At 58.9% G+C, this 55,803-nt stretch carries 57 protein-coding genes, 3 tRNA genes and 2 pseudogenes (2 of these 62 running past the window's edge); 25 read left to right on the top strand and 37 right to left on the bottom strand.

Annotation, left to right across the window (positions count from 1 at the left end; all coding sequences use genetic code 11):
* Both DWB67_RS10575 and DWB67_RS10570 read right to left on the bottom strand, forming a co-directional pair.
* Nucleotides 1-654, bottom strand: the 5' portion of a protein-coding gene (locus tag DWB67_RS10575; RefSeq protein ID WP_119807546.1) for a mandelate racemase/muconate lactonizing enzyme family protein. It extends 555 nt beyond the left edge of the window; the window shows 654 of its 1,209 coding nt (coding positions 1-654); the start codon lies at nt 652-654; its stop codon lies beyond the left edge, outside the window.
* 28 nt (nt 655-682) lie between these two features.
* Nucleotides 683-2,284: a GMC family oxidoreductase gene (locus tag DWB67_RS10570; protein WP_119807511.1), complete on the bottom strand. Its 1,602-nt coding sequence runs from the start codon at nt 2,282-2,284 to the stop codon at nt 683-685.
* Between the two features lie 165 nt (nt 2,285-2,449).
* On the opposite strand from DWB67_RS10570, the gene DWB67_RS10565 reads away from it, so the two are divergent.
* The 4 genes from DWB67_RS10565 to grxD all read left to right on the top strand — a co-directional run bounded on the left by DWB67_RS10565 (nt 2,450) and on the right by grxD (nt 4,394).
* Nucleotides 2,450-3,331 carry a LysR substrate-binding domain-containing protein gene (locus DWB67_RS10565; RefSeq protein WP_119807510.1) on the top strand — a complete coding sequence of 294 codons (882 nt, stop codon included), beginning with the start codon at nt 2,450-2,452 and terminating at the stop codon, nt 3,329-3,331.
* Between the two features lie 106 nt (nt 3,332-3,437).
* The gene (locus DWB67_RS18035) at nt 3,438-3,605 is read left to right on the top strand and encodes a hypothetical protein (RefSeq protein WP_182911551.1); all 168 of its coding nucleotides are present in this window, start codon (nt 3,438-3,440) and stop codon (nt 3,603-3,605) included.
* Between the two features lie 120 nt (nt 3,606-3,725).
* A complete protein-coding gene (locus DWB67_RS10560; RefSeq protein ID WP_119807509.1) occupies nt 3,726-3,968 on the top strand; it encodes a BolA/IbaG family iron-sulfur metabolism protein in 243 nt (80 codons plus the stop codon).
* Between the two features lie 63 nt (nt 3,969-4,031).
* Complete coding sequence (grxD, locus tag DWB67_RS10555) at nt 4,032-4,394, top strand: Grx4 family monothiol glutaredoxin (protein WP_119807508.1); 363 nt, start codon at nt 4,032-4,034, stop codon at nt 4,392-4,394.
* Nucleotides 4,395-4,431: 37 nt separating this feature from the next.
* On the opposite strand, the gene DWB67_RS10550 is transcribed toward grxD, so the two are convergent.
* From DWB67_RS10550 to lipA, 4 genes are all read right to left on the bottom strand, one after another.
* Entirely contained in the window at nt 4,432-5,091 is a 660-nt protein-coding gene (locus tag DWB67_RS10550; RefSeq protein ID WP_119807507.1) for a phage holin family protein, read from the bottom strand.
* A 7-nt stretch (nt 5,092-5,098) separates the two neighbouring features.
* Nucleotides 5,099-5,563, bottom strand: a complete 465-nt coding sequence (locus DWB67_RS10545; RefSeq protein WP_119807506.1) for a YqjD family protein — start codon at nt 5,561-5,563, stop codon at nt 5,099-5,101.
* Nucleotides 5,564-5,682: 119 nt separating this feature from the next.
* Nucleotides 5,683-5,766, bottom strand: a tRNA-Leu gene (locus tag DWB67_RS10540).
* A 126-nt stretch (nt 5,767-5,892) separates the two neighbouring features.
* Nucleotides 5,893-6,828 carry a lipoyl synthase gene (gene lipA, locus DWB67_RS10535; protein WP_119807505.1) on the bottom strand — a complete coding sequence of 312 codons (936 nt, stop codon included), beginning with the start codon at nt 6,826-6,828 and terminating at the stop codon, nt 5,893-5,895.
* 229 nt (nt 6,829-7,057) lie between these two features.
* Here lipA and DWB67_RS10530 point away from each other — a divergent pair, with 229 nt between their 5' ends.
* Complete coding sequence (locus DWB67_RS10530) at nt 7,058-7,606, top strand: peroxiredoxin (RefSeq protein WP_119807545.1); 549 nt, start codon at nt 7,058-7,060, stop codon at nt 7,604-7,606.
* Between the two features lie 37 nt (nt 7,607-7,643).
* Here DWB67_RS10530 and DWB67_RS10525 read toward each other — a convergent pair whose 3' ends face one another.
* On the bottom strand, nt 7,644-8,555 hold the full coding sequence (locus DWB67_RS10525; protein WP_119807504.1) for a hydrogen peroxide-inducible genes activator: 912 nt from the start codon (nt 8,553-8,555) through the stop codon (nt 7,644-7,646).
* A 105-nt stretch (nt 8,556-8,660) separates the two neighbouring features.
* Between DWB67_RS10525 and DWB67_RS10520 the strand changes: the two genes are divergently transcribed.
* Entirely contained in the window at nt 8,661-10,133 is a 1,473-nt protein-coding gene (locus tag DWB67_RS10520) for a catalase (protein WP_119807503.1), read from the top strand.
* Nucleotides 10,134-10,172: 39 nt separating this feature from the next.
* On the opposite strand, the gene DWB67_RS10515 is transcribed toward DWB67_RS10520, so the two are convergent.
* Nucleotides 10,173-11,288 carry a DUF6456 domain-containing protein gene (locus DWB67_RS10515; protein ID WP_119807502.1) on the bottom strand — a complete coding sequence of 372 codons (1,116 nt, stop codon included), beginning with the start codon at nt 11,286-11,288 and terminating at the stop codon, nt 10,173-10,175.
* A 218-nt stretch (nt 11,289-11,506) separates the two neighbouring features.
* Here DWB67_RS10515 and DWB67_RS10510 point away from each other — a divergent pair, with 218 nt between their 5' ends.
* Complete coding sequence (locus DWB67_RS10510) at nt 11,507-11,839, top strand: DUF6477 family protein (RefSeq protein WP_119807501.1); 333 nt, start codon at nt 11,507-11,509, stop codon at nt 11,837-11,839.
* A 3-nt stretch (nt 11,840-11,842) separates the two neighbouring features.
* Here DWB67_RS10510 and DWB67_RS10505 read toward each other — a convergent pair whose 3' ends face one another.
* The gene (locus tag DWB67_RS10505; protein ID WP_119807500.1) at nt 11,843-13,405 is read right to left on the bottom strand and encodes a helicase HerA-like domain-containing protein; all 1,563 of its coding nucleotides are present in this window, start codon (nt 13,403-13,405) and stop codon (nt 11,843-11,845) included.
* Nucleotides 13,406-13,825: 420 nt separating this feature from the next.
* On the opposite strand from DWB67_RS10505, the gene DWB67_RS10500 reads away from it, so the two are divergent.
* Nucleotides 13,826-14,599, top strand: coding sequence for an invasion associated locus B family protein (locus DWB67_RS10500; RefSeq protein WP_119807499.1), 774 nt, complete (start codon nt 13,826-13,828; stop codon nt 14,597-14,599).
* Nucleotides 14,600-14,663: 64 nt separating this feature from the next.
* On the opposite strand, the gene DWB67_RS10495 is transcribed toward DWB67_RS10500, so the two are convergent.
* From DWB67_RS10495 to DWB67_RS18620, 5 genes and pseudogenes are all read right to left on the bottom strand, one after another.
* Nucleotides 14,664-15,872 carry a beta-ketoacyl synthase gene (locus DWB67_RS10495; protein ID WP_119807544.1) on the bottom strand — a complete coding sequence of 403 codons (1,209 nt, stop codon included), beginning with the start codon at nt 15,870-15,872 and terminating at the stop codon, nt 14,664-14,666.
* A gap of 104 nt (nt 15,873-15,976) precedes the next feature.
* Nucleotides 15,977-16,243, bottom strand: coding sequence for an acyl carrier protein (locus DWB67_RS10490; protein WP_119807498.1), 267 nt, complete (start codon nt 16,241-16,243; stop codon nt 15,977-15,979).
* A 12-nt stretch (nt 16,244-16,255) separates the two neighbouring features.
* Nucleotides 16,256-17,347 (bottom strand): UDP-3-O-(3-hydroxymyristoyl)glucosamine N-acyltransferase, encoded by a 1,092-nt coding sequence (locus DWB67_RS10485; protein WP_119807497.1) that lies wholly within the window; start codon nt 17,345-17,347, stop codon nt 16,256-16,258.
* Between the two features lie 70 nt (nt 17,348-17,417).
* Nucleotides 17,418-18,131, bottom strand: a pseudogene (locus tag DWB67_RS18625) (L,D-transpeptidase family protein); the annotation flags it as partial.
* 168 nt (nt 18,132-18,299) lie between these two features.
* Nucleotides 18,300-18,908: pseudogene (locus tag DWB67_RS18620) on the bottom strand (peptidoglycan-binding protein); the annotation flags it as partial.
* A 445-nt stretch (nt 18,909-19,353) separates the two neighbouring features.
* On the opposite strand from DWB67_RS18620, the gene DWB67_RS10475 reads away from it, so the two are divergent.
* Both DWB67_RS10475 and DWB67_RS10470 read left to right on the top strand, forming a co-directional pair.
* Nucleotides 19,354-19,914, top strand: a complete 561-nt coding sequence (locus DWB67_RS10475; protein WP_119807495.1) for a DUF882 domain-containing protein — start codon at nt 19,354-19,356, stop codon at nt 19,912-19,914.
* 153 nt (nt 19,915-20,067) lie between these two features.
* Nucleotides 20,068-20,655: a TetR/AcrR family transcriptional regulator gene (locus DWB67_RS10470; RefSeq protein ID WP_119807494.1), complete on the top strand. Its 588-nt coding sequence runs from the start codon at nt 20,068-20,070 to the stop codon at nt 20,653-20,655.
* Here DWB67_RS10470 and DWB67_RS10465 read toward each other — a convergent pair.
* Nucleotides 20,652-21,209, bottom strand: coding sequence for a TetR/AcrR family transcriptional regulator (locus tag DWB67_RS10465; RefSeq protein WP_255418635.1), 558 nt, complete (start codon nt 21,207-21,209; stop codon nt 20,652-20,654). The genes DWB67_RS10470 and DWB67_RS10465 overlap by 4 nt on opposite strands.
* A 201-nt stretch (nt 21,210-21,410) precedes the next feature.
* Here DWB67_RS10465 and DWB67_RS10460 point away from each other — a divergent pair, with 201 nt between their 5' ends.
* The 7 genes from DWB67_RS10460 (at nt 21,411) to DWB67_RS10430 (ending at nt 29,036) form a co-directional block, all read left to right on the top strand.
* A complete protein-coding gene (locus DWB67_RS10460; protein WP_119807492.1) occupies nt 21,411-22,736 on the top strand; it encodes an aspartate aminotransferase family protein in 1,326 nt (441 codons plus the stop codon).
* A gap of 64 nt (nt 22,737-22,800) precedes the next feature.
* The gene (locus tag DWB67_RS10455) at nt 22,801-24,063 is read left to right on the top strand and encodes a Zn-dependent hydrolase (RefSeq protein WP_119807491.1); all 1,263 of its coding nucleotides are present in this window, start codon (nt 22,801-22,803) and stop codon (nt 24,061-24,063) included.
* Between the two features lie 23 nt (nt 24,064-24,086).
* Nucleotides 24,087-25,538, top strand: coding sequence for a dihydropyrimidinase (gene hydA, locus DWB67_RS10450; protein WP_119807490.1), 1,452 nt, complete (start codon nt 24,087-24,089; stop codon nt 25,536-25,538).
* 4 nt (nt 25,539-25,542) lie between these two features.
* Nucleotides 25,543-26,322 (top strand): ABC transporter ATP-binding protein, encoded by a 780-nt coding sequence (locus DWB67_RS10445; protein ID WP_119807489.1) that lies wholly within the window; start codon nt 25,543-25,545, stop codon nt 26,320-26,322.
* Nucleotides 26,315-27,190 (top strand): ABC transporter permease, encoded by an 876-nt coding sequence (locus DWB67_RS10440; protein ID WP_119807488.1) that lies wholly within the window; start codon nt 26,315-26,317, stop codon nt 27,188-27,190. Before DWB67_RS10445 ends, DWB67_RS10440 begins: the two co-directional genes overlap by 8 nt.
* On the top strand, nt 27,187-28,020 hold the full coding sequence (locus tag DWB67_RS10435; RefSeq protein WP_119807487.1) for an ABC transporter permease: 834 nt from the start codon (nt 27,187-27,189) through the stop codon (nt 28,018-28,020). Before DWB67_RS10440 ends, DWB67_RS10435 begins: the two co-directional genes overlap by 4 nt.
* Nucleotides 28,021-28,052: 32 nt before the next feature.
* A complete protein-coding gene (locus DWB67_RS10430; RefSeq protein ID WP_119807486.1) occupies nt 28,053-29,036 on the top strand; it encodes an ABC transporter substrate-binding protein in 984 nt (327 codons plus the stop codon).
* Nucleotides 29,037-29,051: 15 nt separating this feature from the next.
* On the opposite strand, the gene DWB67_RS10425 is transcribed toward DWB67_RS10430, so the two are convergent.
* From DWB67_RS10425 to tig, 7 genes are all read right to left on the bottom strand, one after another.
* On the bottom strand, nt 29,052-32,147 hold the full coding sequence (locus tag DWB67_RS10425; RefSeq protein WP_119807485.1) for an efflux RND transporter permease subunit: 3,096 nt from the start codon (nt 32,145-32,147) through the stop codon (nt 29,052-29,054).
* Nucleotides 32,144-33,256, bottom strand: a complete 1,113-nt coding sequence (locus DWB67_RS10420; RefSeq protein WP_182911550.1) for an efflux RND transporter periplasmic adaptor subunit — start codon at nt 33,254-33,256, stop codon at nt 32,144-32,146. Before DWB67_RS10420 ends, DWB67_RS10425 begins: the two co-directional genes overlap by 4 nt.
* Before the next feature lie 106 nt (nt 33,257-33,362).
* Nucleotides 33,363-33,437, bottom strand: a tRNA-Val gene (locus DWB67_RS10415).
* Between the two features lie 85 nt (nt 33,438-33,522).
* The gene (locus DWB67_RS10410; RefSeq protein ID WP_370453584.1) at nt 33,523-34,077 is read right to left on the bottom strand and encodes a histidine phosphatase family protein; all 555 of its coding nucleotides are present in this window, start codon (nt 34,075-34,077) and stop codon (nt 33,523-33,525) included.
* 38 nt (nt 34,078-34,115) lie between these two features.
* Nucleotides 34,116-34,189: transfer RNA gene (locus DWB67_RS10405), tRNA-Gly, on the bottom strand.
* 48 nt (nt 34,190-34,237) lie between these two features.
* Nucleotides 34,238-34,660, bottom strand: coding sequence for a DUF1489 family protein (locus DWB67_RS10400; RefSeq protein WP_119807482.1), 423 nt, complete (start codon nt 34,658-34,660; stop codon nt 34,238-34,240).
* Nucleotides 34,661-34,771: 111 nt separating this feature from the next.
* A complete protein-coding gene (tig, locus tag DWB67_RS10395; protein ID WP_119807481.1) occupies nt 34,772-36,106 on the bottom strand; it encodes a trigger factor in 1,335 nt (444 codons plus the stop codon).
* Between the two features lie 166 nt (nt 36,107-36,272).
* Here tig and selD point away from each other — a divergent pair, with 166 nt between their 5' ends.
* Nucleotides 36,273-37,340, top strand: coding sequence for a selenide, water dikinase SelD (gene selD / locus DWB67_RS10390; protein WP_119807480.1), 1,068 nt, complete (start codon nt 36,273-36,275; stop codon nt 37,338-37,340).
* Here the strand turns inward: selD and DWB67_RS10385 are convergent.
* From DWB67_RS10385 to DWB67_RS10370, 4 genes are all read right to left on the bottom strand, one after another.
* Entirely contained in the window at nt 37,337-37,837 is a 501-nt protein-coding gene (locus DWB67_RS10385; RefSeq protein ID WP_255418633.1) for a phosphatase PAP2 family protein, read from the bottom strand. The genes selD and DWB67_RS10385 overlap by 4 nt on opposite strands.
* 3 nt (nt 37,838-37,840) lie before the next feature.
* The gene (locus DWB67_RS10380; RefSeq protein WP_119807479.1) at nt 37,841-38,248 is read right to left on the bottom strand and encodes a cytochrome c; all 408 of its coding nucleotides are present in this window, start codon (nt 38,246-38,248) and stop codon (nt 37,841-37,843) included.
* Between the two features lie 63 nt (nt 38,249-38,311).
* Nucleotides 38,312-38,977: an ABC transporter ATP-binding protein gene (locus DWB67_RS10375; protein ID WP_119807478.1), complete on the bottom strand. Its 666-nt coding sequence runs from the start codon at nt 38,975-38,977 to the stop codon at nt 38,312-38,314.
* The gene (locus DWB67_RS10370) at nt 38,970-40,271 is read right to left on the bottom strand and encodes a lipoprotein-releasing ABC transporter permease subunit (protein WP_119807477.1); all 1,302 of its coding nucleotides are present in this window, start codon (nt 40,269-40,271) and stop codon (nt 38,970-38,972) included. Before DWB67_RS10370 ends, DWB67_RS10375 begins: the two co-directional genes overlap by 8 nt.
* A gap of 137 nt (nt 40,272-40,408) precedes the next feature.
* Here DWB67_RS10370 and radA point away from each other — a divergent pair, with 137 nt between their 5' ends.
* From radA to purF, 3 genes are all read left to right on the top strand, one after another.
* On the top strand, nt 40,409-41,788 hold the full coding sequence (gene radA / locus DWB67_RS10365) for a DNA repair protein RadA (RefSeq protein ID WP_119807476.1): 1,380 nt from the start codon (nt 40,409-40,411) through the stop codon (nt 41,786-41,788).
* Between the two features lie 41 nt (nt 41,789-41,829).
* Nucleotides 41,830-42,426, top strand: coding sequence for a CvpA family protein (locus DWB67_RS10360; protein WP_119807475.1), 597 nt, complete (start codon nt 41,830-41,832; stop codon nt 42,424-42,426).
* 135 nt (nt 42,427-42,561) lie between these two features.
* A complete protein-coding gene (gene purF / locus DWB67_RS10355; protein ID WP_119807474.1) occupies nt 42,562-44,049 on the top strand; it encodes an amidophosphoribosyltransferase in 1,488 nt (495 codons plus the stop codon).
* A 30-nt stretch (nt 44,050-44,079) separates the two neighbouring features.
* Here purF and DWB67_RS10350 read toward each other — a convergent pair whose 3' ends face one another.
* Genes DWB67_RS10350 through DWB67_RS10335 form a run of 4 tightly spaced genes read right to left on the bottom strand, consistent with a single transcriptional unit; the run spans nt 44,080 to nt 46,314 of the window.
* A complete protein-coding gene (locus tag DWB67_RS10350) occupies nt 44,080-44,526 on the bottom strand; it encodes an NUDIX domain-containing protein (RefSeq protein WP_119807473.1) in 447 nt (148 codons plus the stop codon).
* Nucleotides 44,523-45,560 (bottom strand): 5-(carboxyamino)imidazole ribonucleotide synthase, encoded by a 1,038-nt coding sequence (locus tag DWB67_RS10345; protein WP_119807472.1) that lies wholly within the window; start codon nt 45,558-45,560, stop codon nt 44,523-44,525. Before DWB67_RS10345 ends, DWB67_RS10350 begins: the two co-directional genes overlap by 4 nt.
* Nucleotides 45,553-46,038 (bottom strand): 5-(carboxyamino)imidazole ribonucleotide mutase, encoded by a 486-nt coding sequence (purE, locus tag DWB67_RS10340; protein WP_119807471.1) that lies wholly within the window; start codon nt 46,036-46,038, stop codon nt 45,553-45,555. The genes DWB67_RS10345 and purE overlap by 8 nt, the downstream gene beginning before the upstream one ends.
* A 57-nt stretch (nt 46,039-46,095) precedes the next feature.
* Nucleotides 46,096-46,314: a YdcH family protein gene (locus tag DWB67_RS10335; RefSeq protein ID WP_119807470.1), complete on the bottom strand. Its 219-nt coding sequence runs from the start codon at nt 46,312-46,314 to the stop codon at nt 46,096-46,098.
* Nucleotides 46,315-46,525: 211 nt separating this feature from the next.
* Here DWB67_RS10335 and DWB67_RS10330 point away from each other — a divergent pair, with 211 nt between their 5' ends.
* Together DWB67_RS10330 and DWB67_RS10325 are read left to right on the top strand one after the other, a co-directional pair.
* Nucleotides 46,526-46,936, top strand: coding sequence for an Hsp20 family protein (locus DWB67_RS10330; RefSeq protein ID WP_119807469.1), 411 nt, complete (start codon nt 46,526-46,528; stop codon nt 46,934-46,936).
* A gap of 10 nt (nt 46,937-46,946) precedes the next feature.
* Nucleotides 46,947-47,174, top strand: coding sequence for a DUF1150 family protein (locus tag DWB67_RS10325; RefSeq protein ID WP_119807468.1), 228 nt, complete (start codon nt 46,947-46,949; stop codon nt 47,172-47,174).
* Here the strand turns inward: DWB67_RS10325 and DWB67_RS10320 are convergent.
* The 4 genes from DWB67_RS10320 to trxB all read right to left on the bottom strand — a co-directional run bounded on the left by DWB67_RS10320 (nt 47,161) and on the right by trxB (nt 52,436).
* On the bottom strand, nt 47,161-47,937 hold the full coding sequence (locus DWB67_RS10320; RefSeq protein ID WP_147385923.1) for a hypothetical protein: 777 nt from the start codon (nt 47,935-47,937) through the stop codon (nt 47,161-47,163). The genes DWB67_RS10325 and DWB67_RS10320 overlap by 14 nt on opposite strands.
* Nucleotides 47,938-47,968: 31 nt before the next feature.
* Nucleotides 47,969-49,408, bottom strand: a complete 1,440-nt coding sequence (locus DWB67_RS10315; RefSeq protein WP_119807466.1) for a DHA2 family efflux MFS transporter permease subunit — start codon at nt 49,406-49,408, stop codon at nt 47,969-47,971.
* A 109-nt stretch (nt 49,409-49,517) separates the two neighbouring features.
* Entirely contained in the window at nt 49,518-51,227 is a 1,710-nt protein-coding gene (locus DWB67_RS10310) for a bifunctional sulfate adenylyltransferase/adenylylsulfate kinase (RefSeq protein ID WP_119807465.1), read from the bottom strand.
* A gap of 225 nt (nt 51,228-51,452) precedes the next feature.
* On the bottom strand, nt 51,453-52,436 hold the full coding sequence (trxB, locus tag DWB67_RS10305; protein ID WP_119807464.1) for a thioredoxin-disulfide reductase: 984 nt from the start codon (nt 52,434-52,436) through the stop codon (nt 51,453-51,455).
* 156 nt (nt 52,437-52,592) lie between these two features.
* Between trxB and DWB67_RS10300 the strand changes: the two genes are divergently transcribed.
* Nucleotides 52,593-53,093, top strand: coding sequence for an Lrp/AsnC family transcriptional regulator (locus DWB67_RS10300; protein ID WP_119807463.1), 501 nt, complete (start codon nt 52,593-52,595; stop codon nt 53,091-53,093).
* Nucleotides 53,094-53,174: 81 nt separating this feature from the next.
* Entirely contained in the window at nt 53,175-53,837 is a 663-nt protein-coding gene (locus DWB67_RS10295; protein WP_119807462.1) for an NAD(P)H-binding protein, read from the top strand.
* Nucleotide 53,838: 1 nt separating this feature from the next.
* On the opposite strand, the gene pgeF is transcribed toward DWB67_RS10295, so the two are convergent.
* The 3 genes in view from pgeF to lgt are tightly spaced (each overlapping or abutting the next) and all read right to left on the bottom strand, a layout consistent with a single transcriptional unit that may run on beyond the window.
* Nucleotides 53,839-54,603, bottom strand: a complete 765-nt coding sequence (pgeF, locus tag DWB67_RS10290; protein WP_119807461.1) for a peptidoglycan editing factor PgeF — start codon at nt 54,601-54,603, stop codon at nt 53,839-53,841.
* Nucleotides 54,587-55,648, bottom strand: coding sequence for a class I SAM-dependent methyltransferase (locus tag DWB67_RS10285; protein WP_119807460.1), 1,062 nt, complete (start codon nt 55,646-55,648; stop codon nt 54,587-54,589). The genes pgeF and DWB67_RS10285 overlap by 17 nt, the downstream gene beginning before the upstream one ends.
* On the bottom strand, nt 55,645-55,803 hold the 3' portion of the coding sequence (gene lgt, locus DWB67_RS10280) for a prolipoprotein diacylglyceryl transferase (protein ID WP_119807459.1). The gene runs 729 nt beyond the window's last position; the window shows 159 of its 888 coding nt (coding positions 730-888); its start codon lies beyond the right edge, outside the window; it ends in the stop codon at nt 55,645-55,647. The genes DWB67_RS10285 and lgt overlap by 4 nt, the downstream gene beginning before the upstream one ends.

Genomic DNA, 55,803 nt, shown 5'->3' with positions numbered 1-55,803 from the left:
GAACTGGCCGTGGGTGCCGAACAGAAGGTCGGCCCGATCCCCGACTGCCGCACGGATTTCACGGCAGAAATCAACGCTGCGGGTGATATCCTCTAGCCGCGGTTGATGCCCGTCGAAGATGGTAAAGGGGCCGGCGGGATCGAATTTCAGCGCGGTGAAACCCTGTTCGACCATACCGACCGCCACCTCGGCCGCGATGGATGCATCGTTATAGGCGTTGGGCGTATTCGGGTCGGGATAGACATCGCCACTGGCCGGATAGATATAGGAATAGCTGCGCAACCGGTCATGCACACGCCCGCCCAGCAGTTCGTGAACCGGCTTATCCGCCGCTTTGCCCAAGATATCCCAGCACGCCATTTCCAGCCCGCTGAAGGTGCCCATGACGCTGACATCGGGGCGTTGCGTAAAGCCCGCGCCATAGGCCTTGCGGAACAGCAATTCGATGCGGGCCGGATCCTCGTTTTCGAAATGGCGCGCGAACATATCCCGCGCCATCGCGCAGCATACGTCCGGACCGAAGGTGGCATTGTAAATCTCGCCCACGCCGGTGATGCCGCAGGTGGTCGTCAGGCGGACAAAGATGAAATAGCGCCCTCCGTGACGGGGGGGCGGGTTGGCGACGACAAATGTTTCTAGCTTTTCAAGGCGCATGATGGCCCTTTCCTTGGTGGGAATGTGATCAGCCTGCATCCTGCAGGATCATATCGGCGGCACGCATGGCCAGCATCATCGTAGGCGCGTTGGTATTGCCCGAGGTGATATTGGGAAAAGCCGATGCATCGACGACCCGCAGGCCCGCAACCCTGTGGACCCGCAGCCGTGCATCAACCACGGAATCGCGCGCATCATGTCCCATCCGGCAAGTGCAGGTCGGGTGATAGACGGTCGAGGCGCGGTCGCGGAAATCCTGCAACAGGGCCGCGTCGTCCATTGTTGTAAAGCTGGCATCCTTGGGTCCAAGAGTGACCGATTGCAGTTCGGGCGTCAGGGACAGGTCACGGATCAAACGGCTTCCGCGAATGGCGGCGTGGCGATCCTCGGGGGTGGCGAGGGAATTGGCGTTGATCGAGGGCGTGTCGCGGTGATTGGCGGACCGTATCCGCACCGACCCACGGCTGGTCGGACGACAGGTTTGCGCCGACATCAGATAACCGCCTGTCCAGTCCATGGCGACCTTGCCTTCGGGGGTAATTTCATATGACGCAGGGTTGCAGAACAGCTGCACATCGGGGGATGCTACATCCGGCCCCGAACGCACGAAACCGCCGACCTGATTGACCGGCACCGCCAAGGGACCGCGCCGCGTCAGGACATAGCGCATTCCGGCCAGAAGCCGCCCCATGCGGTTGCCCAGAATGGCGTTCAGCGTGTCTTTTGTGGCCCTGAACTGATGGGTGATCGCCAGATGGTCCTGAAGGTTCTGCCCGACCTGCGGCAGATCATGGCGCACCTGAATACCATGCGATTGCAGCAGTTGCGCGGGGCCAATCCCCGACAGTTGCAACAGCTGTGGCGAATTGATGGCGCCCGCGCTGAGGATCACCTCGTGGCGTGCGGTCACGCGACGGCTTTTGCCGCGATGCAGATAGGTCAGCCCGTCGACCTTGGCACCCGAAAACTCCAGTCGGGTGACATGGGCATGGGTGACCAGCCGCAGGTTCGACCGCTTCATTGCAGGGCGCAAAAATGCATCGGCCGCAGACCAGCGGCGACCGCGCCTGACATTGCTGCGGTAATAGCCGACGCCCTCGGCCCCTATGCGGTTCATGTCATCCACAACCTGATAGCCCGCTTGCGGGGCCGCCTTGATGAAATGCGCCGAAAACGGGTTCATCTGGTCTGACAGATCCTGCACCCAGACAGGGCCCGTGCCTGCAGGATCGTCCGACGCGGTTTCCATAGCGGCATAGGTATCGCGCACGGCGTCCCATCCCCAGCCATCGGCACCAGCGGCCACCCAATCATCGAAATCACGCGGCTGGCCACGGACATAGGCCATCGCATTGATCGAGCTTGATCCACCAACGACCCGCCCCCGCGGCCAATAGCTGCTGCGCCCCGATAAACCGTCATCGGCATCGGTGTGATAGCCCCAGTTCAGGTGCGGATTGGCATAATTGATCGCATAGCCGACGGGTATCTTGATCCACATCCGGGCATCGGTCCCGCCAGCCTCCACCACCAGGACGCTGAACTTGCCGTTATCTGACAGCCGGTCGGCCAAAACACAGCCAGCCGAACCCGCGCCGACGACGATAAAGTCGTATTGATCCTGCTGCATGTTATGGCCCGCACTGCTGTTGTCATTCGCTGCATAATGAGGCAGCAGGCGGCCAGAAACGCAAACAACGACTTTGACCGCTGAGACCCCATATGAGTTTGAGCAAATAGATTTGCTCGAACCCTGTAAACCGGCCAGACTTGGCGGATAACAAACTGGACCATCATGCGCCGATTGCCCCATGTCACCTGGCTTCGATCGTTCGAGGCATCCGCGCGTCACAGTTCCTTCAGCTCGGCGGCCGATGAACTGAACCTGACACCTGCGGCGGTCAGCCAGCAGATACGTCTGCTGGAACAGCATCTCGGCATGCAGCTGTTCAAGCGTCTGGCAAAGGGGGTCGAACTGACAGACGTCGGTCAGGCCTATGCCCTGCCGATCCGCAAATCCTTCCAGAATATGCAGACTGCAACCGACGGTCTGTTCAGCACCAAACGCAAGTCGATTATCCGGGTAAGGTCCTCGATCTCATTTGCTGCGCTGTTGCTGGCCCCGCGCCTGAACGCCTTTCGCAACCAGCACCCCGATATCGAGATCGAGCTGTCCACCACCGTCTGGGCCGACCGGATGAGCGACGCGAGCATCGATCTGGACATCCGCTATGGCGGCGGGGACTGGCCCGAGAACAAGATCCACCGCCTGCAGATCGGGGGGGCGACCATCGTTTGCCACCCCGATTATGCAATGACGCTTGGGAATACGCCTTCGGTTGATCTGCTTCGTGCCGCGCATATCGTCCAGATCGTCGGGTCCGAGACCGACTGGGACCGGCTGTTTGATCATTGCGGGTTCGCGCAGCCCCGTCCGGTCCAATGGATGAAGGCGGATTCGTCGCTGATTGCCATGCATATCCTTGGGGCCGGTCATGGCTGCGCGATCATCAGCCGCAGTTTTGTCCGGCGCGAACTGGATGATGGCAGACTGGTGGCTCCTTTCGCGCTGGAAATTGCAATGGGCGAAAGCTTCTATCTGGTCGAACGTGATGATCTGGAAAGGCGTGGCGATATCGAAACCTTTATCGACTGGTTACGGCAACAGGACCTGTAATTGCCGCAATCCGGCAGGTTTTCTGCATGCCCACGCGGAACTATCGTCCCCCGTTGCGCGTCGTTCCCCAGAATAAAACACGCTTTGTTTTTTAAGGGGATCGAAGATGCGTTATATTGCTTTGGGACTGACTGCTGCGGTGTTGGCACTTTCGGCTTGCGGTAATACTGTGACAGAACGCGCAGCGACCGGTGGCGTCGGTGGTGCGGCAGTTGCCGGGCCTGTCGGCGCGGTGGTCGGTGGAACCGCCGGTGCTGTCAGCGCGATGAACTGATCCGGAACCGGCACTATTTCCAGCTAAGGCCGCGCCCTATCGGGTGCGGCCTTTCTGCATGGCCTTGCGACGGCACGGGGCATCCCCTACATCTGTAATGAAAGACAGAAGGAACACCCGATGGCGATGGAAGCCCATGACATCGAAGCCCTTATCCGGGCCGCATTCCCCGAGGCCAAGATCACGATCACGGATCTGGCTGGTGACGGTAACCACTATTCCGCCGAGGTGATCGACGAAAGCTTTCGTGGCCAGAACCGCGTCCAGCAACAGCGCGCTGTCTATGCTGCATTGAAAGGCAAAATGGATGGACCTGCGGGCGCATTGCATGCCCTGGCGCTGACGACAAAAGCGCCGGCCTGACAGCCCCTGCTTTCGGAATATCAGCCCGTTTTCGCGGGCAACGTACATATAAGGATTGCCGAGATGAGCGACGCAAATACGAATATCAAAGAGATCATTACCACGAACCCGGTGGTTCTGTTCATGAAAGGCACAAAAGAGATGCCGCAGTGCGGGTTTTCCAGCCGCGTGGCAGGTGTGCTGAACTATATGGGTGTCAATTTTCAGGACGTGAACGTTCTGGCCGATCAGGACCTGCGTCAGGGGATCAAGGATTTCTCTGACTGGCCGACCATTCCGCAGCTTTATGTCGACGGTGAATTCGTCGGTGGCTGTGACATCATCACCGAGATGACACTGTCGGGTGAACTGGATCAGCTGTTTGCCCAAAAAGGCGTTGAATATGATCAGGCAGCGGCAGATAAAATCCGCGAAGCAAATGCCTGATATAAAAAGGGCGCCATAGGGCGCCCTTTTTTAATGCTTACAGGAAATCGTCAGGATCATAGTTATCGTGGTCACGACGCCCTTCTTTCAGCTTGGCCGCCAATGTGATGCCTATTGCAAAAGCCCCCACCAGCTTTGCCATACTTCCAGCATTGCTGTTGGCATTCTGACGGGCCTGCTGGACCACACGATCCGTGGACCGTTGCACTGACTGGATATTCTGCGCCGTCATTCCCAAAGAAGATGCAGTCTGACGCACGCTGCCGAAGACACGACGTTCTGCGTCGCCAGCCAGTTTAGCCGCACGAAAGCCTGCCTCGTCCATCAACGCGTGAGCTTTGGTTTCGGCCACTGCAACCATCTTGTCAGCTTCCGAACGCGCGCGAAGAATCGCTGCATCGGTTGCCAGACTGACCCGTGCCTCAACCTCTTTCTTCAACTCGTCCGAGGTTGGCATCTTATGCTTCGTGCGGGACGACATAATGATTAGGATAATCGCAATCGCGACGAACCCGCCGCCAATAGCAAGCGACGCAAGCGTCGACCCCCATTCCAGATTATTTGCCAGAAATGACCAAAGCGCGGCGATCAAAAAGCCGCCGCCAAAGACGGCGACAAATCCGGCGGCGCCTTTCAGCGCCGCTCTGCGTGCGGTATCACCGATCGCCAGTTTTGCGTTGCGGGCAAAATCGAACATGCCTGCCTCAGCGACGTGCGATCAACAGGCCGACCAAGAAACCGACGCCTGCTGCAATGCCCAAGGATTGCGCAGGGTTGCGGCGCACCATTTCCGAGACTTCGTCATAGCGTTCTTCTGCATAAACAGCCGCTTCATGCGCTTTCTGCTGGCCTGCGCCGTAAAGACGTTCGGCTTCCAGACGGGCACGGTCTGCATATTCCTGACCGGTTTCACGCGCACGGTCTGCATATTCCTGACCGGTTTCACGCGCACGGTCGGCGTATTGACGACCGGTTTCAACGGCTTCATTCGCGATATCCGCGCCGCGCTGCGCCAGACGCTCTACGCCCGAATTGTCGGCCAGTTTGCTGGCGGTGTCGCGCAGGTCGTTTTCAACCTTGCGTGCACCTTCGGACAGATCGTGCTTGGCCTCTTGCGCGGCGGCATCTGCATCACGTTTCACATCATTGGCGGAAGTTGTCTGTGCCATGAGTTGTCCTTTCATCGGTGTTGTTTCACCTTCGTTGGACAAACAAACGCCATAGGGGTTTGTTCCCGCTGGCGGAAAATATCTTTTGGCACGTTTCTGGATGGATAAACGAAAGAGCGTGGTAGGGGCGGCCGGACTCGAACCGGCACTCATTGCTGAAACGGATTTTGAATCCGTCGCGTCTACCATTCCGCCACGCCCCCGATACAATCGGCGCTCTTCCGGCGCAACCCTTTCGGGTCTGGCAGACGGATATTGCCAGTCGAAAGGATTTGCAAGAGGGAGAAACGAGGCAAAGCACCCTGCCCCGCCCCATTTTTCAAAAAAATTCAGGCACGACCCAATTTTGCCAGCCGTGCGTCACGCAATTGGGCGAAATCGTCACCGGCGTGATAGGATGACCGCGTCAAGGGCGTGGCCGATACCATCAGGAAGCCTTTGCCATAAGCCGATTTTTCATAACCCTTGAATTCTTCGGGGGTCACAAAACGATCAACGCGGTGGTGCTTCGATGTCGGCTGCAGATACTGGCCAATAGTGATAAAATCGATATCGGCTGCCCGCATATCGTCCATGACCTGCAAGACGCCCTGACGATCCTCGCCCAGACCGACCATAATGCCGGATTTGGTGAACATGGTCGGGTCCATTTCCTTGATCCGCTGCAAAATACGCAACGAATGGAAATAGCGCGCGCCGGGACGCACCGTCGGATAAAGGCCGGGCACGGTTTCCAGATTGTGGTTGAACACATCGGGGCGCGCTTCGACCACGATTTCCAACGAACCCGGCTTGGACTTCAGAAAGTCCGGCGTCAGAACCTCGATGGTCGAACCGGGCGAACGGTGCCGGATGGCGCGGATGGTCTGCGCGAAATGTTCTGCACCGCCATCGTCCAGATCGTCGCGGTCCACACTGGTGATCACGACATGGTTCAGGCCAAGCTTTTGCACGGCATGCGCCACGCGGCCCGGTTCGAAGGCGTCCAGATCCTGCGGGCGGCCTGTGGCCACGTTGCAGAAGGTACAGCCACGGGTACAGATTTCGCCCATGATCATCATGGTCGCGTGTCCCTGGCTCCAACATTCGCCGACATTAGGGCAGCCTGCTTCTTCGCAGACGGTCGACAAGCGGTGTTCACGTAGCAGATCACGCGTCTGCTTGTAGCCTTCCGAAGTCGGGGCCTTCACGCGTATCCAGTCAGGTTTCTTTGGCTGAACCTGATCTGGGCGGTGGGCCTTTTCCGGGTGGCGTTGGTCCGGCATCCTGAGGTCGCGCAAGGTCTTAATCCTTTCGGTCGCGGTTGTGCCAGAATTACGGGCTTTTTACCGGATTGGCAACGCGTAGACGATGTTTGTGACACATGGCTGTCATGACCCTGCACCAAGCTGCTTTGCAGCATTGCCCCTGCTGCACCGCAGCGTTATCAACTGGCCGAACGGGGGGAACCAAAAGTACTGCTTCTGTGGTGCGTGACAATAAATCGAGGCCATGATGAAATCTGGATCACAACTGCCCGACGTTACCTTTCATACCCGTGTGCGTGACGAATCAATCGGTGGCACAAATCCTTTCCGCTGGCAGGATATGACCACCCGCGAATATTTTGCCGGCAAGCGCGTAGTCCTGTTTTCCCTGCCCGGTGCGTTTACGCCCACCTGTTCGACCTATCAGCTACCCGGATTCGAGGCGGCATATGACCAGCTGAAAACCTTTGGCGTCGATGCCGTCTATTGTGTGTCTGTCAATGACAGCTTTGTCATGAACCAATGGTCCAAATCGCAGAACTTGACTAATGTCATGGTCCTTCCAGACGGTTCGGGTGAATTTACCGATAAGGTTGGGATGCTGGTCCGCAAGGACAATCTGGGCTTTGGCGCGCGTAGCTGGCGCTATGCCGCCATTGTTGATGACGGCTGCATCGTGGCGTGGTTCGAGGAACCGGGCCGTTGCGACGATTGCGCCGACGATCCCTATGGCGAAACCGCCCCCGAATCAATTCTGGCGTGGTTGCAGAACGAAACCGTCAGCGAAATGGCGTAATGAACTTGCGCAGGGCTACCGCACGGCAGCCCTGCATCTATATGTTTTGGTCTAGAAGCGGATTGGCAGCCTGACGTAATATCTGTGCCAGATCATCGAACCATCCCTGTGCCGGTGTTGTCGCACGCCGCAACAGCATGATCTGGCGTGACGGTTGCGGGTCCGGAAAGCGGATTGCCGTTAGGCCCGGGGCTGCGGCCATTTCCTGTTGGCGTGCAATCTGCGGCAGGAACGTCAGCCCCATTCCCTGCGCCGCCAGACGGCACAGGGTCGAAAGCGATGCCGCCCCCAAGTCCAACCGGCTGCTGCGCCGACCCAATCCGCAAACCTTCAGCGCCTGATCGCCAAGGCAATGCCCTTCGTCCAGCAATAACAGCTGTCCCGGATCCAAGGCGTCCGGCGTTAAAGCCTGCGCGCGCAGATCATCAATCCGCGCGGCGCTGCCTGCCAGAAGAAAGCCGTCCTGAAACAGATGTGTTGCGGCAATACCTGGTGCATCGGGCGGGGTCGCAACCACAACAGCATCAAGACGCCCCGAGGTCAGCTCCTCTAGCAGTTTGTCGGTTTGAGCTTCACGCAGATGCAGGTCGCGGCCAATGTCACGGGCACGCAGGATGGGCAATGCTTCGGGCAGCAGATAGGGCGCGACGGTAGGAATCATTCCCAACATCAGCCGCCCGCCCCGCCCCGGTTGGCGCAATCCGGCCTCCAGTTCGGTCATGGCGGACATTACGCCCCGTGCATGTAATTCGAAGGCGCGGCCCTGCGGGGTCAGAACGACGCCACCCGTTGTCCGTTCGACCAGACGTGCACCGACGACGTCTTCCAACGCGCGGATCTGCATTGAAAGCGCTGGCTGAGAGACATAGGCTGTTTCTGCCGCGCGGGTAAAATTTCCCGTCTCGGACAAGGCCAGAAAATAACGTATTTGGCGAAGGGTAATGTTCATAAGTTACACTTATTGATCCTAGCAGAAATTACAATTTCCTTTTATCTGCCAGATCACGCATCTTCCGGCTACATCGCCAGTCCGGATATCAAGGATCGCAAAAGAATGAACGACCAGACCCAACGCCCCCGTATGACCACAACCGCAGGTGCGCCGGTTGCCTCGAACCAGAACAGCGAAACGGCCGGACCGCGCGGCCCGCTGCTGATGCAGGATTACCAGCTGCTTGAAAAGCTGGCCCATCAGAACCGCGAACGCATCCCAGAGCGTGTTGTCCACGCAAAAGGCTGGGGCGCATTCGGTACCTTTACCGTCACCAATGACATCACCCGGTATAGCTGTGCATCCATCTTCGGTGAAGTCGGCAAGACCACCGACATGCTGGCACGCTTTTCGACCGTTGCGGGCGAACAGGGTGCAGCTGACCATGAACGCGATGTCCGTGGTTTTGCGCTGAAGTTCTATACTGACGAAGGCAACTGGGATGTGGTTGGCAACAACACGCCGGTCTTCTTTGTCCGTGACCCGCTGAAATTCCCGGATTTCATCCACACGCAGAAACGTCACCCGCGCACCAACCTGCGCAGCGCGACGGCCATGTGGGACTTCTGGGGCCAGCAGCCCGAATCGCTGCATCAGGTGACGATCCTGATGTCGGACCGCGGTCTGCCGCAGGACCCGACCTTCATGAACGGCTATGGCAGCCACACCTATTCCTTCTGGAACAAGGCGGGCGAACGTTTCTGGGTGAAGTTCCACTTCAAAACCCAGCAGGGTCACCGTCACTTCACCAACGGCGAAGCTGCCGAAATCATCGGCCATTCGCGCGAAGGTTATCAGGAAGCCCTGTTCGGCAAGATCGAGGATGGCAACTTCCCCCGTTGGAAGATGTTTGTTCAGGTCATGCCCGAGGCTGACGCCGAAACCACGCCCTTCGATCCTTTCGATCTGACCAAAGTCTGGTCGCATAAGGATTACCCGCTGATCGAGGTTGGTGAATTCGCACTGAACCGCAACGCCGATAACTATTTCGCACAGATCGAACAGGCTGCATTCAGCCCGTCGAACAAGGTGCCGGGTATCGGTTATTCGCCTGACAAGATGCTGCAAGCGCGTGTCTTCAGCTATGCCGATGCGCATCGCTATCGCCTTGGTACGCATTACGAACATCTGCCGGTGAACGCACCGAAATGCCCTGTGCATCACTATCATAAAGATGGCCAGATGAACTTCATGGGCCAGAAAACCGGCAGCGTTGATGCCTATTACGAACCCAACAGCTTTGGTGGCGCGGTCGAGGATAACAGCTTTGCCGAACCGCCGCTGCGTATCTCGGGTGAGGCTGGCCGCCATCCGCACCAGCAGCAGATGGACGATTACACCCAGCCGCGCGCGCTGCACGACGAAGTGCTGAACGACGAGGAACGTGGCCGTCTGTACAAGAACCTTGCCGCCGCAATGGACGGCGCAGATGAGGCTGTCGTGCAGGTTGCACTGGGTCACTTCGACCTGATCAGCCCTGCCTATGGCGCTGGCATCCGTGCCGCACGCGCCGAAAAGGCACAAAAGAACGACTAATAATGGAAGGGGCGCCCGAAACGGCGCCCCTTTTCCTTATCAGCCTATCAGTGGTGATCCTTTGCTGTAATGTTCGGCATAGTGACGTTCCAGACGCATCAGGGCCAGACGCAGCACAATTTTGCCCGAACGCGCAGACCAGCCCAAGCGGCGCTCGGTCATTTCGATCCCTTCCAGAAAACAGCAGACGCGCAGAACGATATCGCCCATGCCCGGTCCAAGATCGCGCAAGGCCAGCGCCACGCGATCCCGCGCTGCCTCTGACCCGCCGCGAAATCCTGACCCGCTTTGCGACACATCAATCCCCGAGGTCATAAAGCCGTCCCAGTTCTGGGTCACGCGCGGTCCCATCTGTGCCAGTTCGAAATCCTCGCGCAAGCGTTCGCCTGCAGCTACCATCCCTGACGTCAGGAACGCCTCGCCTGATTGGTCGCGGCGGCGGGCCAGTACCATCAGCGGGCTTTCGGCGATATTGACACGCATCTTCTTGCGCCGACCGTCCTCGGGATCCTGCAAAACGCGTGTTTCATAGGTCCGATGTATGTCACTGTGGTGAAAAGGCGCGGGATTTTCGGCCATGCCTTGCACCGGATGGGCATTAGCAAATGAATCCGGCCCCATTGCCGCATTCTGCTGGCGGGGTGATCGAAGCATCTTACGCAGCGCATCGCGTCCCGCAGGGGCAATCACATAGCGTTGGACACGTCCACCGCCGCGGGCCTGCACGACCCAACCCTTCAAGGCCATGCGTTCGGCCAACTGACGTTCCAGCACAACGGTCCTGATATCGTCCCGCGTAACAATGGCCTTATCCATTCCAGCGGCAGTGACCATAACCGAATTCGGTTCCGCCAAGCGACGCAAAACCCGCAACGACTGACGATCATCCGAGGCTTCGGTATTTTTACGTGCCAAGGCGCTGTCGACCAAAGGATCATCGCGACGCGCCTCGAACCGGCGGATTCGACGCAGGATGGTCGAGGCATGGCAGCCGGCCTCTCGGGCCAATGCGCGGATCGTTTCACCCTGATCGACATGGCGCAGGTAAAGACGGGCATCATCGCCAAGCGACGTATCGGCCGCGGGGACTGTCCCCTCAGAACGGTACTCCGCGACGGATGTGTGGATTGCGAAATCACCGGTCAAAATGGTCATATCAGGCCCCTTGTTTTCCTTAGGTCGCCCCGCAAATTGACCACCTTTGGTTGTAATTTTTCCCCTGTGGTTAACAGGGTGTTACTGCACATAGCCGCAACATTCCCTAACAATTCCTAAAGAATTATTGCGCCATCGGGCGGTGCGTTGACGCATTTGGCAACACAGGCTCAGGTTGTGTGATGATGGTTTTGCATCAACCAGCAAGGACCAGACCGATGACCCAAGGCACGAATGTGATCGCTTTCCACCCACGCCCCGCCCATCAGCCCTTCCGCCGTCCGGTCGTCTTGATCCGTGCCGCCCGTGAAGGGCAAAAATCATGGAAAAGGGATCGTGACCTGCCACAGCTGCTGCGCGTGGACCGATGCCCGGCACCAGCGCACGCGCTGGCGCGTTTGCGCGCCGAGGAAGCAATCCAGAACGATATGCGTCTGAAGCAACTGGCAGAGTACAATTTGAAGCGTCATGTCCTGCTGATGATCGCCATCATGGCCGAAATGCGGGTGGCCATCCAGGCTGCCCCCGCACCTATGGCAATCGCCCTGTAACGACTAGCGTCGCTTCAGCAGGGATCCAAGCACGCCCCGGACCAAGGCCTGACCGGTCCGGGTGCCTAACTGACGGGCCAGACTTTTGCCGAACGTCTCCAGAACGCTATCCGACCGGCTGCTACGTGCGGGCTTTTTGGCCGGTGCAGGTGCCTCGTAACGACGCGCATTGCGGTAACCGTCGTCGGGTGACATATCGAACAGGTCATCATCCGCTAAATCAGCCCCTTTCGCCGCAGCTGCTGCATCCGCTGTGCGTTTGGCCAGCATTTCCTGCGCGGATTCCCGATCCAGAGGCGTGTTATATTTTGCCCCCTGATCCGAAGCTGCCAGAATATCCGCCCGCATTCTGACATCAATCGGCCCAAGCTGGCTGAACGGCGGGCGTATCAGGGTGCGCTGTGCAATTCCCGGCATGCCCTTTTCCATCAGGAACGAGGTCACAGCCTCACCCGTCCCGACCTGCTGGATGGCATCTGCAATGTCGAATTCCGGATTTGGCCGATAGTTTTCCGCCGCCAGTCGAAGTGCTTTCTGGTCTTTGGCCGTAAAGGATCGCAGCGCATGCTGGACGCGATTACCCAACTGTCCCAATACACTGTCTGGAATATCGGTCGGGTTCTGGCTGACAAACCAGACGCTAACGCCCTTTGACCGGATCAGCCGTGCCACCCGTTCGACCTTGTCAATCAAGGCTTTGGGCGCGTCATCGAACAGCAGATGCGCCTCGTCAAAGAAGAACGCGATACGGGGAACCTCGGGGTCGCCAACTTCTGGAAGCTGTTCGAACAGTTCGGACAGCAGCCACAGCAGGAAAGTTGCGTAAAGCTTGGGGGCGTTCATCAGCCGTTCGGCGGCCAGAATATTGATCACCCCCTTGCCCGAGGCATCTTGCCGCATCAGGTCGGACAATTCTAACGCGGGTTCACCGAACAGACGATCACCGCCTTCGTTTTCCAGAACCAGAAGGGCGCGCTGGATCGCACCCACACTGGCCGCACTGACATTCCCGTAACGCAGCGATAGGTCCGAAGCGTTCTGCCCGACCCAGATCAACATAGTCTGAAGATCCTTTAGATCCAGCAGCGGCAGGCCGTCCTCATCCGCGACATGGAAGGCGATGTTCATTACACCTTCCTGCGCTGGTGTCAGATCCAGCAGGCGCGATAACAGCAGCGGTCCCATTTCCGCAGGCGTTGTGCGAACAGGATGGCCGAATTCCCCCCAGACATCCCAGAATGTCACCGGAAAGGACTGGTAATCCAACGTGCAACCGATCTGGCTTGCCCGTTTTTCAAATGCATCATGCAGCTTGGATTGGGCGGTTCCTGCAGTGGACAATCCGGACAGATCACCTTTGATATCGGACAGGAACACCGGCACACCGGCCAGCGACAGGGTTTCGGCCAGGGTTTGCAGCGTGACGGTTTTGCCCGTACCTGTCGCGCCCGCAATCAATCCGTGACGGTTGGCGTATTTCAGCAGTAAATGTTCGGGCGTGGCGTAATCCTTGCCAGCGCCTCCGACAAAGGCAGTGCCCTCTTCAAGATCCAGAACTGACACCACGCACCCCTTGTCGATATATTGACCCCGCCGTTCGAACGGCGTCTGTGGTGAAAAGACTATCTTAGACCCCTTGGTGCAAGTCCAAGTTTGCGCCAATCACGGTTTCAAAAACCCATATCATTTGACGCCTATTGACTGATCACAACAGCGCGACTAGCCTGCGACGTAATAATGACCGGCCAGTCCGGCAGGGAGCTTACGCGAAAAGCGTCATTGGCCGTGGTGAAAACCACGGCCAATTCGATTTTTAGCCCGGCATTTGATCGTTTTTAACATTTCCGCCGATCTAACGGCGAAGAAACGCCAAGGTTTTCCTTTTCGTCAACTCAAGGTGAAGGGGTGGTGTTTCAGGACACCTGACAAGCGGTTTCCGGCGTGCTAGATCAGCCCCAATGCTTTGAGCAAAGGGAAGAAACATACATGTCCATCAAACCTTCGCATGCGTTGCTGGCAACACTGGCCCTGATCGCAGGACCGGCATTTGCCCAAGACACCGCAACGCCGGCACAGCCCGAAACCGCCACGACCGAGGCCGAGGCCCCGACGCCGCCCGCCGCAAACGTTCCTGCAGAGGCCGCACCTGCTGCTGACGCCGAGCCTGCTGCACCTGCGGCCGAAGGCGAAGCAACTGCAGAAGAAGCCCCCGGTGGTGACGCAGACGCCGCCACCCAAGCCGCGGCCGAGCCTGCCGAACGTCCGGGCACCTATTATGCGAAATCCGAACATGGTGAATGGACCATCCGTTGCATCCGCGCACCCGAGGGCAAAGACCCCTGCGAGATGTACAAACTGCTGAATGATGCGGATGACAATGCTGTCGCCGAACTTACGCTGCTGCCATTGAAGAACGGCGACGTTGCAGCCGGTGCGACACTGGTGGCCCCGCTTGAAACCGACCTGATCGAAGGTCTGGGTTTCCGCGTCGACAGCGGCAAGATGCAAGGCTATCCCTTCAGCTTCTGTGCGCCCGTGGGCTGCATTTCGCGGATGGGCTTTACCACCGCCGAGCTGAACGCCATGAAGCGCGGATCAAAGGCCAATGTCCAACTGCTGCCTTTTGGCGGCGATCCGAAGAAACCGGTCCAGCTGGAAATCTCGTTGTCCGGCTTTACGGCAGCATTCGACGAATTGGCAGCCTATGCCGCCGCACCAGCCCCCGAAGCTGAACCGGCCGAAGACGCACCTGCCGAATAATCCGGCAAAAAAACAGAACCCGCGCCCTGATCGGGGCGCGGGTTTTCCCTATTCGAAGTGCTTATCAGATGCGGCGTAACGCAATAACAGCATTCAGGCCGCCGAAGGCGAAAGCGTTGGACAGAACGGCATCCACCTTTACCTCGCGCGACTCGTTCGGGACCACGTCCAGCGCACATTCGGGATCGGCTTCCTGATAGCCGATTGTTGGGGCGATCACCCCGTCACGAAGGGCCATAATGCAGGCCAGCAATTCGACCGCGCCAGTGCCGCCAATCAGATGCCCGTGCATGGATTTTGTCGAAGATATCATCAGCTTATCGGCATGATGGCCGAACGCATGCGCCACAGCGGCGCATTCTGTCTTGTCGTTCGCAGCCGTGCCGGTGCCATGCGCGTTGATGTAACCGATCTGGTCGCGGTTCAGTCCTGCATCGACCATTGCACCGGTAATCGCGCGTTCGGCACCCTGCGCTGAGGGCATGACGATGTCCTGCGCGTCGGATGACATGGCAAACCCCACAACCTCGGCCAGAATGTCAGCGCCGCGGGCTTTGGCACGGCCATATTCCTCGAAGACAAAAACGCCGGCACCTTCGCCCTGAACCATGCCGTTGCGGTTCGCGCTGAAGGGGCGGCAGGCATCTTTGGACATGACGCGCAGTCCTTCCCATGCCTTGACGCCGCCAAAGCACAGCATCGCCTCGGATCCGCCGGACAGCATGACATCTGCCGCACCCGACCGCACCATCTGGAAGGCCAGACCCATGGCATGGTTGGAACTGGCGCAGGCCGTGGCAACCGTAAATGCCGGTCCGCGCAGGCCGAATTCCATGCTGACATGGCTGGCGGCCGCATTGTTCATCAGCTTGGGGACAACAAAGGGGTGAACGCGATTCTTCCCCTCCTCATAGACAGCGCGATAGTTTTCGTCCCAGGTGTTCAGACCGCCGCCGGCGGTGCCCAGAATAACGCCGGACCGCAGCCCAAGCGCACCTTCAAAATTCAATTCCGCCTGCGCGACCGCCTGTTTGGCTGCCAGCAAGGTGAACTGGGTGAATTTATCATACAGCAGAATCTGCTGGCGGTTGAAATAGGTTTCGGGCGTCCAGTTGTGGACCTGACCGCCAATCTGGATCGACAGGCGTTCGACATCACGGAAATCAAGCTGGGTGATGCCGCTGCGACCTTCGCGGAAGGCTTGCAAAGTGGTGGCGACGTCATGGCCAAGCGCGTTGATGGTTCCCGCGCCGGTGATTACCACCCGCCGCAAACCGTCACGGCCTGCGCGATCGGTGGCTTCGGGGATGGCGGGGGCCGCAACGCCCCGATCGACCTTGGCAGCCCGCTTGGCCGAGGATGCGGGCTTTTTCTTGCTCATCCCGCCTTTTCCGCGACCAGCCGCTGCACGGCGGAAATGATCGTGCCCATGTTCGAAATGTCGAACTGCGATTTTTCAGGCTCATTCGCGTTGAACGGGATGGTGATGTCGAATTCTTCCTCAAGCGCGAAGATGGATTCGACCAGACCAAGGCTGTCGATGCCCAGATCCTCGGGCGTCGAGTCGTCGGTCACCTGTTCAGGTTCAAGCATTGCCTGTTCGGCAATAATGGCGCGAATTCTGTTTGTGATATCTTCGGTCATGTCGCCTCCTGCTCAGCCCTTTTCCAACAGACGTGTAACGGTTTCCTGAAGATCTGATAGCTGTTTTGCGAAACGCGGCAAGCGGCGTGTGGCTTTCTGGATTTCCAGCTGGGTTTCCATTTTCACTGCAGGGTTGCCAAGGATCACCCGTCCGGCAGGGACGCGGGTGAAGATCTTGGTCGCACCGCCCGCGATCACATCGTCGCCGATGGTGATATTATCCGACACGCCGACCTTGCCGGCCAGAACAACACGGTTTCCGACGGTGGACGAACCGGCAATGCCGACCTGACTGCACAAAAGGCAATCCTCGCCCACGACGACGTTATGGCCAAGCATCACAAGATTGTCGATTTTCGAGCCTGAACCGACACGCGTGGCGCGGATGGTGCCGCGATCAATCGTAGCATTGGCACCTATTTCGACATCATCGCCCAGTTGGACCGTTCCCAGCGAATGGATACGGGTCCAGTGCTGGGTTGTGATGTTTTCGCGTTCCCCGAGGGTGCGGCGGATTTCCTCGATGCCCGATTCCTCGGGGGTGACAAAGGAAAAACCGTCGCCGCCCAGAACGGCATTGGGCTGGATGAAGACGCGATCACCGATCACGACATCATGGCCGATCCGCACACCGGAGTGGATGACGGCATCGCTGCCGATACGGGCGTTGCGACCGATACTGGCATGCGACCCGATACGGGCATTCGCACCGATCACAGCGCAACGTCCGATTACTACGAAGGGCGCGATTGCGGCGTTTTCGCCAATGGTCGCACTGGGGTCGATGACAGCAGTCGGGTGAATGCCTGTATCGATATCAGGACCCTGATCAAAGGCGCGGGTCAGTCCCGCCATCACCAGACGCGGGCGTGGCGCGAAAATAGCGGCTTTGACGGCATAGGCTTCGGGGTCCATCCCTTCGGCCAGAATGGCGATACAGCCGGGGCGCAGCGCCTCGGCGTATTTGGGTGCCATGGCAAGGGCGATCTGGCCGCTATCCGGCAAGGTCGTGGCAGGTTCCCCTGCCCCCGTTACCTGAATATCCAGATCACCCCAAGCGCGCGCGTCCAGCGATTGCGCCAGTTCTCCTATCGTGACGGTCATAAGGCCCCCTTTTGCACAAGGGTTTAGCCTGTTTGACGGCATCCTGCCAGCAGAACAGAGTGCCAGCCGGTCACGATGCCGCGCCGTCCTGTCCCACGCCCTGCGCCTGAAGGGCTGCCCAGACCTTGGCATCACGACCATAGACGTCATCATACATACGCACCGTGCCCGACTGGTCCGGCCATGCGGTGAAATAGACCAGATGCACCGGAACCGCAGGGCGCAGCGTCAGCCATTGTTCACGACCGCTGTCCAAAGTCCGCTGGAACATCCCCGCCGGATTGTCCGTCTGCTTGGACAACAGCGCCTGCGCCAGATCCCGCGGATCGCCGATACGAACGCACCCATGCGAATACGCGCGGTTTGTGTTCGCAAATAGATGCTTGCTGGGGGTGTCGTGCAGATAGATGTTCCACTGGTTCGGGAAAATGAATTTCACGATGCCAAGCGCGTTATCCTCACTTGGTTTTTCACGCAGGCGGAACGGAAAATTGCGAGCGTTGTAGTTGTTGAAGTTGATGCCCGACCGCGACACCACATTGCCGCGTCCATCGACCAGATCCAGATGTGACACAGCATTGGGGTTTGCCTGCAACTTGGGCAGATATTCACGGGTCGTAATCGACCGCGGGACATTCCAGCTGGGGTTCACAACAACATGGGACATCATGTCGGAAAATTCCGGCGTCTGCATGTGTTCGCCATTCTTGCCGACGACGCTGCGGGTGCGGAACACCTCATTCCCGTTTTCGATGATGGTGGTTGAGAATTCGGGAATATTCACCCAGACATAGCGTTCGCCCAGATCCTTTGTGCCCATCCAGCGCAGACGTTCCATCGCGACCAGAATGGCACGTTGGCGCGCGCCCTGCCCCGTCGGGATATCACCATTCAGCAGACGGATGGTTTGCGGACCGGCAATGCCGTCAGCGCGAAGTCCGGCAGCCCGCTGGTATCCTGCCACCGCAGTCGAAAGCGCCGCATCATAGAGGGTCTTATCAGCCCCCTCGGCCGTAAATCCGACTGCGGCCAGACGGTCGCGAAGGGGCATGACGCCCGCGCCTTTCTGACCCACACGCCAAACTGCCTCGGGGGCGCGGGGCAGATTTTGTGGCGCGGCCAGCTGTTCCGGCCCGAACAAGGCATTCTGAAGCGCTAGATAGGCGGGGTTGCGGGGTGCTGCATCCGACAGTACCGATGCAGGATCGCTGGCAGTCTGGAACTTTGCCAGCATTTCCGGAATGGCTGCGAAGGTCCGCACCCGCTTGATTTCCGGATCGACCGAGGCAGGGTCCAGAATGCCGCCGCTTAGATCGCGCAGCAGACCGGCAGCCTGTTTGGCATAGGCCACCTCATCCGCGACGCTGCGCGGATTGTCGGGCAGGCTGTCGGGCGCATAGCGTGCAACCGGAATACCGTGGCGCGGCATCGACTGGATCGCATCACGAACGGCCTGACGACGACCTTCTGCCCGTGGTCCGATAAAGACCGGCGACAGGCCGTTGCGACCGTAAAAGGCGGCAAGGTCGGAATCATCCGAAACAGCCTGCGCCAGATCCATCTGCGCTGCGGAAAATTGCAGCTTGGGGCTGGGCACAGACATCAAGACGGCCACGCGTTCTTGCGCCAAAGCAGGTGCCGCGACAAAAGACGCACCCAGTAGAACTGCAAACACCGACCCAATACGCCAAGCAGACATGACACACCCCAATTCAATACCTGCACATTCTCTCATACAGACAGGTACGACGCTACCGGCCATCCCCCTGATAGATGCAGACAAAAGTCGTCGTTGCAGTTTGAACACAACGCACCGACGCAATTGCAACAGACATCAATTTGGGCGGTTTCTTGCCGAATGCGCATATTTTTAACCCCGAGGTTGCAGAAAGAGTTTCTCAGCCTCCCGATGTTTTGACATAATGTTAGCAAGTCGGGGATAAACCACGACGAGCCGCGATCCGTCGCGGGGTTTAATAAAACCAAAGCAGGACAGGCGATCTGACATGACAATGGACCTTATCTCCCGTCGCGGCATTCTGGGTGCCTTCGCAGCAACCAGCGTTGTGGCAGCTCCGGTAATGGCCAATGCGTTCGGTTTTCTGCGCGGTGCCGGCGATATGCGGCGCGTGCGGATGTATTCGGGACGCACCGGCGAAAGCCTTGACACAGTTTACTGGGTCGATGGCAAATATATCCGTGAAGCACTGAATGAAATCAACGTCTTGATGCGCGACTGGCGCACCGGTGAAGTGATCGGGATCGACCCCCGCACCATCGATGTGGCCGCAGCATCCTCTCGCTTGATGCAGACGGATGAACCCTACATGATGCTGTCGGGATACCGTTCGCCGCGCACCAATGCCATGCTGCGCCGCACCTCGAGCGGTGTTGCGAAGAACTCGCTTCACATGACCGGCAAGGCTGCAGATCTGCGATTGAAGTCGCGTTCGGTCGCGCAGATGTATCAGGCTGCTTCGGCGTGCCGTGGCGGTGGTGTGGGACGTTACAGCCGTTCAAACTTTGTTCACATGGACTGCGGCCCGATCCGCACTTGGGGCAGCTAAGGCCGCGCAAAAAGCGAAATTCAAAAGACCAAGCGCCCCTGCGATTCGCAGGGGGCGTTTTGATTAAAATTGTCGCAGCCTTTTTTTCGGGCTTGCCCTTGACGACAGCTCCGGTCAGCCTAGAGGTCACAATATGCTGAAGATCGGACCTCTATGAGCCCCCAGAACACGCGCCGCTTCCGGACTGCCAAAGCCATTCAGGCATCCGCGATCGAACTTGCCATCCAGGACGGATTGGCAAATGTCACGACCGAAGCAATCGCGCGACATGCGGGAATCAGCACGCGCACCTTTTTCAACTATTACCCGTATAAAGAAGCAGCCCTGATGGGCCCGCCGCCGGATTATCCGCCCGAGGCATCGGAAAAATTCGTCACGTCTAAGGGGCGATTGATCGACGATCTTGGTGATCTGATTGCCGCGCATCTCAAGCGCTATCTGAACGAGCGTGAAATGATCGGCCAAATGCTGTCACTCAGTGACAGTGATCCCAAGCTGGACGCTTTGCGAAACAGCGCCATGCTGGCCCGTCGCGCGCAGATGCGGGCCTTGTTGCACCGTCGCCTTCCCGGATCGGACGAACGTCTGGTCGAGATTTTGGCAGCAGCAATTATTGCGGCGACCAATGCGGCAACCAAGGATTGGGTGGCCGGAACGCGCGATGATTTCATTGCAGCCGCGCATGAAAATCTGTCGCTAATTCTAGTGGCTGCCGAAATGCTGGGAACGCCTTCGTCCTAGGGCGTCAAAATCTTCCGGTACATCTGGTCCAGAAACACCTCACCTTCGGCAAATGGATCGCGACCACTGCCCAGAACCGCGCGGACCTGAATTTCAAAATCCGCGTAATGTTGCGTCATGGACCATATCGAGAATATTAGATGGCGCGGTTCGACGCGCGCCAGACGCCCCTCATCCATCCAGCGGTTCAGGATGATGACGGCACGATCCACAATTTCCCGCAGGCCGCCCCCCAGAATTTCGGTCAGATGCGGCGCACCTTGCAGGATCTCATAGGCGAACAGACGCGATTCGCGGGGATAGTCACGTGACATCGCCATTTTGGCGCGGACATAGCCCAGCACCTCCTCCAGTGGATCACCATAAGGGTCGATCAACTGCATCGGTGCAAGCCACAAATCCAGCATTGCTGTCAGCAGCGCCTTATGGATTTCATCCTTGGATCCGAAATAATACAGCACATTCGGCTTGGACAAACCGGCCGATTTCGCGATCTGGTCAATGGTCGCCCCGCGAAAACCGTTCGCCGAGAATACATTTAATGCACCCTGCATAATCAGATCGCGGTTTTTCTGCTGAATTCTCGTCATTTGGGAAGGTTTCGCGTCTGTCACCGGCGCTCCTACTCTGGCGTGATCTGTTTTTGTGCAGTTTGTGCGGATTCGCCGTCTGCCATGTCTGGACGCTTGACTGACGTTTGGCCCGTGCTAGCCTGATCCTGACCGTTTGGTCAATAAATTAAGAGGGTTCTTAAGATGCCGCTTGACCACAAGCCCGCCCCGAACGATCTGCGCGCCTTTTGGATGCCGTATACCGCAAACCGGCAGTTCAAATCTGCACCGCGTATGTTGGTGGCATCGAAGGATATGCATTACACCTCGGCGGATAATCGCCAAATTCTGGACGGTACTGCGGGATTGTGGTGCTGCAATGCGGGCCACTGCCGTCCAAAGATCACCGAGGCGGTTCAGAAACAAGTGGGCGAACTGGATTATGCACCGGCATTCCAGATGGGCCACCCCCTTGCATTCGAATTGGCCAATCGCATTGTCGATGTCGCCCCTGACGGCATGGAGCATGTGTTTTTCTGTAATTCGGGTTCCGAGGCGGTCGATACGGCACTGAAAATCGCGCTGGCCTATCATCGGGTCAAAGGCGATGCGTCGCGCACTCGTCTAATCGGACGCGAACGCGGCTATCATGGCACCAGCTTTGGCGGCATTTCCGTTGGCGGCATCGTCAGTAACCGCCGTCATTTCGGCACTTTGCTGGCTGGCGTGGATCACATGCCGCATACGCATCTGCCCGAAAACGTCTTTACCAAAGGCCAACCCCAGCACGGCGCCTATCTGGCCGACGAGCTGGAGCGTATCGTCGCCCTGCACGGCGCGGAAACCATTGCCGCCGTCATCGTCGAACCGATGGCAGGATCGACCGGTGTGCTGATGCCGCCAAAAGACTATCTGCAGCGCCTGCGCGACATCACCACCAAGCACGGCATCCTGCTGATTTTCGACGAGGTTATTACCGGTTTCGGTCGCCTTGGCAGTCCCTTTGCCGCCCAGCATTTCGGCGTGGTCCCCGATATGATCACCTGCGCCAAGGGCCTGACGAACGGCGTTATTCCCATGGGTGCTGTCTTGGCCAGCAGCAAGATCCATGATGCCTTCATGCAGGGGCCGGAACATATGATCGAATTGTTCCACGGCTATACCTATTCAGGCAATCCGGTCAGCTGCGCTGCAGCACTTGCGACCTTGGACACCTATGCCGAAGAAGGTCTGCTAAGCCGCGCCGGCGAATTGGAAACCTATTGGCAGGACGCGCTGCACAGTCTGCGTGACCATCCCAATGTTATCGATATCCGGAACATGGGTCTGATCGGCGCGGTCGAGCTTTCCTCGATTCCGGATGAACCGGGCAAACGCGCCTTCGACATTTTCGTCAAAGCGTTCGAGGCGGGCATCCTGATCCGTGTCACCGGCGATATTATCGCACTGTCCCCGCCACTGATCATCTCGAAAGCGCAGATCGACGAATTGATCGGCACATTGGGCGACGTGCTGAAACAGGCGGCCTAACACAGCATACCAAGCAAGCCGACCCTGCGTCAGAACGGGGCGGCCAGACAGGAAGGATAAAGTTATGACCGACGCGAGCGGGCTGGTTCCGGCTGCCAATATGAAAATTGACGGCGACCGGCTGTGGGACAGTCTGGAACAGATGGCAAAGGTCGGCCCCGGCATTGCGGGCGGTTGTAACCGCCAGACGCTGACGGACGAAGATGCCGAAGGCCGCCGTCTGTTCCAATCGTGGTGCGAAGATGCGGGCATGACGATGGGACTGGATCGCATGGGCAATATGTTCATGCGTCACGAAGGCAGCGAACCCGATCTGGACCCGATCTATATCGGCAGCCATTTGGATACCCAGCCCACGGGTGGAAAATACGACGGTGTTCTCGGTGTGCTGGCAGGGTTAGAGGTCATCCGCTCGATCCGCGATATGGGCATCAAGACCCGCCGCCCCATCGTTGTCGCCAACTGGACAAATGAGGAAGGGGCTCGTTTCGCGCCCGCCATGTTGGCATCGGGCGTTTTTGCGGGTGTGCTGGAAGAAGATTACGCCAACAGCCGCACCGACGCCGAGGGCAAGACCTTTGGCGAAGAACTGGACCGTATCGGTTGGCGCGGCACCGAAGAGATCGGCAAGCGGCCAATCCATGCGATGTTCGAATACCACATTGAACAAGGCCCGATTCTGGAAGCAGAGGGCAAGGCCATCGGTGTCGTCACCCATGGTCAGGGCCTGTGGTGGTTGCAGGTGACGCTGACCGGTAAGGACGCCCATACCGGATCGACCCCGATGAAAATGCGCGTGAACGCCGGCCTTGGCATGGCCCGTATCATGGAAGCAGTGCATAGCATTGCAATGGAACACCAGCCGAATGCTGTCGGCGCGGTCGGTCAGGCGAATGTCTATCCCAACAGCCGCAATGTGATCCCGGGCAAGGCAGTTTTCACCATCGACTTCAGATCGCCCGATCTGGAAAAGTTGACCTCGATGCGTTCCAAGTTAGAGGCGCAAGCAGCTGTTATTGCGGATGATCTTGGTCTTCAAATTGAAATCGAACCTGTCGGTCATTTTGATCCGGTGACTTTCCATCCCGCGCTTGTGAACTCGGTCAGGGCGGCTGCGGAACGACTTGGGCACAGTCATATGGATATTATTTCAGGCGCGGGTCATGACGCGTGCTGGATCAATAAGGTCGCGCCGACCGTCATGATCATGTGCCCCTGTGTCGACGGCCTGTCCCACAACGAGGCCGAGGAGATCAGCCCGGAATGGGCCGCAGCTGGCAGCGACGTCTTGCTGCATGCTGTGCTGGATGCCGCCGAGATCGTATAACACCAAAGGGAAGAGGTAGGATGATGAGCACTGTCATCAGAAACGGCACTATCGTGACCGCAGATCTGACCTATAAGTCGGATGTGCTGATCGAAGGCGGCAAGATTGCGGCCATCGGCAATGGTCTGACGGGCGACAAGACGCTGGACGCGACCGGCTGCTATATCATGCCGGGCGGCATCGACCCGCATACCCATCTGGAAATGCCCTTCATGGGCACTTATTCCGCCGATGATTTCGAAAGCGGCACCCGTGCGGCGCTGGCAGGTGGTACGACGATGGTGGTGGACTTCGCCCTGCCCTCGCCCGGTCAGGGTTTGCTGGACGCGTTGCAGATGTGGGACAACAAGTCGGGCCGCGCGCATTGCGATTACAGCTATCATATGGCGGTGACGTGGTGGGGCGAACAGGTCTTTGACGAAATGCAAGCCGTGGTCGATCGTGGCATCACCAGCTTCAAGCATTTCATGGCCTACAAGGGCGCCTTGATGGTGAATGATGACGAGTTGTTCGCATCCTTCCGTCGCGTGGGTGATCTGGGCGGCATCGCCATGGTGCATGCCGAAAACGGCGACGTGGTGGCCGAACTCTCTGCCCGTCTGCTGGCCGAAGGGAATACCGGCCCCGAAGCCCATGCCTATTCCCGCCCCCCGCAGGTCGAAGGTGAGGCGACGAACCGCGCCATCATGGTCGCAGATATGGCGGGCGTCCCGCTCTATGTCGTCCACGTCAGTTGCGAAGACAGCCACGAGGCCATCCGCCGCGCCCGCCAACAAGGCAAGCGCGTCTGGGGCGAACCGCTGATCCAGCATCTGACGCTGGATGACAGCGAATATTTCCACCCCGATTGGGACCACGCCGCCCGCCGCGTCATGTCGCCACCCTTCCGCAACAAGCTGCATCAGGACAGCCTGTGGGCCGGATTGCAGTCGGGCAGTCTGTCGGTCGTGGCGACGGACCATTGCGCCTTTACCACCGAACAGAAACGCTATGGCATCGACGATTTCACCAAGATCCCGAATGGCACCGGCGGGCTGGAAGACCGGATGCCAATGCTGTGGACCCATGGCGTCGAAACCGGACGCCTGACGCCGAATGAATTCGTGGCCGCAACCTCGACGAATATCGCCAAGATTCTGGGGATGTATCCGCGCAAGGGGGCCGTTCTGGTCGGCGCGGATGCCGATCTGGTCGTTTGGGACCCGAAAGCCAGCAAGACCATCAGCGCATGCAGCCAACAATCGGCCATCGACTATAACGTCTTCGAAGGTCAACAGGTTACCGGCCTGCCCCGCTTTACCCTGTCCCGCGGCGTCGTTGCCGTAACCGAGGGGAACGTCGACAGTCAGGAAGGCCACGGCGAATTCGTTCCGCGCGAAGCCAAGGGCAACGTCAACCGCGCGCTGAGTGCATGGAAAGACCTGACCGCCCCCCGCCCCGTCGCCCGCAGCGGCATTCCGGCAAGCGGGGTCTGAAAGTTTGGGCGACACAGTCATCAAGGCGCAAGGCGTCGACCTGACGTTCCAGACAGCGGATGGTCCGATCCACGCACTGAAGGACGTGGATCTGGACATCAACCGCGGTGAATTCGTCAGCTTCATCGGCCCCTCGGGCTGTGGAAAAACAACTTTCCTGCGCAGTATCGCTGCGCTGGAAACGGTCACGGCGGGCCAGATCAGCGTCAACGGCATGACGCCGGATCAGGCGCGCAAAGCGCGTGCCTATGGCTATGTCTTTCAGGCACCGGGGCTTTATCCGTGGCGCACGATCAAGGGAAATATTGCCCTGCCATTGGAAATCATGGGGTTTTCACGCGAAGAACGTGCCAAACGGATCGCCCATGTCCTTGAACTGGTCGAGCTGAAGAATTTCGGCGGCAAATTCCCATGGCAACTGTCGGGTGGTATGCAGCAGCGCGCCAGCATCGCGCGTGCTTTGGCATTCGACGCCGATATCCTGCTGATGGACGAACCCTTCGGCGCCTTGGACGAAATCGTTCGTGACCGTCTGAACGAGGCGCTTTTGACCCTTTGGGCCAAAACGCAAAAGACCATCGGCTTCGTGACGCATTCCATCCCCGAGGCGGTCTATCTCTCCACTAAGATTGTCGTTATGTCGCCCCGTCCCGGACGTATTACGCGAGTGATCGAAAGCACGCTGCCCCGCGAACGTCCGCTGGAAATCCGCGACTCGCCGGAATTCATCGCATTGGCCCATGAGGTGCGTGAGGGGCTGCGCGAAGGCCACAGCTATGACTAGGGTGTGGCGCGCCGCATTACCTATTATGACGGTTCTGCTGGTCATCATCGCCATCTGGTATCTGGGCGCGATCCGCATGAACGCCACATGGGAACGCGATCAGGCCGCCCGCGCAGGGATCGAGCTGTCCCTGCCTGAGCTGATTTCCAAGACCATGACGCAAGACCGCCCGATTCTGCCCACCCCGCATCAGGTTGCGGTGGGTCTCTATGACGGCTTGGCGGGACAGGCCATTACCTCGCGTCGCAGTCTGGTCTGGCATGGGTGGATCACGCTGTCGGCCACTTTGGCGGGTTTTGGCATTGGCACCGTGGCAGGCATCCTGCTGGCCGTCGGCATCGTTCACAGCCGCAGTATGGACCAATCAGTCATGCCATGGGCCGTGGCCAGCCAGACCGTGCCGATCCTTGCGATCGCACCGATGGTGATCGTCGTTTTTGCCAGCGCGGGCATTACCGGCCTGCTGCCCAAAGCAGTTATCGCCGCGTGGCTGTCCTTCTTTCCGGTGCTGGTCGGCATGGTCAAAGGCCTGCGGACGCCAGACGGCATGCAGCTGGACCAGATGAAATCCTGGAGCGCAAGCGACAGCCAGCAGTTCTGGCGTTTACGGTTGCCCTCATCGCTGCCCTATCTGTTTGCCAGCCTGAAGGTCGCCATTGCCGCCGCCCTTGTCGGCACCATCGTCGGAGAGTTGCCCGCAGGGGCCACAGCGGGTCTGGGCGCGCGTCTGTTGTCAGGCAGTTATTACGGACAAACCGTTCAGATCTGGTCGGCACTGTTCGCCGCCGCCCTGTTGGCCGCCGCATTGGTTGCCATCGTCGGCGTCATTGAAAAGGCGACGTTACAGCGTATGGGGTTGGCAAGATGAACATATTACCGATCCTTGGTATCTGGCTGGGTGGCTGGGCAATCAACATCTGGCTGGCGCGTTTCGACACCCGCCTGACGTGCACCGCCGTCGCGGTCGTCTTTGGCGTGACACTGCTGGTCCTATGGGAGGCAATTGTCCGGCTATATTCCGTGCCATCGGTCATCCTGCCTGCACCCAGCCAGATTGCGGCCAGTTTTGTGGCGAACAGGTCGATCCTTTGGACCGATTTTGTCCAGACCATCCTGCGCGGCGCGTTGTCGGGTTGGATCATCGGTGCCTTGGCAGCCATGCTGACCGCCATTGCCATCGACCGCAGCCCGTTTCTACAGCGCGGATTGCTGCCCATCGGCAACTTCGTTGCGGCCCTGCCGATTGTAGGTATCGCGCCCATTCTGGTCATGTGGTTCGGCTTTGACTGGCAGTCGAAATCTGCCGTCGTTGTCGTGATGGTGTTCTTTCCCATTCTGGTCAACATGGTGGCGGGCCTGAAGGCAACCGACACCATGCAACGTGACCTGATGGCCAGTTGGGCGGCCCCCTATCCTGCGGCCCTATGGAAACTGCGCCTGCCTGCCGCAATGCCTTTTTTGTTCAACGGCCTAAAGCTCACCACGACCCTTGCGCTGATCGGCGCAATCGTGGCGGAATTCTTCGGCAGCCCGACGCGCGGTATGGGTTTCCGGATTTCCACCGCAGTGGGCCGGCTGGATCTGCCTTTGGTTTGGGCAGAGATCGTGGTCGCAGCCCTTGCAGGAACCTTGTTCTATGGACTTGTTGCGCTGATCGAAAAGAAGGTGACGTTCTGGCACCCGTCGCAGCGCAAGTAACGGGGCGTGCCCCACCAACAGGAGAGAATAGCATGAAACGATTGATGATCTCGGCCGCGGGACTGGCGCTGATGGCGGGCGCTGCCCATGCAAATGAACTGACCCTGCAATTGAAATGGGTCACACAGGCCCAGTTTGCAGGCTATTATGTGGCCCAAGCCAAGGGTTTCTACGAAGAAGAAGGTCTGGACGTCACCATCAAGGCAGGCGGTCCCGACATTGCGCCGACGCAGGTGTTGGCCGGTGGCGGCGCGGATGTGGTTGTCGAATGGATGCCCGCCGCCTTGGCCGCCCGTGAAAAGGGTCTGCCACTGGTGAATATCGCGCAGCCGTTCAAATCCTCGGGGATGATGCTGACCTGTCTGAAGGAAAGCGGCATTACCGACCCTGAAACAGATTTCGCAGGCAAGACCCTTGGCGTCTGGTTTTCCGGCAATGAATATCCCTTCCTGTCGTGGATGAACACGCTTGGCCTGTCGACCGAAGGCGGCGAAGACGGGGTGACCGTCCTGAAGCAGGGCTTCAACGTCGATCCCCTGCTGCAAAAGCAGGCGGCCTGCATCAGCACCATGACCTATAACGAATACGGTCAGGTGCTGGATGCCGGTCTGTCGCCCGATGATCTGGTGACCTTCAAATACGAGGATCAGGGCGTCGCAACCTTGGAAGACGGCCTCTATGTGCTGGAAGAGACGCTGGCTGATGATGCCAAAGTCGATGATCTGGCGAAATTCGTGCGTGCCAGCATGAAGGGCTGGACCTATGCCGCCGAAAACCCGGACGAGGCCGCCGAGATCGTGTTGGACAATGATGAAACCGGTGCGCAAACGCTGGAACATCAGGCCCGCATGATGAGGGAGATCGCGCTGCTGCTGGACGGTTCTGACGGGTCACTGGACGAAGCTGATTACCAGCGCACCGTTGATACGCTTCTGTCAGGTGGCTCGGACCCCGTCATTGCCGCGGCCCCCGAGGGCGCTTGGGTGTCGACTGTTACCGACCGCGCATTCCAGTAACCTGTGGAAGGGCCGCTATGCGCGGCCCTTTTTCCGGTCGGACCGGCGCTGTCTTCTGCGCCCGTCCCATGCCAGCAAGGTCGGCGTTAGCAGCAAGGTGATTGCCGTCGCAACGACCAGCCCGCCTGCAATTCCCGTCGACAGCTGTATCCAGAACTGCCCCGACGGCGCACCGAAAAACAGGTCGCGGCCTGCAAAATCGATCGTAATGCCCATCACCATCGGCAAAAGTCCGATCACCGTGGTTGTTGCAGTCAGCAGAACCGGACGGAACCGTTCAGCTGCCGCACGACGGGCGGCCTGATCCGGCCCCAGCCCCGCCTGACGGTGTTCATTATAGGCGTCGATCAGGATTATGTTGTTGTTCACCACGACCCCCGCCAGCGCCATGATCCCGATACCGCTCATCACGATCGAGAAGGATTCCTGCCGGACCATCAGTCCCAGAAAGACACCCGCGACCGAGAAAATGATGGCGGACAGAACAAGGAACGCCTGAAAAAAACTGTTCATCTGGATCAGCAGAATGGTGAACATCAGGAAGATCGCCGCGATGAATGCGCCGGACAGAAAGGTCATCGCCTCGGCCTGATCCTCGATTTCGCCGCCGGTGGTGACATCGACCGTATCGGGCAGATCGCTGTCGGCAATCGTTGCCATGATCCGGTCCAGTTCGGCCTGCAGCGTTGCCCCGCTTGCCAGATCGGCGCTGAGGGTCTGGGTTTCCAGTCCGCCGACCCGCGTAATTGCCGCTGGCGCAGGTGCTGGAATGATGCGGGCGACGTTCAGAACGGGAACCTGACCGGCATCGACAGTGACGCGCAGATTGGCTAGATTTTCAAAGTTGCGTTGCTGTGGTGGATAGCGCAAAGCGATATCGACCTCATCCTCGGCGAAATCGGGTAGATAGGTGCCAAGATTGACGCCTGTGGTCAGCAGCTGCACGGCGGTGCCGATGGTGTTCATATCAACGCCATAGCGGGCCGATTCCTCGCGGTCGACGACAAGGCGGATTTCGGGGTTCGGGCGCGGCGTGTCATTGACGATATCGACAAAGCTGCCCTGTTCCACCATCAACCGCTGGACCAAAGCCGCCGCATCCTGCAGGTCGGCACGGTTGTCAGCCGAAATTTCAATCTGCACCGGACGTGCTGCTGCTGGCCCCGAGGACGCCGCCTCGATCTGCAGGCCAAGTCCGGGGACCTTGCCAGCCTCAACCCGCATCTGTTCGATAATAACCGAGGATGCCGCCCTTTGCCGCCAGTCGGTGAATTCCACCTGTATCTGGCCGATCACATCACTGGCCAGCGATGAACGCACGCGCTCCTCGACCGAGCCGATGGTGCGGGCATAGACACGTTCGATCCCGTCAAAGCCGATAAGGCGTTCTTCGACCAGCCGCACAAGCCGGTCGCTTTCCAGAACCGACAGGTTGCCGTTCGCGGTGATCTGCACCTGCGCGCGTTCTGCATCCGTATCGGGAAAAAACTCGACCCCGCGACCCAGTTGGCCATAGGCGTAAAAGACGACCAGCACCGATAGGATCGAAATTCCCAGCGTTGTTCCGGGCCGCGCGATGGTCCAACCGGAAAAGCGGTTCATGACCGAAGGAACCTCGGCATCCTCGGTAATATGTCCTGCCTGTCCACCACCCAGAACCGTACCGCTGACCGGAACAAAGACCAGCGCCATGACCAGTGACATCAGCAAGGTCGCGATCATCGTAGCGGGCAGATAAAACATGAACTGCCCCGCCAGTCCCGGCCAGAACAGCAGCGGAAAGAACACCGCCAGCGTCGTCGCGGTCGAGGCGATGATCGGCCATGCCATCCGCTGTGCGGCCATGCGGAAGGCCGCCGTTTTGCCATGCCCCTGCGCGATCAACCGTTCGCCCAGTTCAACCACGACAATCGCACCATCGACCAGCATGCCGACCACAAGGATCAGGGCAAATAGCACGATGACATTCATCGTAAAGCCAAGACCCCAGATAATCAGGATGCCGCCCAGAAACGATCCCGGAATGGCCACGGCCACCAGTAATGATGCGCGCACACCCAGAAACAGCACCGTGACCAGCATGACCAGCACAACGGCGGCAATGACGTTGTTTTGCAGATCGGACAGCAGGTCGCGCATCTCGATCGACTGGTCGTTCAGAAAGACGACGTTGACCTGATCGGGCCAGTCGGCGGTATTTTCTTCGACAATTGCGCGCACTGCAGCAACCGTATCAATGACATTCGATCCGGCGGATTTACGCACGTCGATGGCCAGCGCGGGCTGACCGTCGATGCGCGCGAAACTGGTCGGGTCCTTGAAGGTCTGACGGACCTCGGCCAGATCCTGAACGCGCAGGACCGTATTGCCATCGACCAGCACGGGGATCGACATCACCTCGGTCGGTCTGACAACCGTGCCGGGGATAGATACCCCTAAGCGCCCCGCACCGGTATCGAAAGACCCCGCGGCAATCAGTTGGTTATTGGCCTGAACCGCCTGTGACAACTGCCCCGGCGATATGCCATAGGTTTCCATCGCCAGCGGGTCGATCAGGATTTCCAGCTGGTCCTCGCGATCGCCGGTCAGATCGCCCTGCAAGACACCGCTGACGGTTTCGATCTCATCGGCCAGCTGGCGGCCAAGGCGGATCAATTCACGTTCCGGCACCTGCCCCGACAAGGCCACTGTCAGGATCGGAAATGTTGCCATGTCGATTTCACGCACAAAGGGGCCGTCAGCCTCGGGCGGGATGTCGGGGGCGGCATCATCCACCGCATCCTTAACGGATTGGAAGGCCCCGTCCTGATCGAAGCCGGGCCGGAATTCCAGCGTGACCGAGGCGAAGCCTTCGCTTGCCACAGTTTCCATCCGGCGCAAGCCGTCCAGACCCTTGACCTGACGTTCGATTGGTTCGGCCAGCAATTTGGCGGCATCTTCTGCGGAAACGCCACTGTAGGTGACATTGACGATAAAGATCGGAATATCGATCTGCGGCATAGATTCCTTGGGAATCGTCACATAGGCAGCAAATCCCGCACCGATCAGCGCGACCATGATCAGGATAATGGTGCGTGTCCGCGAAAATGCCGCTGAAATGATGCTGTTCATTTGGCATCTTCCGCGTCGAGGGTCTGGCCAAGCACATTGCGGAACTGTCGGGGCGTTTCTTCGACCTGCGCCTGCTGCCCGTCGATCAGCGCCCCCTGAGAGATTGTGACGATCCGCGCCTGATCTGCCAGACCCGTCACCCAGATCGCCTCGGCCTTTGCCTGAACAACTTGCACCGGCTGGAACCGCAGGGTCTGGCCATCGTCATCGACGGTAAACACACCGATCCGGCCCGCGTCATCCAGCCGGATCAGCGCGGGTGAGATCATATGTGCCCGCTGCTGCTGCATCGACAAGGCAATCTGGGCGCTCAGCCCTGCAGGGATGGCTTGATCGGGGTTCGGTATGGTCAATTCGACCCTGAATGTGCGAGTTTCGGGGGTTGCGACCGGCGCCACGAATGTCACCTGTGCTTCGGCTGTCTTGCCGCCCTGAAATTCGACCTGCGCGACCTGCCCCAGACTGACCGAGGTAATCTCGCTCTGCCGGACCTCGATTTCGGCAATCAGGGGGTCGTTGTTCACAATCTCCAACACCTCGCCGCCGGCATCTACAAAGCTGCCGATTTCTGCCATGACATCACTGACTGTGCCGGCAATCGGGGCGGTCAGGCGGGTGTTCGACAGCTCCAGTTCGGCGGCGCGCAGGTTGGCACGGGCGGCCTCCAATGCGGCAAAGCGGGTCTGCAACTCGGCCTCGGAAGTGACACCACGCTGGCGCAATTGCAGGGCGGCGTCATGGTCACGTTCGGCTGACCGCAACTCGGCCTCGGCGCGGGCGACGCCTGCGCTGCGGTCATCTGCCGACAAAAGCGCCAGTTGTTCGCCACGTTCGGCGCGATGGCCCTGATCAATGACCTCTTCCACGATACCGGCCACCCGCGCCCGCAGGATCGAGGTCTGGTTAGGCACCACATTCCCGAACAGCACCGTCGTCGGGCGTACATCCTGCGCCTGACTTATACTGGCGGCCACTGTGGGCACGGGAACCTCGGCCCGTTCGGCAGGAGCCGGAGGTTCGCGATTGATCATCCCGCCACCGATCCAGAACACCAGAAACAGCAAAATCGCCAGAAACACGAGGGTCGAGGAGGAGAAGAAACGTCGCATTGCCATCCCAGCATCAATCCGACGGCATCTGTAAAGCCGCCATGCCCTTGATGATGCGTGCATCATCTTCGGTCAACTGCCGCATTGTCGCGCAAGGAAAATGGAATGGTAGCCCGTGACAGATTCGAACTGCCGACCGACCCGGTGTAAACGGGTAGCTCTACCACTGAGCTAACGGGCCATGCGTATGACGCATTTATTGCGGCATAAAGCATATTCGGAACGATATATGCAAGCGGATTTTGCACAAAAACCGGCGGTTTGATTCAAGCTGCGTCAAGCACCTCGCAAACGCCGTCTTTGACATAGTAAACAATACCTTGGCCCATATCACCTTCGGCAATCATGGCAGGATCACGGCCAAGCGCCAGCAGTCGAAGCATCCGCAGTGTGATGCCATGTGTCACGACCAGCGTCGACCCCTGAAGATCGGTCAGAAAGCTGCGGCATCGGTTCGCAAGGGCAGCGAATCCCTCGCCATTCGGGCAATGGTTATACCAATCCAGCGGCGCGCCTTTGAATACAGCGGCATGACTGGTTTGCACATCGATCAGCAAACGGCCCGCAAAACCACCGATGCCGATTTCGGACAGGCGATTGTCTGTGGTCCAGTCACGACCGGCAAACACAAGCTGAGAGGTTTGCTGCGCCCGTCCCTGCGGGCTGGAAACGCAGCACCCCCCGATATGCGCAGTTATTTGCTGCAATGTTTTGGCCTGCGCGACACCAAGGGGTGTCAGCGGTGAATCCAGCGCACCCTGAAGCCGCCCTTCGGCGTTCCAGAATGTCTGGCCGTGGCGCATCAGGTAAAGGGGGGGCAAGCAATGCACAGGTGACGCTGTCGTCCACATGGAAAAGCTGGAGCGGGTGAAGGGAATCGAACCCTCGTCACTTGCTTGGGAAGCAAAAGCTCTACCATTGAGCTACACCCGCGTTGCAGATCGCGTAAACCAAGCCTTCGGGCAGGTCAAGCGGCTGCTGTCAGCGCAGCCCCATCTCGGCCAGGGCGGCGGCGATGGCGGGGGGTAACGCTTCCTCGGCCTGACGGCCTTTGGGCAAATCGGCGGGGGCATCGGCGGGTTGCAGATAGCGCCAGCCTTGAAAGGCCCGCCGTGGAATTGCAGCGACCCGAACCAGGTCGCGGTCCAGTATCAGTCCGCATCGTTTGATGCCGTCTTCGCCGATCACCTCATCCAGTGACAAAATACGCTGGCGTGCCAGCATCACACCCTTGAAGACCCAGAAAATCGAACCGCCATCCAGCAATTCGCTTTCCCGTTTCGGCCACATGCGGGTGACATGCCGCGCCGGCCCATTGCCAAAGCGCTGCTGCTGCCAAGCAGCCAGATCGTCAGGGCCTTCGGCACCAACGCATAATTTCATCAGGTGAAGTTTTGCTTCCATGGGTATCAATTAATATGCGCGTCAATCTAACTCAAGGGACGGGCACCGCCCAAAGAAAAAGGGCCGCACCAATGTGCGACCCTTTCCCGAAACAGGTTCAGATGTGACGGATCACAGCTGGTCCAGTGCCTCGACAGCCTTTTCCAGCTCTTCCTTGGTCACGGTCTTCGTGGTCGTGTTTGCCTTTTCGGCAATGTGGTCCACAACCTTGTCTTCGAAGATCGGCGCGCGCAGCTGCTGCTGGGCTTGCTGGTTCTGCTGGATAAATTCGAAGAAGCCACGTTCCTGACCCGGATACTGACGTGCAGCCTGCATGACAGCCTGCGTCATTTCCTGATCCGTCACGGTGATTTCAGCTTTCTGGCCGATTTCTGCAAGCAGCAGACCAAGGCGGACGCGACGCTCGGCCAGGCTCTTGTGCTCATCCGTGGCTTCGATCGAACCGTGATTGTGGTCGTGAACCTCGGGGTTTTCTTCGTGCCACAGCTGATGTGCGATCTGCGAGGCTTCGGCTTCGACCAGCGATGCCGGCAGCTCGAATTTCACTTGCTCGTCCAGCTGGTCCAGCAGGCCACGCTTCATGACCGCGCGTGCAGCACCGGCATATTCAGCTTCCAGACGCTCGGCGATCTGTTTTTTCAGACCGTCCAGATCCTCGGCGCCGAATTTCTTGGCCAGCTCGTCGTCAACCTGTGCGTCGACAGGCGATTTGACGGCTTTGATTTTGCATTCAAAGGTTGCATCTTTGCCAGCCAGATGGGCTGCGCCATATTCCTCGGGGAATTTGACTTCGACTTTCAGCTCGTCATCGACTTTAACGCCGACCAGCTGGTCTTCGAAACCGGGGATGAAGCTGTTGGAACCCAGAACCAGCGGGTAATCCTCGGCTTCGCCGCCTTCGAATGCTTCGCCGTCAACAAAGCCTTTGAAGTCGATGGTGACCTGGTCACCCGACTTGGACTTCTGTGCTTTCTTGCGGTCTTCGAACGACTGCGAGGATTTCGCCAGGCTTTCCAGCGCTTCGGTCACAGCAGCTTCTTCAGCCGGAACGGTCAGCTTTTCCAGATTCAGCGTGCCCAGATCGAATTCCGGAATCGTGGGCAGGTTTTCATAGGAAACGTTGACGACAACATCGTCGCCCTCTTTCCAGTTTTCGCCGTCCTGCATTTCGACCTTGGGCTGGACCGCAGGACGATCACCCGAGGTTTCCAGATGGTCGCGCAGCGCGCCGTCGATGGCTTCCTGCATGGCATCGCCCAAGACACGGGGGCCGAACTGCTTTTTCAGCATGGCCATCGGGACCTTGCCTTTGCGGAAGCCCTTAACCTCGACCTCGGGCTGCGCTTCTTTCAGCTTTGCATCGACAGTGGCGGCCAGTTCGGCGGCGGGCAGCGTGAACTGGTATCCGCGCTGCAGGCCGTCGTTCAGGGTTTCCTTGACGTTCATCATCGTCCTCATAGCAAAGAAGGGCCAATATCTAGCAGTGGCCTGAAAATTTCGCTTGTTCTAATCTTCGCGCCGCTTGCCTGCAAGCAGATAGCGGGGGCGCTGGAATATCATCGTGGCCATGGTCTATGTTGCAATTCGAAAAGCCCGCGACAGGAGCGACGCGATGACCCAGACCCCGACCGATACGGGCGAACCCCGCCTGACTTCCCTTGCCCACGGAGGCGGCTGCGGATGCAAGATTGCCCCCGGCGTCTTGTCGAACCTGCTGCGCGGCAGTGCCGCCCTGCCCGTTCCGCCCCAGCTGCTGGTCGGGATCGAGACATCCGACGATGCTGCGGTCTATCAGCTGAATGACCATCAGGCGCTGGTCGCGACGACCGATTTCTTTATGCCGGTGGTGGATGATCCGTTCCATTTCGGCCAGATCGCCGCGACAAATGCCATCAGTGATGTTTATGCTATGGGGGCAACGCCCATTCTGGCGCTGGCTGTGGTCGGTATGCCGATCAACACGATTTCCCATGAGACCATCGCGCGGGTTCTGGATGGCGGTGCCGACATCTGCCGTCAGGCAGGGATCCCGATTGCCGGTGGCCATACCATCGATTCGGTCGAACCGATCTATGGTCTTGTGGCGATCGGGCTGATCGATCCCGCAAAGTTGAAGAAAAACGCCGATGCACAAACCGGCGATCTGCTGGTGATGGGCAAACCGCTTGGCGTGGGCGTTATGTCAGCCGCGCTGAAAAAGGGCGCGCTGGACGATGCGGACTATGCACGAATGATTCAGGTCACCACCCTGCTGAACCGCCCCGGCCCCGATCTGGCTGCTTTGTCCGGCGTTCATGCCATGACCGATGTGACGGGTTTCGGCCTTGGCGGCCATGCGCTGGAAATGGCGCGCGGGTCGGGCTGCGACCTGCATATCGACTGGGCCGCAGTGCCTAAGCTGGAAGGCATTCAGGCAATGATCGAGGCGGGCCATGTCACCGGTGCGTCCCATCGCAACTGGGCCAGCTATGGCGAAGGCGTGGCACTGCCCGAAGGTTTTGACGATGGTGCACGCGCTTTGCTGACCGATCCGCAGACCAGTGGCGGATTGCTGGTGGCCTGTGCCCCCGATGCGCTGGATCAGGTCAACGCCTGCTTTGCAAAGCACGGCTTCACCGATGCCACCGTTATCGGCAAAGTCGGAGCGACTACCAAGACGCCCCGTGTGGTGATCGACTAAAACCGCAGCCCGATATCGAAAGAGGCACCCTCACCACCAAAACCAAAGCTGGCCGCGCCAAAGCTGATTCCGATCAGCGAACCGGCCAGCACCTGCGCGGGCGTATGTTCGCCCGCGTGGACGCGACTGGCCGCCGTCAGCCCTGCTGCACCATAGGCCACCGCCCCAAGCGCCGGTTCGTCATCAAAGCACTTGCTAGCCAGATCACCCGCGCCAAAACCCGCCGCCGCCGAATGGCCCGACGGAAAACCGCGCCCTTCGCCGGAAGGACGCATGCCGATATCGCTGCCATCGAAAAGGGCCTTCAGGCCCAGAACGATGACCGCCTGCGCGGCACCACGGATGGCGAAGTCCTCGAACCGGTCCTGATCGACGGCGCAGACCGCGGCCGCCAACGGCAGACCGTATTTCATCGAGGTGCCGAAATCCTCGAACGGATCGGCCTGTGCCGACCCGCTGATCGCGGCAAAACCCAACGCCAAAGCCGTCAGTCGCATGGGTTATTGCTGAAGCGTCTGGATATAATCGGCCATGGCGACCAAGCGTGCGGGCGTCGCCACAGGATCGCCTGATCCGTCGTCATACATGACCACCGGACCGGCACGAAGTTCCTCGAACACGGGCATATGCGTGTCGCTGCGACCCATTGTGTATCCGACCAGCTGGCCCATCACCCGCGATTTCGGAAAGACCCCGCCATTGTCCTGCGACAGCACCGTCAGATCCGACGGTGCAGGCGTCATACCCACAGCCGCAGGACCATTTCCCCGCCCCGCCGGACCGTGACAGGCGGTGCAGTTTTCCGCGAAATCAAGCGCCGCGCCGGACTGCGTCGCCTGCGGCGCACAGGCGGCAATCGTCAACGCCAGAGCACCGCCCGCCGCCATTGCCAGAAACATCTTGTTCATAGAACCCCCGCATCCTTTGTTGGATGCTAGGTTGCACAGCAAGCCGCACCCATGCAACGGCGATCAGCTGCGCGAAAGCCGCACGACCCGGTCCATCCGTTCGGCCAACGCATGGTTATGTGTCGCGATCAGCGCCGAAAGCCCCGTCTCGCGCACCAGCGACATCAACACATCGAACACCATATCCGAGGTTTCGGGGTCCAGATTTCCCGTCGGTTCATCCGCCAGCAACAGCGACGGACCATTTGCAAGCGCCCGACAAAAGGCAACACGCTGCTGTTCGCCACCCGACAGCTGCGCCGGACGATGTGTCGAACGGTGACCCAAGCCGACATGGCCCAGCAACATATCGGCCCGTGCCGCGGCATCCTGTGCCGATACGCCATTGGCCAGTTGCGGCAGGATAATGTTTTCCGCCGCGCTGAATTCCGGCAGAAGATGGTGGAACTGATAGATAAAGCCCAGTTCCTGCCGCCGCGCCTCTGTCCGGTCACGATCGGGCAGACCGGTCATATCGCGCCCGTTCAGGATGACCTGCCCTGTGTCGGGGGTGTCCAGCAGACCCGCGATATGCAGCAAGGTCGATTTACCGGCCCCTGAAGGCGCGACCAATGCCACAACCTCGCCCTTGGCGACCGAGAGGTCCAACCCCTCCAGCACGGCAACCGGCGCGGGACCGGCCTTGTCATAGGTCTTGCCAACCCCGTCCAGCCTCAGAACATCACTCATAGCGCAAAGCCTCGACCGGATTCATGCGCGCGGCGCGGCGCGCGGGGAAGATGGTGACGATGAAGGACAGCGTCAGCGACAGTCCGACGGCCCGCAGGATATCCCACGCCCGCAATTCGGCAGGCAGGCGATAGATGCCGCGCACATCGGGCTGCCATGCGCCGCCGTTGGTCAGGGCGTTCAGCGCGGACATGATGTTATCGACATTCAACGCCAGCAGCACACCCAGAACCACGCCCGCGATGGTTCCGATGATGCCTGTAAAGGCACCGCACAGGAAAAACACCCGCAGAACAGAACCCTCGGTCAGACCCATGGTCCGCAGGATGCCGATATCACGGCCCTTGTTCTTGACCAGCATGATCAACCCGCTGGTGATGTTCATCGAGGCGATGAGCACCAGAACCGACAGGATGACGAACATGACGTCATCTTCCATGTCCAGCGCGGACAGGAAGGACCCGGATGCGTTTTTCCAGCTCCACACCTGTGCGCCATCGCCTGTGGCGCGCATCAGGGGCAGCGTCCAGTCGTCGACATGTTCAGGGTCATCGACGAAAACCTCGATCTCATCCGCGACGCCTTCGCGGTTGAAATAGCTTTGCGCCTCGGCGATGGGCATATAGATGCGTGTGCGGTCGATGTCATAGCGACCCGCACTGAAGATGAATGTCACCTCATAGGCGTTGACGCGCGGGGTGGTGCCAAAGGCGGTTCGCGCCCCTTCCGGCGCAATCAGGCGCAGCTTGTCACCGACCTGCAGGTTCAATTCACGGGCGATCCCCTGTCCGATGGCGATGCCATTGTCGAAATCGGCCAGATCGCCTTCCGATGTCGCGGGGTCCACGATGCGCGGCATGGCCTGCAGATCGGCCAGCGAAACGCCGAAAACCTCGGCGACATTGGCGCTGTCATTGGCCGATGCCATGACCTGCCCTTTGACCACAGCGGCTGTGCGCGTCACGCCCGGAATTTCGGCAAGCGTCTTGGCGACCTGTTCGTAATTCTCGATCTTGCCGGGCACCACATAGACATCGTCGGTATATTCGTTGCTGACCTGCGTCGGCGACATATAGACGGTCGTATGGGCATTCGCGCCCAAGATGGTATCGACAAATTCGGCACGGAAACCGGCACGCACAGCCAGCGTGGCAATCAGCGCCATCACGCCAAGCGCAACGCCGATCAGGCTGATCCATGTCATGACGCTGACCCCGCCCTCGGCGCGGCGGGCGCGAAGATAGCGCCACGCGATCATGAATTCGAAACGAGAGAAAGGTCTGGGGCTGGACATGAACTAAGCCTGCTGGAAATCCGCGCGAACCCTGACGCCGCGCCCGCCAAAGATCAACCCGACAATGGCGTGAGGATTTAATCGCTGCACAAATACCCAGCTTGCGAGCGCGGGTGCCAAATGGCACATAGCGGTCTATGGCAAAGTCATCTTCATCATCCTTCACCTGCACGGCATGCGGCGCGGCCCATAAGAAATGGGCAGGACGTTGCGAAAGCTGCGGTGAATGGAACACAATCATCGAAGAAGCCCCCCTGTCCCAAGGCCCCGGTCGCGGGCTGGGCGCGCATAAGGGCCGCGCGGTGCCCCTGTCGAACCTGTCCACCACCGAACCGCCCCCGCCCCGCAACCTGTCAGGGATGGAAGAATTGGACCGCGTTCTGGGCGGCGGCCTTGTGCCGGGTTCGGCGCTGCTGATCGGTGGTGATCCGGGGATCGGCAAATCGACGCTGCTGTTGCAGGCGGCGGCGGCGTTTTCACGCCACGGGCTGAACGCGATCTATTTCAGCGGCGAAGAGGCCAGCGCGCAGGTCCGCATGCGTGCCGTCCGGCTGGGACTGGCGGATGCGCCCATGCGGCTGGGGGCGGAAACCAACCTGCGTGACATCCTGACAACGCTGGACGCGGAACGCCCCGATGTCGTTGTCATCGATTCGATCCAGACCCTGTGGTCCGACACGGTCGAGGCTGCGCCGGGCAGTGTCGCACAGGTTCGCGCAGCTGCACATGAACTGGTCACATTCGCCAAACGGCGCGGCGTCGCGGTTATTCTTGTCGGTCATGTCACCAAGGAAGGCCAGATCGCGGGTCCTCGCGTTGTCGAACATATGGTCGATACCGTCATCTATTTCGAAGGCGAACGCGGCCACCAGTTCCGCATCCTGCGTAGCGTAAAGAACCGCTTTGGCCCCTCGGGGGAAATCGGCGTGTTCGAAATGACCGGCGCGGGCCTCTCCGAGGTGTCGAACCCCTCGGCGCTGTTTCTTTCCGAACGCGGCCAGCCGATTGCGGGCAGCGCGGTTTTCGCGGGGATCGAAGGCACACGCCCCGTCCTGACCGAAATCCAGGCGCTTGTTGCCCCCTCCACCCTTGCCAGCCCGCGCCGCACCGTGGTCGGGCTGGACAGCGGCCGCGTCAGCACCATTCTGGCCGTGCTAGAGGCCCGATGCGGCATCCCCTTCGCCGGACTGGACGTTTTCCTGAACGTGGCGGGCGGAATGAAGGTGGTCGAACCCGCCGCCGATCTGGCCATCGCCGGCGCACTTTTATCGGCACGCGAGGACAACGCCTTACCACCAGAGGCTGTGCTTTTCGGCGAAATCAGCCTGTCGGGGGCATTGCGGCCTGTCGCTCAGGCTGAAAATAGGTTGAAAGAAGCGCGGAAACTTGGTTTTTCACAAGCGATTTTGCCGGATGGCCAGAAGTTTGAAGGCAGTGACGACAGGAATGGTGGTATGGCCCTGCGCCGTATTATCGACCTGACAGGATTTGTGGGTGATGTCTTCGGCGCCGGCTGAAACGCCTGATAAGCAACGACAACCGGCACAAAGGGCAGGTTATGGACGGTTTTACGATCATTGATGCGGTGGTGGCATGTGTCATCATTCTTTCGGCAATTCTGGCATGGTCGCGCGGCTTCGTTCGCGAATCGCTAGCCATTCTGGGGTGGATCGCTGCGGCGGTGCTGGCCTTTCTGTTCGCGCCGACCGTGCGACCGATGATCGCCCAGATCCCCGTGCTGGACCGCTTTATGGGTGACAGTTGCGAACTGGCAACGATCGCGGCATTCGCGGTGGTCTTCGCGCTGGCGCTTGTCGTCTTCTCAATCATCACGCCATTGTTTTCATCTGTGGTCCAACGATCGGCTGTCGGGGGCATTGATCAGGGCATCGGCTTCCTGTTCGGCGTGGCCCGCGGCGTCCTGCTGGTTGCCATCGCTTTCATCGTTTATGACCGCGTTATGACCAGTCAGGATGTTGCCATGGTCGAAAATTCGCGTTCGGCGCAGGTTTTCGAACGGATGCGCGTCCAGATGGACGAACAGATCCCCGCCGATGCACCAGGCTGGATTGTCAGCCGTTACGAACAGATGGTCACAGCCTGCACCGCCAGCGGCGAAACCGTCAGCCCGACCGCACCTGCCGCCACCAATTAAGGCATCATGGCCTGTCTGGCCGGTTTACGACAATCGAATGACGAAAAAGCGCCCTCGCTCGTTTGCGGGGGCGTGACTTTATGTGGCGCTGGCACTACACAGCCCCCGTATGCCCCCAGATACTAGGACGCGACCATGAAACCTTTTCTGGCCCATCCGTTCGATTCAGACCGCCTGCATGAAGAATGCGGTGTATTCGGTGTGATCGGCGTGGCCGATGCTTCCAATTTCGTGGCTCTCGGACTGCACGCGCTGCAACATCGCGGTCAAGAGGCTGGCGGCATCGTCGCCCATGATCCCGAACATGGCTTCAACAGCGCGCACCGCTTTGGCTATGTCCGTGACAATTTCACCAAGCCCGAACTGATGGCGACCCTGCCCGGTTCACTGGCCATCGGCCATGTCCGCTATTCCACCGCTGGTACCAAGGCTGCCACCGCCATCCGCGACGTCCAGCCCTTCTTTGGCGAATTCCACATGGGCGGTTCGGCCATTGCCCATAACGGCAACATCACCAACGCCGCCGCCCTGCGCCGCGAATTGATTGAACGCGGTTCGATCTTCCAGTCCAGCAGCGACAGCGAATGCATCATCCACCTGATGGCGCGTTCCATCCAGCGCAATATCCCCGAACGGATGAAGGACGCCCTGCGCCGCATCGAAGGCGCATTCAGCGTCATCGCCATGACCCGCACAAAGCTGATGGGCGTTCGCGACCCGCTGGGTGTGCGCCCGCTGGTTCTTGGGAAAATCGGTGATGACGGATATATCCTGTCATCGGAAACCTGCGCGCTGGATATCGTCGGCGCCACTTTTGTCCGCGAAATCGAGCCAGGCGAAATGGTTGTGATCTCGAAGGGCAAAGTCGAAAGCTCTCGTCCGTTCGGGCCGTCCAAGGGCCGGTTCTGTATTTTCGAACATGTCTATTTCTCGCGTCCTGATTCGATCATTGGTGGGCGCTCGGTCTATGAAACCCGCCGCCAGATCGGTGTGGAACTGGCCCGCGAAGCCCCGGTCGAGGCTGATCTGGTCTGCCCCGTTCCCGACAGCGGCACGCCAGCGGCCATCGGTTACGCGCAGGAATCGGGCATTCCTTACGGAATGGGGATCATCCGCAACCAGTATATGGGCCGGACCTTCATCGAGCCTTCAGAACAGATCCGCAATATGGGTGTGCGTCTGAAGCTGAACGTCAACCGTGCACTGATTGCGGGCAAACGTGTTGTTCTGGTCGATGACAGCGTCGTGCGCGGCACCACCAGCCGCAAGATCAAGGATATGATTCTGGACGCTGGTGCGGCCGAGGTTCACTTCCGCATCGCATCGCCCCCCACCGCCTGGCCGTGCTTCTATGGCGTCGATACGCCTGACCGTGACAAGCTGCTGGCCGCGAATATGACGCCTGATGAAATGCGCAACTGGATCGGCGTTGACAGCCTGTCCTTTGTTTCGCTGGATGGTCTATACCGCGCCGCGGGCGAGGCCGAGGGCCGCAACAGCAAATGCCCGCAATATTGCGATGCCTGCTTCTCGGGTGATTATCCGGTTGCACCGTTCGACCAACTGGAACGTGGATTCCAGATGAAGCCCGGTTCGGAAACCGACATCAAAGCGGCTGAATAAGCCCCTAAGGGCGCGTCTTACGGCGCGCCCTTACAGAATTATCGCCTCCAGCGGATCATAATAGGCTGCGTTGTCGCCCCAAACCGCATCTGTCAGACCGTCAGGTTTATGCCGCAACGCCCCAAGCTGTTCCCGTGTCACCCATTTGAACCGGTTCACCACACCTTCGGGGTCCGCAAGCGTGATGACATCCCGACCGCTTAGGGTTGCGCGAAAGTGAAGCTCGACCTGATGGAAACCGCCCTTCGGGTCGTGGAATTCGTTGATCAAAATCGGCGCGCCGATGTCGATTTGAAGACCCGTTTCCTCGGCAACCTCTCGTTCCAGATTTTGCGGCAGGGATTGGGCAGGCTCGACCCCGCCACCGGGCAAACACCACAGGTCGGACTTCTGGCCGCGATAGGCATTGACGACCAAAAGCCGGTTTTCATGCAAAATGGCGGCACGAACCGCCAATCTTGGTCGCGTCGGCTTCATCCTGCCACAATCCGGTTCGCGTGGCCCATTTTGCGACCCGGCCGCGGTTCACCTTTGCCATAAAGATGCAGCTGCACATTCGGACTGGCCAGCAGTTCGGGCACTTGATCCATGTCGTCGCCAATCAGGTTCTGCATAACGACATCGGCATAACGCTTGCCATCACCGAGGGGCAGACCGGCCACCGCGCGGATATGCTGTTCGAACTGGTCGACCACGCATCCCGCCTGCGTCCAATGTCCGGAATTATGAACCCGCGGCGCAATTTCATTCACAATCAGGCCTTTCGGAGTCACGAACAATTCGACCCCCATGACGCCCACATAATCCAGCGCATTGGCAATACGGGCCGCACAAAGGACAGCATCGGTGGTAATGCGAGCCTGCAAGCCGCAGGGCACGGTGGTTGTCCGCAGGATACCATCTTCATGGGCGTTCAGACCGGGATCGAATGCTGCAACCTGACCATCGGTGCCACGGGCAATAATGACACTGATCTCGGATGTGAAGTTGACGAAGCCTTCCAGAACCGAAGGTGCCCCCGTCCATTCATCCGGACCATCGCCGATGCGGACCTGACCCTTGCCGTCATACCCCATCCGACGTGTCTTCAGGATCGAAGGCCGCCCGATGGTCGCAATGGCATCCGCCAGCGCATCTTCGTCAGGCACGTCGGCAAATGGCGCGGTGGTAAGGCCGATGTCATTCAGGAAGGTCTTTTCCGTCATCCGGTCCTGTGACACGGATAACGCACGGCGGTTTGGATGAATAGGACGGATAGTTTCCAATAAATCCAATGCCGAAGTCGGCACATTCTCGAATTCATATGTGATCACGTCGACCGATTGTGCAAAGGCACGCATGGCGTCGTGATCTTCATATGCGGCCTTTGTTACCTGACAGGAAACATCGCCCGCAGGTGCATCACCCGGTTCGAAAATATGGCAGCGGATGCCAAGGCGGCTGGCGGCAACTGACAGCATCCGCCCCAGCTGGCCCCCGCCAAGAATGCCGATGGTGCGAATATCACTCATCACGCGGCTCCTGCGGGATCGAGGCCGAAAGGGCTGCCCGCCAGTCATCCAGACGCTGCGCAAGATCCAGATCACTGATCGCCAGAATACCGGCCGCCATCAGGCCCGCATTGGCAGCCCCCGCCGAACCGATCGCCATGGTCGCCACGGGATAGCCTTTGGGCATTTGCAGGATGGAATACAAACTGTCGACACCGGACAGCGCCTTCGTCTGCACAGGGACGCCGATCACCGGCACGCGCGTTTTCGACGCCATCATCCCCGGAAGATGGGCCGCGCCGCCCGCACCGGCAATGATCACCTTCAACCCGCGATCTACGGCTGTTTTGCCATAATCCCACAAGCGGTCGGGCGTCCGGTGGGCGCTGACAATTTTTGCTTCATACGGGATCTGAAGGTCATCCAGAATGGCCGCAGCCTCGCGCATGGTTGGCCAGTCCGACTGGCTGCCCATGATGATTCCCACCGGTGTTTCCATCGCTTGCCCCCAAATTCATGCTGGCCATCGCATAGCGTGCCACGGGGCCAGTCGCAATCAGGCGATGATGTCCGGCGTCAGTTCATCCGACAAACGGGCAATTCTGTCTTTCAACGACAGCTTTTGCTTTTTCAGGCGCTGCAATGCCAGTGAAGGCATCAGTTGTTGACCGTGCAAGGCGGCAATCGCCTCGTCCAGATCGCGGTGTTCGCAACGCAATGCTTCCAGCCGCGTACGGCTGATATCATCGGGGTTCATGGAATGTTGAATGTTCATCTGACTGATGTGCCGTTGTTTTCCCTCTTATACCGCGAATAGCCCTTAATGTTAACAATTTCATTGATCCGATGCCCGATTTTACCCCTTGCGCGACCGATCGGACGCAAGGTTCTTGCAAGATCCCCATCGGGTTCACATATTGGGGTCATGGTCATGCCGCCTGAACAGGGGCACGGACCGATGCAGTCGCTTAAAGCAAAGGGCTGAGATGACGAAGATTTCTTTAGGGTCGCACCCGTATCTGCTGGGCTTTGACCAGCTTGAACGTCTAGCCGAACGTGCCGCCAAGGGCGGCGAGGGGTATCCCCCCTATAACATCGAACATATGGCGCCCGACGGGTTCCGCATTACTCTGGCCGTTGCCGGTTTCGCGGATGATGATCTGGGCGTTACCACCGAAGACCGCCAGTTGGTCATTCGGGGCCGAATGCCCGGCACCGATGAAGAGCGGGTATTTTTGCACCGCGGTATTGCCGCCCGCGCCTTCCAGCGCAGCTTCGTTCTGGCAGACGGGGTCGAGGTTATTTCAGCCGCGATGGAAAACGGGCTTCTGCATGTCGATCTGCGACGGGTTCAGCCCGAACAGGTCGTCCAGACCATTCCGATCAGCCGTAAGTAAGGGGATCACCATGGATACCAAATTCGATTTCGGCGACAGCCAGATGGCTCAGACCGTTTATGTCCGTAAAGTTGCAACCAGTACCCTGCCCAAGGATGTGCAGGATCAGCTTGATGGCATCAGCATTATGTATGCCGTCCATGACATCGAGGGCGAACGTCTGGCTTTGGTTCGCGACCGCAATCTGGCCTTCACCATTGCGCGCCAGAACGAAATGCAGCCGGTCAGTGTCCACTGAACCGCATAAAGGCAAATGCCCGACCATCCGGTGACCAGCAGGGCACGTTCATCGTGCCCTGCCCGCCGAACAGATTGATCAACACCCGCCGGTTTGTTCCGTCCGGTGACATCGCATTGATACTGACATCCAGATCGCGCGGATGGCCTTGTGTCCCTTTGGGATAGGCCAGATAGATCACATGCCGTCCACAAGGCGACGGATGTGGAAACCAGTTTACATTCCCATCTTCGAACATCGGCGCTGCATTCCGACCGTCTCGATCCATTCTCCAGATTTGGGCGTGACCTGTAACGTCCGAATTATACCAGATAAACCGCCCACAGGCGGAAAAATCCGGCCCGTCGTGATGCGCGTCATCCGGCGTCAGCACTTTTTCCACGCCCGAACTTGTGTCGAAGGTTGCAATCCTGACCACACGATCATCACCACGAACGCAGGCATAAGCCAACAGATTACCATAGGCCGAATGCCACCAACTGGGACGCGGAAGGTCCATGGGCGTCACAGCTGTACCGTCGAAGATGTGCATACCTGCGCCAGAACCGTTATGTGCGGAAAAAACAATACGACCATCAAGCAAAAACCCGTGGTCGTTATTGCAGCGTTCACCGGAACCGGTCCGTATCAGCGTCAAACCATTGGTATCGGCGCGCCACAACATCCCTTCGGCATTGACCAGAAACCATCCGTCAGGATGCCAGTTCGGCGCCTCTAGCAACATCTCGCTTTGCAGCACGATACGGGTGATGCCCGTTGCCATATCGTAAACTTCAAGCGAGGACTGCCACATATCAGGTCGCCAAGGCAGGGCTTTGACGGCGCAACCACAATGTCCGGATCGCCAGGATCATCAGGATCGTGCTGAAGACCATCATCTGATAGGTCAGCGCGAAATGCATTGCCCCTGAGTGATCGCCCTGCCCGACGCCACGCAAATGCACAAAGAACAGGCTGGACGCGATGGCAATCCCGACGGCAACACCCACTTGCTGGAATGCCTGCATTCCACCCGTTGCAGCGCCCGCCATCTTACCGGGAACGGTTTTCAACACTGTCTGGAACAAGGGCGAGATTGCCATTCCCATGCCGAAACCGTTAATGACCAGAGGCAATGCCAAAGTCATCGCATTCATATCGGCAGGCGGATTGCCGGTCAGGTAACGCAGCCACGTCATGCCCATCAACAATACGGACGCCCCGAAAGCGATCCGCAATGTCAGACCGCGTGTTCCAAACCGCCCTGTTATAAAGCTGCCGGCCATAACACCCAAAGGAAAGGGCGCCGTCGCAAGGCCGGATTCCAGTGGCGTAAAGCCGAAGCCGGTTTGGAAATAGATCGCAAGGATCAGAAACATCCCCGGAATGGCCGAAAAATGCAGCAGGACGATGGTAATGCCGGACACATATCCGCCATCGCGCAGCAATTGGACCGGCAACAGCTGTTCGCGATCCGCTCGTTCCAGACTGATCTGGCGACGGACGAACAATGCCGCCGTCGGGATTGCCATGACCAGCAGACCCAGACACCATAGCGGCCAGCCTAGCAGCGGCCCCTCGACCACCGGCAGGATGATGAATGTGATGGTCAGCGCAAATAGCGCAACCCCCATCCAGTCGATTGCCAGATCGCGTGTCGAGGCCAGTTTCGGGATCAATTTCAAGCCTGCCAGAACAACGATAATGCCGACGGGCAGGTTGACCAGAAAGATCGGACGCCAGCCAAGATCATGGATATTCGCCGTGATCAGAAAGCCGCCAAGCAGCGGACCCGTCACAGCACCCAGACTGACGACAACACCGGCAAGGGCGAATGCCTTGGCCTTTTGTTCGGGCGGAAAGATCACATGCATGATTGCCATCACCTGCGGGACCATCATCGCGCCACCGACACCTTGCAAGGCGCGTGATCCGATCAGGACGTTAACACTGGGGGCCAATCCGCATAGAACAGAGGCGATTGTGAACAGGCTGACACCCAACAGGAACAGCCGCTTGCGTCCCAGTTTGTCACCGAACCTGCCGCATGGCAGCAAGCCTGTTGCAAAGGCCATCACATAAGCCGCAGATACCCACTCAAGCTGTGTATCGCTTGCGCCCAGACCTTCCTGAATTGACGGCAATCCGACATTGACGATGCTGACATCGACAAGGTTCATGAAATTACCCATCAACAACAGGGCTGTAGCCGCCCAAGGGTTCACCGTTTGTGCGGGCTGTACGATTTTTGTCATGCGATCCTCTGGGACAACTTGTTGCCGAACAGCAACGCGGCGAACTTGGTTCCCCAATGCAAGACGGCCCCAGTGTCGCACCGGGGCCGTATAAACTTTGTTAGCAGGATCAGCTAAGGCCGATCAAGCCCATGCTTTCCAGCTTCAACAAGACTTGATGCGCGGCACCATCGACGTCGATGTCGGTGGTATCGACAATCAGCTCGGCGTTCTTGGGTTCTTCATAGGGATCGGAAATCCCGGTGAATTCCTTGATCTTGCCTTCGCGCGCCAGCTTATAGAGGCCCTTGCGGTCGCGGCGTTCGCATTCCTCCAGCGGGGTCGAGATGTGGATCTCGACGAAGGCGCCACCAGCTTCGACCATCTCACGCACAGCGCGACGGGTCGCGGTATAGGGCGCGATGGGCGCACAGATCGCGATACCACCGTTCTTGGTGATTTCCGACGCAACATAACCGATGCGCTTGATGTTGATGTCGCGGTGTTCCTTGCTGAAGCCCAACTCGGACGACAGGTGCTTGCGGACGACATCACCGTCCAGCAGCGACACGGGGCGGCCACCCATTTCCATCAGCTTGACCATCAAAGCGTTCGCAACGGTCGATTTGCCCGAACCCGACAGGCCGGTGAAGAACACCGTAAAGCCCTGCTTGGCACGCGGAGGCGAGGTGCGGCGCAGCTGCTGCACAACCTCGGGGAAGCTGAACCATTCCGGAATGTCCAGACCTTCACGCAGACGGCGACGCAGTTCGGTGCCGCTGATGTTCAGGACGGTCACGCCTTCTTCGATCTCATCCGCCGGTTCGTATTGGGCGCGTTCCTGCACATAGACCATGTGCTTGAAGTCGACCATGGTAACGCCGATTTCGTCTTCGTATTTGCGGAATAATTCCTGCGCGTCATAAGGACCATAGAAGTCATCACCGGCGCTGTTCTTGCCGGGGCCGGCATGGTCGCGGCCGACGATGAAGTGCGTCACGCCGTGGTTGGCGCGGATCAGCCCGTGCCAGACGGCTTCACGCGGACCGGCCATGCGCATGGCTAGGTTCAGCAGCGACAGGTTGGTTGTCGCGGCCGGATATTTGTCCAGAACTGCCTCATAGCAACGGACGCGGGTGAAATGGTCCACGTCACCCGGTTTGGTCATGCCGACAACCGGATGGATCAGCAGGTTGGCCTGCGCTTCGCGAGCGGCGCGGAAGGTCAGTTCCTGATGCGCGCGGTGCAGCGGGTTGCGCGTCTGGAAAGCCACAACGCGGTTCCAGCCCAGTTTCTTGAAGAAGGCGCGCAATTCGTTCGGCGTATTGCGGCGGGCGCGGAAATCGTAATGCGTCGGGGTCTGCAGACCTTTGACCGGACCACCCAAATAGACCGGACCAGCCGAGTTGTGCAGATAGTTGACGGCAGGGTGTGCCAGATCGTCTGCACCGAAGACTTTTTCAGCTTCCAGCGATTTGTTGGGGACCCATTTGTCGGTCACAGACATGACGGCCAGAATGACGCCTTCCTGATCACGCAGGGCAATATCGGTGCCCGGCTCCAGCCCCTCGGCGAATTTTTCGGACACGTCAAGGTTGATGGGCATCGGCCAAAGTGCGCCGGATTCTAGACGCATGTCGTTGACGACGCCGTTATAGTCGGCTTCGGTCAAAAAGCCTTTCAACGGGTTGAAACCACCGTTCATCAGCAGCTCTAGGTCGCAAATCTGACGCGGGGTCAGGTCCCAGCTGACCATATTGCCGGCGTCGTCTTTCAGTGCCGCAGCAGCATCCGCCGATACGTAAAGTTCGGGGATCGGGGTCTGGTTTGGATTAGTCATATGATAAAACCCGTTGATTACATCAAACAAAGGACCACGGCGACCCCGCAGGGACCGCGTGACTTGACCAAGGCTTACCTGCCCTAAAAGCGATATTCAAGTCTGGGAAAACGCTTTTGATGCACAAGTGGGGCATCTTTGCGACAGGCTTAAACATCATGCACAAACTCATAGGGCGGAGGCAGTTTCCCGCCTCCGCCCCTGCATTTTAAGGAATAAGCCGGATCAGACAGTCCCGACGACCAGCTGTTCGGGTGCGATTTCGACGCCATCCTGCTCGGCAAGAAAGTGCTCGGCGTCCAAGGCCGCCATGCATCCCATGCCCGCGCTGGTCACAGCCTGACGATAGATATGGTCGGTCAGATCGCCTGCGGCAAACACACCGGGAATCGAGGTGCGGGTGCTGCCTGCCTCGACCTTCACATAGCCGCCATTGTGCAATTCCAGCTGGTCCTTGACCAATTCACTGGCTGGCGCATGGCCGATGGCGACAAACACACCGTCGGCGGCAATCTGGCGTGTGCTGTCATCCACGGTCGAACGCAGGGTCGCGCCGGTTACACCCATCGGGGTGTCAACGCCGGTGACTTCAGCCAATTCGTGGTTCCAGATCACCTCAACCTTCGGGTGATTCATCAGGCGATGCTGCAGGATCTTTTCTGCACGCAGGCTGTCACGACGATGGACCAGCGTCACTTTGCTGGCGAATTTGGTCAGGAACAGTGCCTCCTCGACGGCGGTGTTGCCGCCACCGACCACGACCACTTCGCGATTTCGGTAAAAGAAACCGTCACAGGTTGCACATGCACTGACACCGAAGCCTTTGAACTTTTCCTCGGACGGCAGGCCCAGCCAGCGCGCCTGTGCACCCGTCGCCAGAATCACCGCATCGGCGGTTACAATGCGACCGCTGTCGCATGTCGCCGTAAAGGGCCGCTGTTGCAGGTCCAGCGTGGTGACCATATCGGTCACGATTTCGGCACCCATCGCGCGGGCATGTGCCTCCATCTTGACCATCAGTTCGGGCCCTTGGATTTCGGTTTCACCAGGCCAATTTTCAACTTCGGTCGTGATGGTCAGCTGCCCGCCGGGCTGCATTCCCTGAATAAGCATCGGTTCCAGCATCGCGCGGGATGCATAGACAGCTGCGGTATATCCGGCCGGACCGGATCCGACGATCAAAAGTTTTACATGCGTGCGTTCGGTCATCTTGCGCCCCAATCTTGGTTTGTGCATGAGGTAGTCGCTCCGGAGGCTGACTGCAACGCATCCCGCACTTCGCGCAATCCAGAAAGATTGTTGCGGAATATCGGCCCGCATTGTAGTTTCCGGTAACGCCAAGATCTTAAGAACAGAAAGACCACCATGGCCGGCGCCAAACTTGATGACATTGACCGCAAAATTCTTGCTGAACTTCAAGCCGACGGCAGGATGACCAATGTCGAATTGGCCCGCCGGGTCGGAATTTCGGCCCCGCCCTGCCTGCGGCGCGTCCGCACATTGGAAGAACTTGGCTATATCCGCGGTTATCACGCCGATATCGACGCCCGCGAATTGGGTTTCGAGGTTCAGGTCTTTGCAATGGTGCGGCTGACCTCTCAATCCGAACGCGACCTTTGCGCGTTCGAGGCTTTGGTGCAGGACTGGCCACTTGTCCGCGAATGCCACATGCTGAACGGAGAGATCGATTTCATCCTGAAATGTGTGTCGCCCGACCTGTCAACCTTCCAGCGCTTCCTGACAAATTCGCTGACAGCTGCGCCCAATGTCGCCTCGGTCAAAACCTCGCTGGTGATCCGTGGCGCGAAAGACGAACCCTCGGTCCCGTTCGAGATTGTGGAAGAACGTATCCGCGAAGCCGGATGAAACCCTGACAGCCTGCGTAACGTTTCCATGCCCGAACGAAGCGGCGCATTCGATGCGTCACGGGATAAAGGAACATCGCTTATGGCACATGCCTTCATCATCGGCGGCGCAGGCCAGATCGCCCGCAAAATGACCCCTGATCTGGTGTCCAAAGGCTATCAGGTCAGCTCGCTCTATCGTCATGACGAACAACACCAGCAGCTTGCAGACCTGGGGGCGACTCCAGTCAAAGGCGATCTGATGAAGCTTGGCGTCAGCGACCTGCAAACGCAAATAGCGCATTGTGACATTGTCGTCTTTGCCGCAGGTGCGGGCGGTGCCGGTGCCGATCTGACCCGTGCGATTGATGGCGAAGGGCTGGAAAAGGCCGTTTCCGCCGCAAAGGCCGCAGGCGTCCAGCGCTTCTATCTGATTTCGGTCTTTCCCGAAGCAGGCCGCACCGCTGATCTGGGCGACGGATTCGAGGTTTACATGCAGGTCAAGAAAATGGCCGATGTCCATCTGGTCGCCAGCGGGTTGGACTTTGCCATCCTGCGCCCCGGAACGCTGGCTGATGATACGCCAACTGGTAAAGTATCCGCCGGACTGGCTGTGCCCTATGGCACCATCGCGCGTGGTGATGTGGCAGCCTTTCTAGCAGAACTGATCAACCAGCCCAATGTCATCAATACCATCATCGAACTGTCCCCGGGCGATACACCAATCACACAGGCTGTCAGTCAACTTGCCCCGAAAGCGGTTTAAGTTATCGCGCAATTGCACTGATAAGGCGCCCATAATCTGCCTGACCTTCGTGCGTCGATCTGCGATAACTGAAGAAACGTTCAGGGTCGGAATAGGTGCAATGGCGTGACCATTCAGCCTCGACTCCCGCTTCACGCAAACGCATCAGGCCGAAGGCAGGCAGATCGAACATTGGCTTTCCTTTGGGGCCTTGGCCGAAGAAGCGGTCAAAGGTCGAATCCTCGGCGATAAATTCGTCCATGAAATCGTCACCAACCTCATATGCGGGCTGACTGATCGAGGGCCCGATGACGGCACGGATATTATGCGCGCCCAAGCCTTGCATCGCCTTGACCGTCGCTTCGATGACGCCACCAATCGCACCGCGCCATCCTGCATGGCAGGCACCGATGACCCCCATATCCGGATCGGACAGCAGGATGGGCTGGCAGTCGGCGGTCAGCACGGCCAAGGCGACATCACTGCGCGCTGTCACAATGCCGTCAGCACAAATTTCGCGTACCGCAGTGACATCATCATCCAGATCCAGCGTTACCACATCGGCGGAATGCACCTGTTTGACCGTCGCAAGACCAGTTGCCGGCACGCCCATTGCGGAAGCAACGCGGCCGCGGTTCAGCTGTACCATATCGCTTTGGTCCGTCGAACGTCTTCCGCAATTCAGCCCTGAAAACAGGCCCGAGGATGCCCCGCCTTTGCGGGTAAAGAAGCCGTGCTTGACGTCAGCCAGCAGCGGATGGGTCAGGATTTCAAGTGTCGTTTGCATATGTCTCCAGCGCCTCGAAGCCGGGAACGGCGGTTGCGCCCTTCGGCCAAATCGCGATTGCTTTGAACAGGTGACCCATTTCCGAAGCGCTGGTCAAGCGCGCAAGCGCCGCCATCGCACCTTGATCCCCGTTTGCGGCCAGCTTCTGCGCCCGTTCCCGGGCACCCAAAGACAGCAGCCAGTCCCCCTGATGGATCGGACGCGACACGCAAGCCCCTGCCCGCAAGGCGGCAGCAGCCAGCAGCGCAAAATCGACATGGGCTGTCAGATCGGCAAGACCGGGGTTGGCCAGAGGGTCTTCGGGGATATGATTGCGAAGGGCTTGAAAGCTGTCACCGAACCCGTTCCATCCGCCATAGTCGATCACAATAGCAGCCCCACCATTCCGCACAATCTGTCGGGCGATCACCTCGATCGAGGCCACACCTTCGGCGCAATCCTCGACCACATCGCCGATCTTGCCGTCCCGCGGCAATTCAACCACGGTGCCAAGCCCCATCTGCAATTCGCCGTTGTCCGACAGTCCGACCAGCCGTTCGCGCCAACCGTCTTCCGTCCTTTGGAACTGGCGGATGGGAAGGGCGTCAATAAACTCGTTCGCGATCAAAAACAACGGCTTGTCAGGAATATCCTCGAGGGTTTCGATATGCGAAACCGTCCCCAGCCGGTCCTTCTGGACCTGCAGCAAAAAGGGTGATGCCTCGATCAAGGTAACATCAGCCGCATCTTGCATATCAGGGACCAAACGAATCGCACGCAGCATATCCGCCATCAGTGTTCCGCGCCCCGGACCGGGTTCTGCCAGTGTAAACGGCACCGGACGGCCCTGATCCATCCACGCTTGCGCCAGCGCGAGGCCGCAGAATTCACCGAACATTTGATGGATTTCCGGCGCGGTGATAAAATCACCGGCCTGTCCGAAGGGATCGCGCGTGGCATAATAGCCATGGCGGCTGTCCAGCAGACAGATCTGCATGTAATCCGCCAAGGTGATGGGCCCTGTGGCGCGGATGCGGTTCGCGATGATGTGCGCCAGCGGGGTCATGCAGTTTGCACCACCGCCGGACGCGACATCGCGCGCCAGATCAACAGCAGACCGACAACCAGCATCGGCAAGGATAACACCTGCCCCATGCTTAGCCCGATCTCGGGTCCGCCGATGACATAACCGAACGGATTTTCGGGCGTAATGAATTGTGC

It is taken from the genome of Paracoccus sp. JM45 (assembly GCF_003590715.1).
Lineage (GTDB): Bacteria > Pseudomonadota > Alphaproteobacteria > Rhodobacterales > Rhodobacteraceae > Paracoccus.
The sequence above is the reverse complement of the archived record's forward strand: the minus strand, read 5'-3'. Positions and strand labels throughout refer to the sequence as shown.

Excerpts from the sequence above, each read along its gene's own strand:
- DWB67_RS10570 (WP_119807511.1), bottom strand. The coding sequence starts at position 2,284 with ATGCAGCAGGATCAATACGACTTTATCGTCGTCGGCGCGGGTTCGGCT.
- DWB67_RS10565 (WP_119807510.1), top strand. The coding sequence starts at position 2,450 with ATGCGCCGATTGCCCCATGTCACCTGGCTTCGATCGTTCGAGGCATCC.
- DWB67_RS18035 (WP_182911551.1), top strand. The coding sequence starts at position 3,438 with ATGCGTTATATTGCTTTGGGACTGACTGCTGCGGTGTTGGCACTTTCG.
- DWB67_RS10560 (WP_119807509.1), top strand. The coding sequence starts at position 3,726 with ATGGCGATGGAAGCCCATGACATCGAAGCCCTTATCCGGGCCGCATTC.
- grxD (WP_119807508.1), top strand. The coding sequence starts at position 4,032 with ATGAGCGACGCAAATACGAATATCAAAGAGATCATTACCACGAACCCG.
- DWB67_RS10550 (WP_119807507.1), bottom strand. The coding sequence starts at position 5,091 with ATGTTCGATTTTGCCCGCAACGCAAAACTGGCGATCGGTGATACCGCA.
- DWB67_RS10545 (WP_119807506.1), bottom strand. The coding sequence starts at position 5,563 with ATGGCACAGACAACTTCCGCCAATGATGTGAAACGTGATGCAGATGCC.
- lipA (WP_119807505.1), bottom strand. The coding sequence starts at position 6,828 with ATGCCGGACCAACGCCACCCGGAAAAGGCCCACCGCCCAGATCAGGTT.
- DWB67_RS10530 (WP_119807545.1), top strand. The coding sequence starts at position 7,058 with ATGAAATCTGGATCACAACTGCCCGACGTTACCTTTCATACCCGTGTG.
- DWB67_RS10525 (WP_119807504.1), bottom strand. The coding sequence starts at position 8,555 with ATGAACATTACCCTTCGCCAAATACGTTATTTTCTGGCCTTGTCCGAG.
- DWB67_RS10520 (WP_119807503.1), top strand. The coding sequence starts at position 8,661 with ATGAACGACCAGACCCAACGCCCCCGTATGACCACAACCGCAGGTGCG.
- DWB67_RS10515 (WP_119807502.1), bottom strand. The coding sequence starts at position 11,288 with ATGACCATTTTGACCGGTGATTTCGCAATCCACACATCCGTCGCGGAG.
- DWB67_RS10510 (WP_119807501.1), top strand. The coding sequence starts at position 11,507 with ATGACCCAAGGCACGAATGTGATCGCTTTCCACCCACGCCCCGCCCAT.
- DWB67_RS10500 (WP_119807499.1), top strand. The coding sequence starts at position 13,826 with ATGTCCATCAAACCTTCGCATGCGTTGCTGGCAACACTGGCCCTGATC.
- DWB67_RS10490 (WP_119807498.1), bottom strand. The coding sequence starts at position 16,243 with ATGACCGAAGATATCACAAACAGAATTCGCGCCATTATTGCCGAACAG.
- DWB67_RS10485 (WP_119807497.1), bottom strand. The coding sequence starts at position 17,347 with ATGACCGTCACGATAGGAGAACTGGCGCAATCGCTGGACGCGCGCGCT.
- DWB67_RS10475 (WP_119807495.1), top strand. The coding sequence starts at position 19,354 with ATGACAATGGACCTTATCTCCCGTCGCGGCATTCTGGGTGCCTTCGCA.
- DWB67_RS10470 (WP_119807494.1), top strand. The coding sequence starts at position 20,068 with ATGAGCCCCCAGAACACGCGCCGCTTCCGGACTGCCAAAGCCATTCAG.
- DWB67_RS10465 (WP_255418635.1), bottom strand. The coding sequence starts at position 21,209 with ATGCAGGGTGCATTAAATGTATTCTCGGCGAACGGTTTTCGCGGGGCG.
- DWB67_RS10460 (WP_119807492.1), top strand. The coding sequence starts at position 21,411 with ATGCCGCTTGACCACAAGCCCGCCCCGAACGATCTGCGCGCCTTTTGG.
- DWB67_RS10455 (WP_119807491.1), top strand. The coding sequence starts at position 22,801 with ATGACCGACGCGAGCGGGCTGGTTCCGGCTGCCAATATGAAAATTGAC.
- hydA (WP_119807490.1), top strand. The coding sequence starts at position 24,087 with ATGAGCACTGTCATCAGAAACGGCACTATCGTGACCGCAGATCTGACC.
- DWB67_RS10440 (WP_119807488.1), top strand. The coding sequence starts at position 26,315 with ATGACTAGGGTGTGGCGCGCCGCATTACCTATTATGACGGTTCTGCTG.
- DWB67_RS10435 (WP_119807487.1), top strand. The coding sequence starts at position 27,187 with ATGAACATATTACCGATCCTTGGTATCTGGCTGGGTGGCTGGGCAATC.
- DWB67_RS10430 (WP_119807486.1), top strand. The coding sequence starts at position 28,053 with ATGAAACGATTGATGATCTCGGCCGCGGGACTGGCGCTGATGGCGGGC.
- DWB67_RS10425 (WP_119807485.1), bottom strand. The coding sequence starts at position 32,147 with ATGAACAGCATCATTTCAGCGGCATTTTCGCGGACACGCACCATTATC.
- DWB67_RS10420 (WP_182911550.1), bottom strand. The coding sequence starts at position 33,256 with ATGCGACGTTTCTTCTCCTCCTCGACCCTCGTGTTTCTGGCGATTTTG.
- DWB67_RS10400 (WP_119807482.1), bottom strand. The coding sequence starts at position 34,660 with ATGGAAGCAAAACTTCACCTGATGAAATTATGCGTTGGTGCCGAAGGC.
- tig (WP_119807481.1), bottom strand. The coding sequence starts at position 36,106 with ATGAACGTCAAGGAAACCCTGAACGACGGCCTGCAGCGCGGATACCAG.
- selD (WP_119807480.1), top strand. The coding sequence starts at position 36,273 with ATGACCCAGACCCCGACCGATACGGGCGAACCCCGCCTGACTTCCCTT.
- DWB67_RS10385 (WP_255418633.1), bottom strand. The coding sequence starts at position 37,837 with ATGCGACTGACGGCTTTGGCGTTGGGTTTTGCCGCGATCAGCGGGTCG.
- DWB67_RS10380 (WP_119807479.1), bottom strand. The coding sequence starts at position 38,248 with ATGAACAAGATGTTTCTGGCAATGGCGGCGGGCGGTGCTCTGGCGTTG.
- DWB67_RS10375 (WP_119807478.1), bottom strand. The coding sequence starts at position 38,977 with ATGAGTGATGTTCTGAGGCTGGACGGGGTTGGCAAGACCTATGACAAG.
- DWB67_RS10370 (WP_119807477.1), bottom strand. The coding sequence starts at position 40,271 with ATGTCCAGCCCCAGACCTTTCTCTCGTTTCGAATTCATGATCGCGTGG.
- radA (WP_119807476.1), top strand. The coding sequence starts at position 40,409 with ATGGCAAAGTCATCTTCATCATCCTTCACCTGCACGGCATGCGGCGCG.
- DWB67_RS10360 (WP_119807475.1), top strand. The coding sequence starts at position 41,830 with ATGGACGGTTTTACGATCATTGATGCGGTGGTGGCATGTGTCATCATT.
- purF (WP_119807474.1), top strand. The coding sequence starts at position 42,562 with ATGAAACCTTTTCTGGCCCATCCGTTCGATTCAGACCGCCTGCATGAA.
- DWB67_RS10350 (WP_119807473.1), bottom strand. The coding sequence starts at position 44,526 with ATGAAGCCGACGCGACCAAGATTGGCGGTTCGTGCCGCCATTTTGCAT.
- DWB67_RS10345 (WP_119807472.1), bottom strand. The coding sequence starts at position 45,560 with ATGAGTGATATTCGCACCATCGGCATTCTTGGCGGGGGCCAGCTGGGG.
- purE (WP_119807471.1), bottom strand. The coding sequence starts at position 46,038 with ATGGAAACACCGGTGGGAATCATCATGGGCAGCCAGTCGGACTGGCCA.
- DWB67_RS10335 (WP_119807470.1), bottom strand. The coding sequence starts at position 46,314 with ATGAACATTCAACATTCCATGAACCCCGATGATATCAGCCGTACGCGG.
- DWB67_RS10330 (WP_119807469.1), top strand. The coding sequence starts at position 46,526 with ATGACGAAGATTTCTTTAGGGTCGCACCCGTATCTGCTGGGCTTTGAC.
- DWB67_RS10325 (WP_119807468.1), top strand. The coding sequence starts at position 46,947 with ATGGATACCAAATTCGATTTCGGCGACAGCCAGATGGCTCAGACCGTT.
- DWB67_RS10320 (WP_147385923.1), bottom strand. The coding sequence starts at position 47,937 with ATGGCAACGGGCATCACCCGTATCGTGCTGCAAAGCGAGATGTTGCTA.
- DWB67_RS10315 (WP_119807466.1), bottom strand. The coding sequence starts at position 49,408 with ATGACAAAAATCGTACAGCCCGCACAAACGGTGAACCCTTGGGCGGCT.
- DWB67_RS10310 (WP_119807465.1), bottom strand. The coding sequence starts at position 51,227 with ATGACTAATCCAAACCAGACCCCGATCCCCGAACTTTACGTATCGGCG.
- trxB (WP_119807464.1), bottom strand. The coding sequence starts at position 52,436 with ATGACCGAACGCACGCATGTAAAACTTTTGATCGTCGGATCCGGTCCG.
- DWB67_RS10300 (WP_119807463.1), top strand. The coding sequence starts at position 52,593 with ATGGCCGGCGCCAAACTTGATGACATTGACCGCAAAATTCTTGCTGAA.
- DWB67_RS10295 (WP_119807462.1), top strand. The coding sequence starts at position 53,175 with ATGGCACATGCCTTCATCATCGGCGGCGCAGGCCAGATCGCCCGCAAA.
- pgeF (WP_119807461.1), bottom strand. The coding sequence starts at position 54,603 with ATGCAAACGACACTTGAAATCCTGACCCATCCGCTGCTGGCTGACGTC.
- DWB67_RS10285 (WP_119807460.1), bottom strand. The coding sequence starts at position 55,648 with ATGACCCCGCTGGCGCACATCATCGCGAACCGCATCCGCGCCACAGGG.